Source organism: Malaciobacter mytili LMG 24559, assembly GCF_003346775.1.
GTDB classification, from domain to species: domain Bacteria; phylum Campylobacterota; class Campylobacteria; order Campylobacterales; family Arcobacteraceae; genus Malaciobacter; species Malaciobacter mytili.
The window spans coordinates 2,824,813-2,867,150 of record NZ_CP031219.1; the positions used below are offsets into that span (position 1 = coordinate 2,824,813).

A 42,338-nucleotide genomic window follows, 5' to 3' on the forward strand; every position below is an offset into this window, starting at 1 on the left:
CTCTTATTGCTCCTGCAATTGGTTCATTTATAATACATTTTTATTCATGGAAAGCTGTATTTATTTTTTTAGGACTTTATGCTTTACTAGTTGCATTTTTTATTCAAAAAGATTTAAAAGAGACCTTTACATATACAAAACAAAATATTCTTGAGTCTTATAAAATAGTTTTTAAAAATACTATGGCTTTAAAAGCTATGCTTGTATTAGCTGTATGTTTTTCAGGTTTTTTTATATTAATAGCAAAATCCTCTTATATATATATTGAATATTTTAATATTTCAACAGACTATTTTCCATTTTTCTTTGGGTTAAATTTTCTAATTTTAATTATTATGATAAGAGTAAATGTATATTTACTTAATAGTTTTACACAACTTGAATTAATTAAATACTCTATTTTAATTCAAATTATTGCAGGTGTTTTACTAATGCTTTTATCAAATACGATAAGTCTAATAACTACTATGATATTAATTGCAACATATATGAGTATGATGGCTTTTATTTTTGGAAATTGTGTTGCATTAGCAATGGAGAGTTTTTCAAAAAATGCAGGGGTAGCTTCTTCAGTTATAGGAGTTTTACAGTTTGGATTAGGAGCAATTATTTCTTCAATTGCTCTAGTTTTTCATTCAAATAGTTTTTTACCTATTGGAGCTAGTATCTCGTTTATATCACTAATAGCTTTTTTTATTATTAGAAGTTACAAAATTAAGTAAAGAGTAAAAGAGACTCTTTACTTAATTATTCTACTCCAAACTCAAAAAATAGCTCTTCTATTTTTTCATATTTTGCAATTGAACAACTAATTTTTAAAGCATTTTCATAATCTTTAAACTCTTGAATAAATAGTTCTTGAAGTTTTTTAGCATCAGTTGCTCTAAAAACAAAATATCCTAAAACATTTTTACTTCTTGAACCCGCCTTTTCTATACCAAAACTGTCAAATTTCCAATCAACACCTTTAGCAAAGAAAAAAACTTCTTCAACTCTTTTTAACAATTCTTCTCTTACATTATTGTTATACTCTTTTAAATGTACATAAAAAGCAACATTAGTATTAAATTGTTTTTGAACTAATTTCTTTTCATCTTTTGTTATAGGTTCATTAGTTATTTCAAACTCTTCTTTTTGTATATTCATAACTTTTCCTTTTCTTCCTCATAAATAACATTGTAATTATATACAACTAAAATAAGAGAAAGGATAAATATATAAGAAACTTTTATAAATTTTAAAATATATTAAATATAGCTTACCAATATTTTTACTATTGTGGTAAAATTAATTTAGAATAATAAGATTATTTTTTAAATTATTAATTATAATAATAAAAATGACAAGGAGTTAGCCATGGAAAATGTTAGAAATATCGAACAGATAAAATGGAAAAAAGAATATAATATTGGATTCCTGTCTATTGATAAAGAACATCAATTTTTATTTAATATAGCAAGAAAGGCACTAGGAGTTAGTTTAAAAAAAGAAAATATAAAGCCAGAAGAACTTAAAACAATAATCAAAGAGCTAACTTTATATGTAAAAAGTCATTTTTCAAATGAAGAGTCTTATATGAGAAAAATTGGTTATCCTGAATTAGATAATCATAAAATACTGCATAAAATGCTTATAAATTTACTAAATAATTTAATTAAAAATATTAATAATCTAGAATTTGAAGAGATAAAAGAAGAACTTTTTAAGTTTATTGAGGAGTATTTTGTTAATCATATTATCTTAGAAGATAAAAAAATACAAATTTGGAGTATCTCTTTAGATGAGTTAAGAAAAAACTTTGGATGGAAAGATGTATATAGTGTAAATAATGTTCAAATAGATAAAGAACATCAGGAACTTTTCAATATTGCAAAAGAGGCTTTTTGTATAGTGGATTCTTCAAAAAGAAATGAAAAAATAAAAATTATTTTAAATAGATTAATTACTTATATGAAAACTCATTTTGAATATGAAGAAGAGTTTATGAAAGAAAATGATTATATAAGATATGAAGAACATAAAAAAATTCATAAAAATATAATTGAGAAGCTAAACGATTTTATAAAAAAACTCCCCCATATGAATATTGAACTATTTGAAAAAGAGTTAGCACGAATTATTGATATTACATTAGTACAGCATATAATACAAGAAGATAGAAAAATTGTGGCTTGGTTAAATACCAAACCTTAACTATTTTTTTTATCTATATAATTTCTACAATCTATACAGTATTTAGCGTGAGGCTTAACTCTTAATCTTTTCATAGTAATCTCAGCATCACACATCTCACATAAACCATTATATTCACCTTTTGCCATTTTACTTAAAACATAGTTTATTTGAGTTAATTCCTCTAACTGTTGCTTTTTGATATGAATATCTGTTGAGTAATCTCTACTTGCAGCTGCAAAATCTGCATCATCATTTAAATCCATCTCACTTAATGAAGCATGCTCATTATCAATATTTCTTAAAGTTGCCTCGATTTTAGATTTATTTGTTAATAATAACACCTCAATTTCTTCAATTTGTGCCTGTGTTAAAGCTTTTGCCATTTTTTACCCTAAAAAATTTTTGGCGAATTATACATAATTGCGACTAAGTTGCGGATAAAAGTTTGCTTAATTTTTATACAATTTAATTGTTAAACAATAATTTTATAATAATAGATTATATAATTTAGTTATTTTTTTAAAATTATTTTTACTATTTAAGCCTAGCTATAATCCAATTTTGATAATTATTTTTACTTTTTTTATAAGATAATTTTATTATTTTTATTAATTTGGGTATAAAAGATTTTGTAGTATTTTTTTTAAGGAATTATTTCATTTTTTATTAAGTAGTAAAAGATTTTGTATAAAAAAAACTAAAAATCATAAAAAGAGAAGAGACACAAAAACGAAACAAAAGCTACTTCTCTTTTATAATATTTTATTTACTTAAAGCTTTTCCAGCTAAATATCCACTTGCCCAAGCAAAATGAAGGTTAAAGCCTCCTCTATTTCCAACTATATCTAAAACCTCTCCTGCAAAATATAAATTTTTACATAATTTACTTTCATAAGTTTTATTATCCACTTCAGCTGTTCTAATACCCCCTCCACTAGCTTCTGCATGTTTAAAACCTTGGGTGTCAATTACTTTCATTCTAAGATTTGTTAGGGTATTTACAAGAGTTCTAATATGCTTTGAATTTAACTCTTTTGCTAAAATATCACTTGGTAAATTTGCTATTTCTAGTAATACTTTTGCTAACTTTTTAGAAACTATTCCTGTTAATAAAGTTACAGCAAAAGAGTCTTCTAAAGATTTAAAAAGAGTTTCTAAAATACCTAAAAGTTCATTTTTTGACAGTTGTGGGAAAAAATTTATAGAGATTTCAACATTTTGATACAAATTTAAAGCATAAACAGCATATTGAGAAATATCTAAAATAGCAAACCCTGATACTCCATAACTTGTAAAAAGTAAGTCTGCTGTTATTTCTACTTCTTTTTGTTTATCAATATATAAAGTAATAGTTGCTTCTTTTTTAACCCCTTGAAGTTTCTCTTTATATTTAAATTCAGTATGAAGTCCTACCAAAGAGGGATAAGTAGGATTAAAACTATGGGCAAAACTACTTGCTAATGCTAATCCATCTTCTGTTGCATTTAATTGAGGAGCAGCCATTAAACCACTAGAAATTAACACTTTATCATAAAATTTAAACTTTTTATCTTCAGAATTTAAGATAAATTTTTCTTCTTGTTTTTCTATATTTATTATTTTTGTTTCCAATATAAGATTTATTTTTAAAGTCTCTAGAGAATTTTCAAGTAAGCTTACAACTGATTTTGCTTCATTTGAAAGGGGATATACTTTACAATTTTCTTTTATATCTAAAAGCAATCCTATGCTTTTACAAAAATTTTCAAAGGCTTTAAAATCAAACTCTTTTAAAGCTTGATTAACAAAAGAAGGATTTTCACCTATATAGTTTTTATCACTTATTTGTGTATTTGAGATATTACATCTACCATTTCCTGAAGCAAGTATTTTTTTGCCTATGCTTTTATTTATATCAAAAATATCTATTTGTAAGTTTTTATTTAATCTTTTAGCAGTTATTGCAGCCATTACACCAGCTGCCCCTGCTCCTATTATTGCTATTTTCAAAATCTTTACCTTAATAAAATATTGCTAACCAAAGAGTTGGATTATCTTCACAAGTATATTTTACCCTATGCTTTATATAAGCTGGGATATTCAAATAATCACCTTTTTTTAATATAACTTCTTTATCTTCAAACTCTAAAATTGCAAGGCCTTCCAAAAGAAGAACGAATTCATTTTCTTTTTGTTCATACCAAAAGTTTTCTTTACTCTTTTGTCCATTTGAAACAATTCTTTCTATTTTTATATTTTGATTTTGATTTAAAGTTATAAACTCTTCTACACTCTTATCTATTTTTATATTTTCAAAGATATTTTTTACTTGCATTTTTATCCTTTATTATTATATGATTATACCAAATCAATGCAAAAACTACCATTTATTATTCTTTACTAAATTAATCAACTTTATTTTTAGGTGTTTTTTTCACTATTTTTTATTTTCTTTTAGAGAAAATATTTTTTATTTAAAATTCTTTTTCATATTTAGGAAGATCCCTATTTTTAGGTGGTTTTAAATTTTAAAAACTATATTTTTATATAAAATTAGATTTTTAAAAAGCTAAATTCTTATTTAATTTATAAAGTTTTTTACAAATCCTTACCAAAACACTTGACATTATAAAAAAAATAGTATAGAATTTCACTATATTTAAAATCAAAGGGAAGAAAAATGCAAAAAGAGACTATTGCAATTCATGCTGGATATGATAAAAAAGAGGGATATGGTTCTATGAGTGTACCTATTGCTCAAACAACAGCATATGCTTTTAGAGATTCTGAGCATGCTGCAAATTTATTTGCGTTAAAAGAGCTAGGTCCTATTTATACAAGATTAACAAACCCGACAACTGATGTATTAGAGCAAAGATTTGCTACATTAGAAGGAGGAGCTGCTGCAATTTGTACTTCAAGTGGACAAGCAGCAATTTTTTATGCAATTGCAAATGTGGCTGAAGCTGGCGATAACATTATTATTTCAGATAAATTATATGGTGGGGCGGTAACTTTACTTACACATACAATGAAAAGATTTGGAATTACTGCTAAAGTATTTAAAAGTGAAGATGCAAGTGATTTAGAAGAGCAAATTGATGAAAAAACAAAAGCTATTTTCTTTGAATCACTATCAAACCCTCAAATTGCCATTACAGATGTGGAAAAAGTAGTTGAAATTGCAAAAAGAAATGGAGTTTTAACTATTTGTGATAATACAGTTGCAAGTGCAGCACTTTTCAATCCAATAAAATGGGGAGTTGATGTTGTAGTTCACTCAACATCAAAATATACAAATGGACAAGGAACTGCAATTGGGGGTATTGTTGTAGAAAGAGAAGGTCTTGCAGAGTTTTTTAAAGAAAATAGCAAAAGATACTATCACTTTACTACACCAGATGAGAGTTACCATGGATTAGTTTATACAGAAGTTCCTCTTCCAAATTTTTGTTTAAGAATTAGATTAGCCCTATTAAGAGATATTGGAGCAACACAATCTCCACATAATTCATGGTTACTAATTCAAACATTGGAAACTTTAGGATTAAGAGTAGATAAGCACTCTGATAATGCTTTAGAAATTGCAAAATTTTTACAATCACATCCTAAAGTTAAATCAGTAAATTATCCAGGATTAGAATCTAGTAAATATTATGATAAAGCACAAAAATATTTTAAAGAGGGAAAAGCCTCTGGACTTATCTCTTTTGAAGTAGAATCTTTTGAAGAAGCAAGAAAAGTTATTGATAGTGCAAAACTATTTAGTGTAGTTGTTAATATTGGAGATAGTAAATCACTTATTACTCATCCAGCAAGTACAACACACTCTCAAATGAGTGAGAAAGAGCTAATTGAAGCTGGAATAAATCCTGCAACAGTTAGATTAAGTATTGGTTTAGAAAATACAGCTGATTTAATTGAAGATTTAAATCAGGCGTTAAATAAATAGGAAATTAAATGCCATTAATTTCAACAAAGGGAGTATATGGGCTTACAGCCATGCATGAGTTAAGTAAGCACAATCCAAATACTCCCATGCAAATTAAAGAGATTTCAAAAAATGCCAATATCCCGCAAAACTACTTAGAACAACTACTAAGTAAGTTAAGAAAAGCAGGTTTGGTAAAAAGTATAAGAGGGGCAAAAGGTGGGTATGTTTTAGCCCACGAGCCAGAAAAGATAAATATTGGTGAAATATTAGCTGTTTTAGAAGATGATTTAAAATTAGTAGATCAAAAAACTCAAAACCCAATATTAAATCTTTTCTTTGAGGATGCAAAAGCAAATATGACAAAATACTTTGATATTTCTCTTGCAAAGTTAGATGAATATCAAGAAAAATATAATGAATTTTTACACTATAGTATATAAATTTTAGAAGGAGATAGAAATGAAATATGCAAAAAATGTTACAGAATTAATAGGAAATACGCCACTAGTACAACTTCAAAAAGCAAGTATTGAATCTGGTGCAATAGTTTTAGGAAAATGTGAATTTATGAACCCAACTCATTCTGTAAAAGATAGAATTGGTACAAATATGATTAAAACTGCTTTAGAAAAAGGTTTAATCAATGAAAATACAACAGTAATTGAACCTACAAGTGGAAATACGGGGATAGCATTAGCTTCTGTTTGTGCAGGATTAGGAATAAAACTTGTTCTTACAATGCCTTCATCAATGAGTATTGAAAGAAGAAAATTATTAAAAGCATTAGGAGCAGAGCTTGTATTAACTGAACCTGAAAAAGGAATGAAAGGTGCAGTAGATAAAGCGAATGAATTAAGCCAAGAAATTGAGAACTCATTTGTACCACAACAGTTTGCAAATGAAGCTAATCCAGAGATTCACAGAAAAACAACAGCACAAGAAATCTTAAATGATACAGATGGAAAAGTTGATATTTTAGTTGCTGCAATAGGAACAGGTGGAACGATTACAGGTACAGGTGAAATTTTAAAACAACATAATCCAAATATTCAAATTATTGCAGTTGAACCTGAAGCTTCTCCTGTATTAAGTGGAGGGAAACCAGGTCCTCATAAAATTCAAGGTATTGGTGCAGGATTTGTTCCAGATGTACTAAATACAAAAGTTTATGATGAAATAATTCAAGTATCAAATGATGATGCAATTGCAACATCAAGAGATTTAGCTAAAAATGAAGGTTTATTAGTTGGTATTTCAGCAGGAGCAAATGCTTATGTTGCTCAAAAAATTGCTCAAAGACCAGAAAATAAAGGAAAAACAATTGTTACAATCCTTTGCGATACGGGAGAGAGATACCTAAGCGCAGGATTATATGAATATGATGATGAGTAAGATTACTCATCCTCATATGACATTTTTTTAAACATATGAGGAAATACAATGCACGAAAAACCCTACAGATCAGTTGTAAAAACCATTTCTTGGCGAACACTAGGAACACTTGATACAATGATTATCTCATATTTTATTACTGGTAATTTAGTAATGGCTGCTTCTATTGGTTCAATTGAAGTAATTACAAAAATGATACTTTATTATTTTCATGAAAGAGCATGGAATAAAATACCATTAGGTAGAGTTCAACCAGCTCAAAATGATTATCAAATTTAGGTGAAGAGAAAATATGAGAATTATAGATGAATTAAATGAAAAGTTAAAAAATTCTTCAACACAAGAGATTATAGAATTTTTTATAAAAGAATATAAAGAAAAAATTGCCCTTGCTTCAAGCTTAGGAGCAGAAGATCAAGTTTTAACAGATATGATTTTTAAAACTGATAGAACAGCAAGAGTTTTTACACTTGATACAGGAAGATTAAATCCAGAAACTTATGATGTTATGGATGCAACAAATCTTAAGTATTCAGTTAAACTTGAAGTTTTTTTCCCAAAATTGCAAGAAGTTCAAAACCTTTATGCAACTCAAGGTGTAAATGGACATTATGAAAGTATTGAAAATAGAAAAAGATGCTGTAATATTAGAAAAATAGAACCTTTAAAAAGAGCCTTAGAAGGTTTAGAGGTTTGGATTACAGGTCTTAGAAGTGCTCAAAGTATCACAAGAGAAGAGATGAAACTTGTAGAATGGGATGAAGCTTTTAATTTAATTAAGGTAAATCCTTTAATTAATTGGAGCGAAGAAGAAGTATGGAACTATATAAAAACTAATCATGTTCCATATAATAAATTACATGATCAAGGTTTCCCTAGTATTGGATGTGCACCCTGTACCAGAGCCATCAAAGATGGCGAAGATGTAAGAGCTGGAAGATGGTGGTGGGAAACCCCTGAACATAAAGAGTGTGGTTTACATAAAAAGTAAATGGTGATATATTCAAACTTTCAACTTGAAATATATCTAATAAGTTTTTAAATTGATGGAGAGATTATGTTAGATACAAAAAGATTAACTCACTTAAAACAACTTGAAGCTGAGTCAATTCATATAATTAGAGAGGTAGTTGCTGAATTTGATAACCCTGCAATGCTTTATTCAATTGGTAAAGATTCTGCGGTTATGCTTCATTTAGCAGTAAAAGCTTTTGCACCTGCAAAACTACCTTTCCCTTTACTACATGTTGATACAACATGGAAATTTAAAGAGATGATAGAATTTAGAGACCAAAGAGCTAAAGAGTTAGGAGTTGAATTACTTGTACATGTAAACCAAGAGGGAGTTGATCAAGGAATTGGACCTTTTACTCATGGTAGTGCTGTTCATACTGATGTGATGAAAACACAAGGGTTAAAACAAGCTTTAAACAAATATAAGTTTGATGCTGTATTTGGTGGCGCAAGAAGAGATGAAGAGAAAAGTCGTGCAAAAGAGAGAATCTATTCATTTAGAGATAAAAATCATAGATGGGATCCAAAAAATCAAAGGCCAGAATTATGGAATGTGTACAATGGTAGAGTACATAAAGGTGAATCAATTAGAGTATTCCCTCTTTCAAACTGGACAGAATTAGATATTTGGCAATATATTTACTTAGAGCAAATTCCAATTGTTCCTTTATATTTTTCTGCAAAAAGACCTGTTGTAGAAAGAGATGGGGTAAAAATAATGGTTGATGATGAGAGAATGCCTGTTGAACCAGGAGAGATAAAAGAGGAGATGGTTAGATTTAGAACATTAGGTTGTTATCCTCTTACAGGGGCAGTTGAAAGTAGCGCAACTACACTTCCTGAAATTATTCAAGAAATGCTATTAACAAGAACAAGTGAAAGACAAGGTAGAGTTATAGATAATGACCAAGCTGGGTCAATGGAAAAGAAAAAAATAGAGGGGTATTTCTAAGATGGCACATCAATCAGATTTAATTGCTTCAAATATTGAAGAATATTTAAAAGAGCATGAAAATAAAGAGTTATTAAAATTTATTACTTGTGGAAGTGTTGATGATGGTAAATCAACGTTAATTGGTAGGTTATTACATGATTCAAAGATGATTTTTGAAGACCAATTAGCTGCAATTAAAAATGATTCTAAAAAAAGTGGAACAACAGAAAATGAGTTTGATTTAGCTTTATTAGTTGATGGTTTACAAAGTGAAAGAGAGCAAGGTATTACTATTGATGTTGCTTATAGATATTTTTCAACTGATAAAAGAAAATTTATTATTGCAGATACACCAGGGCATGAGCAATACACAAGAAATATGGCAACAGGTGCTAGTACAGCTGATTTGGCAATTATTTTAATTGATGCTAGATATGGAGTACAAACACAAACTAAAAGACACTCATTTATTACAAAACTACTTGGAATTAAACATATAGTAGTTGCTATTAATAAAATGGATTTAGTTGATTTTAGTGAAGAAAGATATAATGAAATTAAAACTAGTTATATTAAATTTGCTCATGAATTAGGAATTGAAGATGTTATTTTAATCCCTATTTCTGCTTTAAATGGGGATAATGTTGTAAATAAAAGTGAAAAATCACCTTGGTATAAAGGTGAAACTTTAATGCATACATTAGAACATATAGAAATAGCAAAAGATAGAGATTTACAACATTTTAGATTACCTGTTCAATATGTAAATAGACCAAATTTAGATTTTAGAGGATTTTGTGGGACAATAGCTTCTGGAATTATTCAAGTTGGTGATGCAATTACAGTTTTACCTTCAGGTAAAAGTTCACATGTAAAAGAAATAGTTACATATGAAGGTAATTTAAGTTATGCATATGCAGAACAAGCAGTAACTATCACTTTAGAAGATGAGATTGATATTAGTAGAGGTGATATTATTGTAAAAAGTGATGAGCAACCAGACCACGCTACTAGTTTAGATGTAGATATTGTATGGATGAGTGAAGAGCCTTTAATAAAAGGTAAATCATATTATATAAAAAGAGCAACTACTTCTACAACAGGAAGTATTGATAAATTCTATTTTAAAACAGATGTAAATACTCTTGAAAAAGATGATAGTACAAATGTTTTAAATTTAAATGAAATTGCTCACGCAAAACTTGATTTAAGCCAAGAAATTGCATTTGATGAATATGAACACAACAAAACAATGGGAAGTTTTATTATTATAGATAGAATTTCAAATAATACAGTTGGTGCTGGAATGATTAGAGGAAAATCAAAAGAACAAGGAAAGTTAGATTCTAACTACTCTGAGTTTGAAATTGAATTAAATGCTTTAATTAGAAAACATTTTCCACATTGGGATGCAAAAGTAATTAAATAGGTTTAATTATGTCTTATGATATTGAAAGAATAAAAAAAGAAAAAGATGGGTTAGATGTCCTTGCGGACATCTACTTGTATGCAGTATTAGGAGAGAGTGTAGAAGAAGATGATATTAAAAGATTTCAATGGTATGGTTTAACACAAAATAAAAATGCTTCTTCTTTAGAATTTACTCTTAAAATCAAACTTATTAATGCCCTTCTTACAATTGAACAGCTTGAAATGTTATGTAAAATCTCAAAAGAGTTTGCAAAAAACTCTTTAAGATTTGTATCTAGGCAAAATATTGAATTAGATAATATTAAAATCTTTGATGTTCCTGCTATTTTTAATTTACTAGATAGTGTAAAATTAAACTCGATTTTTGCCAATGGTCATGTTCCAACAAATATTATGTCTTGCCCTATAAATGGATATAATCCAAACCAAATAGATGATGTAAGTGAATTAGTTGAAAAGCTAAATGAGATTTTTGAAGGAAATAAAAATTTTTCAAATCTACCAAATGAACTAAAAATTTTAATTGATGGATGTGGGTGTGTTAAGATAAATTGTCAAGATAATGATCTTTTTTTCAAAGCAATTAAGAGTTCAAATGGTAAAATTCAATTTGAAGTTACAGTAGGTGTAAAAGATACAGCCGTAAGAATAGGTTATATTGCACCTTCTCAAGTAGTTCCCTTTGCTAAAGCAATTGCTAAAATTTATAGAGATTTTGGTAATAGAACAGATGAAAATAAATCAAAACTTGCAAATTTAGTGGCTGATGTAGGGTTTAATAAATTTATTTCCCTTTTACAATCAGAACTTACATTTAAAATAAAAGATACAGTAGAGTTTATAGATACAAAAAAAGCTTTTGATAACTATTATGGAGTATTTCAAAGCAACAAAGATAATTATAGTTTTGTTGGTTTTAATTTAAAAAATAAAGATTTAAAAGCTCAAGGTTTAGAAAAATTATATGAATTAATGAAAGAGTATAATGCCTCTAAGATAAAAATTACTCCACTTGAAGATATTATAGTTTTAGATGTACCTACTAAAGTTGCTAAAGATTTTGAAAATATATTAAAAGAGAACTTTTAATTTTAATAAAAGATGGTTGATGAAAAAAGATCTATTTAGAAAAATTCTAAACTCTAACAATTTAAAAAAAGATATTATTGGACATCATAAAGAGTTATATTTTGATTATACTGCATCAGGATTAGCATTTGAACCAATAGAAGCTCGTATTAGAGAAGTGCTGCAAACTTATGCAAATACTCACTCAAAAGAAGCCTCTATGGCCCATACAACAAATAACTATTTTGAAGAAGCAAGAGAAAATCTTAAAAAAATGTTTGAACTTAGTGATGAGTTTACTATTTTACCAAATGGTTGTGGTGCCACAGCAGCAATAAAACATTTTCAAGAACTTTTAGGAATATATATTCCTCCTGCTACAAAAAAAAGATATAACATAAGTGTAGATAAATCTAAACTTCCTTTAGTAATAGTTGGACCTTATGAGCATCACTCAAATGATGTAAGTTTTAGAGAAGCTTTATGTGAAACTATTAGAATTGGCTTAGATAACCATGGATTAGTTGATTTAAAACATTTAAAAGAAGTTTTAGAAGAGAATAAACATAGAGAAATTATTGGAAGTTTTTGTATTGCTTCAAATGTAACAGGAATTATTAGTGATTATAAAAATATTTCTAAATTATTAAGAGAATATAATGCTATTGTATGTTTTGATGCAGCAGCTAGCTCTCCTTATATGAATATTCCATGTGAATATTATGATGCACTTTTTGCATCTCCTCACAAACTACTTGGAGGACCTGGAAGTTGTGGACTATTAATAATAAGAAAAAAGTTAATTGATAGTAGTATTAGCCCTACTTTTGCAGGTGGAGGAACAGTTTTATATGTAAATAAAAATACTCAAGAGTATGATTCTAAAATTGAAAATAGAGAAAATGCAGGAACTCCTGGTATTTTACAATTTATAAGAGCCTCTCTTGCATATCAACTTAGAAATGAAGTTGGTTTTGATTATATAAAAAATAAAAAAGATGAATTAATAAAATATTTAATTAGTGAACTTAAAAAAATAGAAGATATTATAATTTATGGAAATTTAGAAGCAAATAATATAGGGATTGTGTCTTTTAATAAAAAGAATTTAAGTCCTTATGATTTATGTGCAAAATTATCTGATATTTTTGGAGTACAAACAAGAGCTGGATGTTCTTGTGCTGGACCTTATGGTCATGATTTATTAGGAATAGAGAAAATAGATTTAAATAATAAACCAGGATGGGTTAGAGTATCTGTTCACTATACAATGCACAAAGAAGATATAGATAATCTTCTTCAAGCTATAAAAGATAGTATTAAATAATACTATCTTTTCTCACAGTTAATCTCTCTTACTTTATCTAAAAGATCAAATACTTTTGAAACTTCATTTTCTACTTCATATGTCTCTTTTAGAATTTGTTCATTAGAACTACCTTTTGCATATAAATCTATTGTAACTTGAACTTTTTCATGTACATTTTTATGAGCTTTTAATAACTCTTGCCACTGAGTAGTTTGTGCAAATTTTTCATTTGCATTTGCATCTAACCATTTACCTAAATTACATTCATGATGGCTTTTAACTTTAAAGAAATTTCCCTCATGACAATTATTAAAGTTTGTATCTTTAAAAACAATATGATCAGATTTTAATTTATTTACATTAAAAATCATACTTGGGTCACATATTCTTTTTTTAGATTCTTCGTTATATGAAGTATTTCTTACTGCATTATTTAACTGCTTAACTAAATGTTGAGTATTTAAAGCCATTTTGCTAATAGTTGAAGCCAATGATGCATTTTCTTGAGTTGCTTTATCTAAAGAGTTTACCGTATCATTAATTTGTGAAATTGCATTTTGTTGCTCTTTTGAAGCAGTAGCAACTTCATTTATTAACTCAATTGTTGTATGAATACTCTCATCTAATTGATTATATCCTGTTAGCATTTTATCTGTAATACTTTTACTTTCTTGAGCTTTTTGTGTAGCACTTTCTACTAAGTCTTTTATCTCCTTAGCAGCTTGAGCACTTCTATTTGCAAGATTTCTTACCTCTTGTGCAACAACTGCAAAACCTTTCCCTGATTCCCCTGCTGTTGCTGCTTCTACTGCTGCGTTAAGTGATAATATATTTGTTTGAAAGGCTATTTGATCAATTACTGTAATTGCTTCATGAATAGAGATAACTTTTGCACTTAATTCATCCATAGCATTAACTGTTTGGTTTGCTAAAGCTCTTCCTTGTTCATTTGAAGAAGTTACATTTTGTGCATGAATTGTCATTTTATGCGCATTTTCACTACTATGATTTATTGTTGAAGTTATCTCTTCAATTGCAGCTGCTGTTTCTTCTAAGCCTGCAGCTTGGATATTTGAAGATTCACTTAATCTTTTTGAAGCATTTGATAACTCATTTGCACTACTATTTAACTCTTTATTAGATTTATCTATAAGAGCCATAACCTCTGACATTGTTGATTGTGTTACTTTTACTCCATTTAATAAAGAAGCAATAAGTCCTGTTACTCCATTGATTGTAGGGACTGCAACATCATATTTTGCTTGAGATAATAAAACAAGTGTTTCAGATAAAACAAATAGGTTTTTACCTGTTTTTTCTATCATATCATTTATTACATTGATTAATAAGGCTACTTCTTTAGAGTTTGCTTGTTTTTTTATCTTATCATTAAATAATCCAACATTAACCTTTTCCATTACAACTCTTGCTTCATGAATAACTTCTCTATCTTTTTCTATTCCAGCTTCAATAGAGTCTAAATATAAATTAAAACTTTGTACTACTTCGCCTATTTCATCTTGATTTTTAACCTCAATATGAGAAGCATCTAAGCTTTGTACTCTAATACTATCAATAGCTTTTTTTAAGTCTTTAATTGGAGTTATAATATTTGTCTTCATATTTATAAGAGAAATTACAAATGTAACCAAAAGAGCAAGAACTAAAATAACCAAAGCAATAAAAATTAAATTTGTAGATTTATCTATTGCCAAATGTACAATCTCATAAGGTTTACCCACAAGTGCTATTCCAACATTATTACCTTCAAAATCTTTTATATACTCATATGTATAAGTAAACTTAGAACTATTAAAAATTCCTTCTTTTAAAAGAGTTTTAAAATCAAGAGTTTTACTATCTTCTAAAAACTCTTTATTTATAAATTTTTGAGAAATAATATAATCTTTTAGTTTTAAATTTTCATCAACTTTTGCAACAGCTAAAGAAGCATCCATTAAAAGTAAAAAACCATCTTTATTTTTATCAAAAGCTTTTGCAACAGAGTTAATACCTTGCATAAACTCTAAAGAGCCTAAATGTTCACCACTTTGTGAGAAAATAGGTACAACTGATCTAATACTAAGTCCAGCTTTCCCCACTTCAAAAGTATTTACAATAACTTTTTCTTTATTTACTTTTACAACACTTTTTCTAAAAGAACTTAAATCATCTCCAAATTTATTTACTTGCCAATTTCTTAAAAAAGAGTGATTATCTTTTGTATGAATATGTACCTTAATATTTTTAAAAGGAGTATTATCTTTCATATTTTTTGATAAATTAGCTAAGGCTTCAATTGCTAAATCCCTATTATTTTCCGCTAAAGCTCTTTTTATCATTGTATCATTTGCTATTGATATTGCATTTGATATACCAACATCAAATTTTCCTTCAATTCTATCATTTGCAATATTTTTTAAATCAATTTCTATATTTTTATATACATCCTTAATTAAACTATTCTTATAATTGTTTAATATAAAGTATCCAATAACTATTGTTAGTAAAGTCATTATAAATGATACTAATGTAAATTTTTTTGAAATTGATAAATTTCTCATATAAGCTCCTTCTATATCCCTAATATAATAATTTATTATATCTTTAAATTTATATAATAAAACTTTTAGCTTTAACTCAACTATTTTTTATATAATTATCCTATGAGAGTTTTACTATTTGGAACAATTTTTCTAATTATTTTTTCTTTATTATGTTTATATATTTCAAAAAGATTTATAAATAAGCTTGATTTAAAGCCAAAATATAAAAAATATTTAAATTATTTTTTAGTTTTAAATCTTTTGGGGGTATTGGGTTATCTAGTATTTAGAAGATACCCAATTATTCCCAATGAAATATATTTTTTATTAAGTGTTCCTATTGGAATAATTTTTTTACTCTTCTCTACATCAGTTATTTATGATATTTTAAAATATCTTATCAATCACTCTTCAAAAGATATTAAAAGAAGAGAGTTTTTTAAAAAATCTTTAGATATAACTGCTCTTCTTGCAGCTACTTCAATTAATGCAAAAGCTATGTATAATGCAAGACATATACAAATAGAAGAAGTAAAAATTAAAATAAAAAATTTAAAAGAGTCATATAGCTTAGTTCAAATTAGTGATGTACATATTGGTGGTTTGGTTGATAAAGAATTTATTGCTTCTCTTGTAAAAAAAATAAATCTTTTAAAAGCTGATGTAGTAGTAATAACAGGCGATTTAGTTGATACTAATTTAAAGTATGCAAAAGCTGCATTAGAAGAACTAGAAAATCTAAAATCTACTTATGGAACATATTTTATAGTGGGAAATCATGAATATTTTCATGGTATTGAAAATATTATAGAAACAATGAAAAGTTTAAATATAAAAGTATTAGAAAATGAAAATATCTATATTGGAAAAGAAAATAGTGGTTTTTATTTAGCTGGAGTTTATGATAGATTTGGAGAAAGATATGGAGAATATAAACCAGATATAAAAAAGGCTTTAGAAAATACAGAAGATTTTCCTACTATTTTATTGGCTCATCAACCAAAATTTATTGAAGAAATTCCTTCAACATCAAATATTGATTTAATACTTTGTGGGCATACTCATGGAGGACAAATAATGCCTTTTAACCTTTTAGTAAAGCTTCAACAGCCATATATTAGTGGACTTTATCAACATAATGATACTACTCAAGTATATGTAAATAAAGGAACTGGATTTTGGGGTCCTCCTATGAGATTAGGTGCAAGTTCTGAGATAACTTATATAAATTTAATAAGTAATTGATTTCAATCATTGTTTTTTTTAACAGTTATAATAAAATAAAATAAAAAAAGTTTTATTATGACTGTGGAAAAATTTGAAAATGAAATTAATACTTTAAAAAAATTTTATAAAATTTATTGTGAAGATAAACATAAAGAACAAGAAGATATAAAAGAGATAATCTTATATAAAGAAAAATATTTTGAGCTGGATTTACATTTATGTAATGAGTGTTTAAAAGATATTAGGTACTCAATAGAAAAACTTCAAACTTGCGTGCATGAAATTAAACCTAGATGTAGAAACTGTCCAAATCCTTGCTATGAAAAAACTCAATGGAAAAAAACTGCAAAAGTTATGAAATATGGGGGAATAAAACTAGGGCTATCTTCCATAAAAAATAAAGTTTTAAAAATCTTTAAGTAGAGGAATACTCCTCCACTTAAAACTCAAAAAATAGGTGCTAGTTATTTATTTATTTAAAATATATAAGGCACTTATACCAAAAATTTTGCCATAAATGCTTGCTAATATTAAGTAATCTTTTTTATATGAATTAAATTGTTTTTTTATATTTTTTAAAATTTCCATACTCCTCCTTACTTAATTTGAATGATTTTTTTATGTTTTTCCTCTGCTAATTTTGGAATCACAACTTCTAAAACTCCATCTTCATAGTTTGCATCAATATTTTCAATATCGGCATTTTCAGGAAGTGTAAAACTTCTTGTAAATTTACCAAATGAAGTTTCAACTTTATAATAATCTTCTTCTTTTATCTCTTCTTTTATTTTTCTTTCACCTGAAATTGTTAATATATCTTTATGTACATCTACTTTAATATTCTCTTTTTTTACTCCAGGTAAATCCACATCAATATGATAAGCAAATTCTCCTTCTCTAGTATTTACAGAAGGAACAAACCCACTTACACCTTCATTTTGTGAAACTTTGTTATAAAATCTTTTTTCAAATTCTGCTAAATCTTTAAAGGGATCAAATCTTGTAACTAACATCTTTTTCTCCTTAATTTAGAATACTTGATAGTTTTCTTATCAAGTTAATGAAATTATAACAAATATTTTTAGCACTTGTCAAGAGTATTTGCTAATTTTTTATATTTTTTTAGCACTTTTTATTTTAGAGTGCTAAGTAATAACAATAAAACTTGTAATAATAGTTACAATATAAATTGTAAATACTATTAAATAATCTTTTTTATTTATATTATTCATTGTTTCTTCCTTTCATAGGAGAAACAATCAATTTCTCCTATATATTTATATTATTTTTTTTAAAAATAAAAACATTTAGTTCCTTGATTTTTAGGTATAAAAAAAGGGAAGATCAAAAGCCCTTCCCTTTATAAAGTTCTAAAGCCTTTTGTCTTTTAATCAAAAAGGCTTAACTAATATTAATTAATCAGCGAATTTAGCCTTTTTAGCTGTTCTTTTTCTTGCCGTTGGATCAAGTTCTCTTTTCCTAATTCTTACACTTTTTGGAGTAACTTCAACAAGTTCATCCTCTTCAATCCACTCTAACGCATTTTCTAAACTCATAACTCTTGGAGGGATAAGTTTAATAGCATCATCAGAACCTGATGCCCTTACGTTTGTTAATGCTTTTCCTTTAATTGGATTAACATCTAAATCATTTGATTTTGCATGCTCACCAATTACCATTCCTACATAAACTTTATCTTGAGGTTTTATATACATAATCCCTCTTTCTTGTAGGTTGAAAATTGAGTAACCTAAAGCTTCTCCATTTTCCATAGATACAAGTGCCCCATTTTTTCTTGTTTCAACTGTTCCTGAGTATGGTCTAAACTCTAAGAATGAGTGGTTCATAACACCCTCACCTTTTGTATCAGTTAAAAACTCTGTTCTAATTCCAATAAGTCCCCTTGCAGGAATTTCAAACTCTAATCTTGTAAATCCAGATCCCATTGGAACCATATTTGTCATATTTGCTTTTTTTCTTCCAAGTTTTTCAATAATTGTTCCAGAATACTCATCTGGAGTATCAATTACTAAATGTTCAAATGGTTCATAAACTACGCCATTTTCAATTCTTGTAATAACTTCTGGTCTTCCAATAGAAAACTCAAAACCTTCTCTTCTCATATTTTCAGCTAAAATAGTAATTTGAAGTTCACCTCTTCCGTTTACTTTAAATTTACCTTCACCAATTTGCTCATAACTCATAGCAATATTAGTGTTCATCTCAGCTTTTAATCTTTCATCAATTTTATTTGAAGTTACAAATTTACCTTCAGTTCCTGCTAATGGAGAATCATTTACTGCAAATGTAACAGATAAAGTTGGCTCTTCAATATGCATAGGGTCTAATGGCATTGGGTTACTTGGGTCACATAAAGAATCCCCAACATCAATAGTTTCAAATCCTGCAACAGCTACAATATCCCCTGCACCTGCTGATTTAAGTTCAATTCTTTCTAAACCTTTAAATCCAATTAGTTTAGTTACTCTACCTTTAACTTTTTCACCATCTGCTTTACATAATAAAACAGTTTCACCTTGAGAGATAGTACCATTAAAAATTCTTGCAATTCCAATCTTACCAATGAAGTTATCATAATCAAGAGTAAATACTTGAAGCTGTAAACCATTTTCTTCACTTCCATTTGGTTTTGGAACTTCTGTTAAGATAGTTTCAAATAAAGGCTTTAAATCTTTCTTTTCATCATCTAAATTATGAATTGCATAACCATCTCTTGCAGCTGCATAAATTACTGGGAATTCAAGTTGCTCATCTGTTGCATCCATTTGTGCAAAAAGGTCAAATACTTCATCAACAACTCTATCTGGTTCACCAGCAGGTTTATCAATTTTATTTACAACAACAATTGGTCTATGCCCAAGTGATAAAGCTTTTTTTACAACGAATTTAGTTTGAGGCATAACTCCCTCTTGAGCATCTACAAGAAGTAGTACAGAATCAACCATCTTTAAAACCCTCTCAACTTCTCCACCAAAATCGGCGTGTCCCGGAGTGTCAATAATGTTAATTCTTACACCTTCATAATCAATAGCAGTATTTTTAGAAAGAATTGTAATTCCTCTTTCTTTTTCAATGTCATTGCTATCCATTACTCTTTCATCTACTTCTTGGTGTGAAGAAAAAGTTCCAGATTGTTTTAATAATTCATCTACCAGCGTCGTTTTACCATGGTCAACGTGCGCAATTACGGCAATATTTCTAATATCTCTCATTTACTCTCTTTAAGTTAATTTTTCGCGATTATACTAAATATTTGCTTAAATTAAGGCAAGTGTAATTAAATTAATTGAAGATGAATAAAAATTCATATTTCATTCATTCTGTTTTCATTCTTTCTTGATAAATTTTCATTAACAATTTAAAAAGGAGTAGAATGTCAAATGCAATAAAGGCTTTAAAAGCCAATAAACTTAAGACATCTCTTATTGTTTTAAGTCTGATTTTTTCTATAACATCAATATTTTTAATTACTTCTATTTCAAATGGTGTTATTTCTATGTACTCTACAATGCTAAAAAGTGATGGAGATATAATTATCACTCAAAGAAAAATATCAGATACATTTTTTTCAAATATAGATATAAACTTAATTGAAAAATTAAATAACTTTAAAGAAGTTACAAAAGCTTCAGGCTTAATTGTGGGTGCAACTATTGTGGAAGAGTTACCTATAGTTGCTGTTTATGGAGTTACTACAAATAGGTTTGAAAACTATAAATTAATAAAAGGTAAATATCCTTTAAAACAAGAAGTTTTACTTGGAAAATCTATTTTTGATAGTTTAAAAAATAAAAATGAAGTATTAATTGCAAATAAAAAATTTAAAGTGTCAGGGGTTTTTCAAAGTTCTATTGGATTTGAAAATGGAGGAGTTGTATTAAATATTGAAGATGCAAGTTCTATTTTCAATAAAAGTGCTTCTATGATAATGGTAAATTGTAAAATTGACACAAATATATCTAAATTAAGTGATAAAATCAATCAACTAGATAGAAATATTGAAGCAAAATCTACAACAAGTTTTGTGGATAATTATAATCAATTTAAAATAATTAAAACCTCATCAAATGTAATTTCTTTTATCTCTTTTTGTATGGGATTACTAACTATTGCTTCAATTTTAAGTATTACTATAAATCAAAGAAAAAGTGAATTTGGAATTAAAAGAGCTATTGGGGTTCCTATGAAAAAAATTCTAATACAAATTATAAATGAGAGTTTGATTTTAGCAGTTATTAGTTTTTTTATTGCCTTATTTATTTCAAATATTGCCTTATATTTTATAAAAAACAGCTCACTTTTATATGGATATGTAAATGGAGAGATTTCACTAAATATTGCATTTTTTATTTTTATTACTTCTATTTTAATAGCTATATTAGGTTCAATTATTCCAGCACTAAATGCTTCAAAAACTGATCCAATTATTTTAATTCAAGGAAATAAAATATGATAAATTTAAAAAATATCTCTCATAAATATGATAAAGAATTTGCTTTAAAAAATATAAACCTTGAAATTAAAAAAGGTTCATTTGTGGCAATTACAGGGGAGAGTGGAAGTGGTAAAACAACACTTTTATCTATTCTTTCTACTTTATTAAAACCCACAAGTGGGGAAGCTTTTTTTGAAGGAATAAATTATGAAAATATTAAAAATATAGATGAATTTAGACAAAAAAATATTGGTTTTATTTTTCAGTTTCACTATTTGATAAATTATTTAACAGTAAAAGAAAATATCAATCTTGCAAAAGACAGTGCAACTAAAGAAGAAATTAAAAACCTATTGGCAACTTTAAAAATTGAAGATTTAATTAATTCATATCCAAATGAAATTTCAGGAGGACAAAGACAAAGAGTTGCAATTGCAAGAGCTTTAATTAATAATCCAAAAGTAATCTTTGCAGATGAACCCACAGGAAATTTGGATTCAAAAAACTCTTTAAATGTATTTAATATTTTTAAAAAACTATCACAAAAAGGTGTAACTATTGTAGTTGCTACTCATGATAAAGCTTTAGCGGCTTTTGCAGATATTAATATAAAGGTAAAAGATGGACAACTTTAATACATTTATAGAAAAACAGTTTAAAATTTCTATTATATTTTTATTTTTGGGATTATTTTTTGGGATTTTATACTCTATTAATCTATTGGGAGTATTTATTGATTCTACAACTTTAAATCCAGTAAATATAAGAAGTTTACATATCTCTCTTATGCTTTATGGGTTTGTACCTTTAATGCTTTCATATCTTCCTTTTTTACTTATAAATAAAGAAGTAGGAAGTATAAAAGATGGACTTTTTTATCTAAACTTATATACAATTTTTTGGTATATCTTTTTAATTTTTATGATAAGTTGCTTATTATTTGGGAATACAAGAGGCTTAGCTTTTTATGACTTTCCTTATGAACTAAATTTTATTTTAGCTTTTGCAGGTTTATTTTATATTATTGCTTTATATAAATATATTAAACAATATAAAGTAAAACCAACTTGGGTTAAAGTATCACTTTATATAGTTACTCTTGCTCCTTTTACTCTTTTAATCTTAATGAACCCAACTATTGGACAAGTTGAAAGTACAATTAGTGGTCCCCATGGAGATAATACTTTAGGTATGAGTTTTGCTTTAATTCCTATATATTACTTAATTATTAAACTATTAAACAAAGAAGAATTTAAAGCTAGATGGAATATTTTTTGGATGATTCCTTTAGCTTTTTATATCTTATCAGTTTTACATAGAAGCTTTATAGGTTCTTTATCATATAACCAAGAGTGGTTTTTTCAATATCTAACTTTACTTTATATTCCTTTATTATATAGATGGTATAAAGACTCAAACATTGATAAATACCCAAAGTTAGCTCTTTTAATCTCTATTCTTGCTTTTTTATTTGTGGATATTGAGGGAAATATTTTATTTATTCCTGAACTTAGATGGGTATTTCATAGAAATGATTTAGTGGTTGCTCATGCTCATGTGGCTATGGGAATTGGCGTATTTTTTATGGTTATTGCTATGTTTGTTCAATATATAAAACAACTTCAAAAAATCAACTTTTATATATTATATTTATTTGGTCTTCTTGGTATTTTTATAGTTTTAAGTATTAGTGGGTTTATTCAAGCAGGGATGATTAATGGCTCAACACAAAACCTTTGGGTTGCTAGAACTATTTTTGGAATTTTTACTTTTCTTTCACTAATAGCTTTTGTAAATTTTAAATTTAATTTTACAACTATGGAAAAATATAATCTATTTGGAGTGTTAAATGATGGTTTTGGAGGAGTATTTTTAATCTTACTTGCAAGTTTTTTATATCCAATATTAGATTTTAGTTTTGAGGGTAAATACGAATATATAGTTTTTGCTTTTGTAAGTATTACAGGGCTTATTCATTTTTTAGCTTTTAAATACAAAGAGTATGAATTAATACTTACAAAACTTACTGTTTTAATAAGAGTTTTTATAAGTTCAGTTTTTTTTGCTTTGTATATGTCTCATACATTAGGAGTTGTTGCTTTAGTAATATCTCTTTTTGATATTTCAATGGTTATTTTTTATCTACTTACTTTATATAAAAAGGAGCAATTATGCAAAAATTAGCCCTAATATTTTTTATAGCTTTTGAGTTATGTTATTATTTGCTTATAGCACAAACAGGAATTGTTGAACATTTTTCTTCAAATATTTTTATAATTGCTCCTCTTCCTATAGGTGGAGTTATTGGGTCAGTTTTAAGTTATTATATTAAGACTTCAACAAAAAATAAAATATTAGCTTTTTTAACAATTCAGTTAGGTGTTAGTATGTTTTATCCAAATTTAAATACTTTACTTTTATTTATTCTTGGAATTAGTGTTGGAGCACTTGCACCTTTACTTATAAATGAGTTAAAAAAAGCCTCAAATATTCAACTTGGGTTTGCTTTAGCTATCTCATATGCTTTAGGAACATTTATGTTTACATATGAAGCTTCAAAAAGAACAAATATTGCAATTGTTTTTACTCTTATTTCTTTAGTTTGTTCACTATTTTTAAATATAAAAGAACATAAAGATTTAACTAAAAACAGTTCTAATTTTTCCCTTTTTATAATGGTTTTATGGATATTTTTAGATTCTACTTTATTTGAAACACTTTCAAGGGATTTAAATACTTCTATTTGGAGAGATGGCTTTACTTTAGAAATAATTACTTTTCATTTAATTGGTGTTGCTAGTGCTTTTTATTTAAAAATGGAAAAAAATCAAAAAGAGTTATTAATTTTAACTTTATTTGCTCTTTCTTATTTATTTTATTTTTTACAAGAGGGATTGATCTTATCTATTGTTTATCCATTTGTAATCTCTTTTTACAATGTGATAATTCTTCAAACTATTGTAAAAAAAGATTTAAAAACTTTAGCAATTTATATGATTTTTATAGGTTGGGCCGCTTCAGGGGCTGGATTATTTGTAGCTTTAGAAAATCTAATTTTATATGTTCCAATTATTTTTCTAATTTGCTTAATTAAGATTTTAATAACACAACAAAAAAAGGAGATACCATGTATAAATTAATTTTAGTTGCATTACTTGCAGTTTTTGCAAATGCTCAAAGTTTAAATTTTTCTACAGGAAAAATAGAAGCACATACGGAAATTTTTGGGGATAGTAATATTAACCCTTTTTCAGAAAATATACAATCAACTTTATCAATTAAAGAAAAGATTGATTCTTTAAAAGGAGTAATAAAAATAAATACTCTAAGCTTACATAGCAATAATGAAAAAAGAGATGAACATATGTATGAGTTATTAAATACTACATTACATCCTCAAATCTCTTTTGAAATTACTTCTTTAACAAAAATAGAAGAGTTTTATGAAATACAAGGGGTTCTAACTTTAAATGGAGTAAAACAAGTAATTATGTCAAAAGCTAATATTTTAGAAGAGAATAACCATATTATTTTAAATGGAGATTTTTCTATAAATCTTACTTCATTTGAATTAAAACCGCCAAAACTTCTATTTTTAACAGTAAGAGATAGAATTGATATTAAATATAATTTAGATTATATTAAAGGATAAAAGGTGAAAAAGTTTTTATTATTAATAACTCTTTTAGTTTGTACTTATGCTCAAGAGTTTACCTTAAATACTAAGATACAAAACTTCTCTTTAGCTAATCAATTTGATGAAAAAAGAACTATAACAAATAATATTCAAACTATTATTGTCTCATTTGAAAAAGATACAGGAAAAGAAATAAATGAGTTTTTAAATGAAAAACAACCAGATTTCTTACAAAAACATAATGCAGTTTTTATTGCAAATATCTCTGGTATGCCTATGTTTGTTACAAAAATGTTTGCTCTTCCTAAAATGAGAAGTTATAAACATGAGATTTTACTAATTTATGATGAAAATGATAAAAGATTTATTGCCAAAGAGGGTAACTCAACTTTATATAAATTAGAAAATGGTGTAATAAAAAGTATAAAATTTATTACTAAAGATGATTTAGCAAAAGTTTTTTAAATGAAACTTCCAATTGCAACTACAAAAATTTTAGAAGTAAAAAGTGAGGCTTTGCATAATTTGCAAATCCTTCACCTAAGTGATTTACATATAAATAAAAAAACAACTCTTTGTGAAATAAAACAATTAATAAATATATGTAAAAACATAGCCTATGATTTCATTGCTTTAACAGGAGATATTATTGATTGTAAAGTAAAAGAGATAAAACCTCAACTAGAACTTTTAAACTCTTTAGAAAAGGTATATTATATAAGTGGTAACCATGATTTATTTTATGGAATAGAGCCTTTAAAACAAAGTTTAAATAACTTTACTTTTTTGGATAATACTACTACTTTTTTTACTTATAAAAATAGACAAATTGCCATTGCAGGATTAAGTGATAGATTCTCTAAATTTTTTAAAATAAAAAGAGAAGAAAAAAAAATTACTAACTTTTTAAAAGCTAATCCTATTTCTATTTTATTAGCTCATCAACCAAAAGATTATACTTTTGCTATAAATTCAAATACAAAATTATTTTTATGTGGACATACCCATGGAGGACAGATTTTTCCCTTTCATTATTTTGTAAAATTAGTACAACCTTTTTTAGCAGGAACCTTTTATAAACAGCAAACTTGTATTTATGTAAATAGAGGATTAGGTACTTGGGGGATAGATTTTAGATATAAAGCAAATAATGAAATTACTTTACTTAAATTAGTATATAAATAGTATTCATCTAAAATTCATATTTTTGTAATATAATTATTATCTAATTAAAAAATTAGAGGTTTTTATGAAAATACTAATTATAGAAGATGATGAAAAAATTATAAACTTTCTAAAAAAAGGTTTAGAAGAAGAGTCATATGTTATTGATTATTCTTTAAATGGAGATGAAGGTATATATCTTGCAAGTGTAAATGAATATGATTTAATTTTACTTGATATTATGCTTCCAATTAAAAATGGTATAGAAGTGTGTAAAACTTTAAGACAAAATAATATTAATACTCCAATAATTATGCTAACAGCAAAAGATACTATTGAAGATAAAATAAAAGGTTTGGATATAGGTGCAAATGATTATTTAGCAAAACCTTTTTCATTTAGTGAACTTCTAGCTAGAATTAGAGTACAACTAAGAACAAAAAACTCAAACCAAACAACACTTAAAATCTCAGATTTAGAACTTGATTTACTTTCAAAAACTGCAAAAAGAGCAGGAGATATTATCAATCTAACAGCAAAAGAGTTTGCTTTTTTAGAATATCTAATAAAAAATAAAGATAGAGTATTATCAGAAAGTGTAATAAGTAGTGCCTTAAGCAATATGGATGATATGAATATTAGTAATATTGTAAATGTATATATTTATAGACTTAGAAATAAAATAGATAAACCCTATGAAAAAAAACTTATAAAAACTATTAGAGGGTTAGGATTTAAAATAAGTGATGAATAATATATCAATCAAAAAAAAGCTTTTAATATATAATATTTTTATTCAAATAGTAATTTTATTTCTTTTTTCAATCTCTTTATATAAAACTTTAGAAATCTCTTCTAAAGATAAAGTGGAAGCTACTTTAAAAGTAATATTACTTGATGTGGTTGATGATGTAATTGAGCATAAAAATGAACTTACAAATAGAGTATTTGATGAAGAAAAAGAGTATAAGTTTGAACCTTTATATATTAGGCTTTTAGAACTACAAAATGATTTTTTAGTAATTAAAAGTACAACTTTTCCAAATGAGATAAAAAGTAAAATAGCTAAACTTAAATTATTAAAATCTAACAATATAGTTTTTGAATATCAAAAAGATTATATTATTAGTAGAATAAAGTTTGATATAAATAATAAAGACTATGTTATAGAAGTAGCAACTGATTTTACAACTATAAATTCTACTTTAGAAAATCTTATATATATTCTTTTATTTATTGTTCCTATTATTTTGATTTTTTCTATAATTGGAGGATATTTTTTAATTTACAAATCTTTTTCTCCCATAGAAAAACTTTTAGCAAATTTAAAAAGTATAAATGCAAGTGATTTATCTAAAAGACTTCCTTTTAAAAATAAAAATGATGAAATAGACCTTTTAGCAAAAGAGATAAATAATCTTTTATATAGACTTGAAATCTCTTTTAATAAAATCTCTCAATTTAGTAGTGATGCTTCCCATGAACTTAAAACTCCCCTTACAATTATTAGAGGAGAAATAGAGATAGCTTTAAGAAAAGATAGAGAAGTTTGTGAATATAAAAAAAGTTTAGAAAACTGTTTAGATGAAGTTATAGTAATACAACAAACCATAGATGATTTACTTTTTTTAGCAAGAAAAGAGCATGAAGTTATTGAACAAAGAAAAGATGAACTTTATCTTGATGAGGTTAGTTTAGAAGCCTTTAAAGAGATGCAATCTTTTGCAAAATTAAAAAATATAAAACTTTTATGCCAAATAGATGAAGCTATGCAAATAAAAGGTCATCATAAACTACTAAAAATAGCTATTAAAAATATACTTAAAAATGCAATTTCTTTTAGTTACGAAAATAGCGAAGTTATTATAAGAAATTATAGTGATGAATATAATTATATTATTTGTATTGAAGATAAAGGTATTGGCATTTGTAAAGAAGAACAAGAAAAAATTTTTGAAAAATTTTATAGAACAGATAAAAGTAGAAATAAAGAATCAGGTGGAACAGGACTTGGGATGGCTATTGTTGAAAAAATAGTAAAACTTCATCAAGGTAAAATAAAACTTGAAAGCCAAGAAAATATAGGAACAAAAGTATATTTTGTATTTAAAAAGGAAAATAATGAATATTAAAAAAGTTGTAAAACTAAACTTTTTAATTATTATTATTTTAATTTTATCTATTTTTTTAGTAAATAGTATTGTTTTGGAAAAATTAAAAGAGAATCAAATTTCAAAAAAAGAGATTTCAAAACTTGTATTTATGCAAGAAAATATGAATTTTTTAGTAAAAGATATAATTGATACTCAAAATCTTAAAGAGCTACAAGAGATAAAAGATGAATTTTTAACTTATGAAATAAAGTTTGAAAAAATAAAAGAGCTACTTTTAGTAAAAGATAAAGATGATTTTTTAGACTTTCTAATTAAAGATATACATAAACACCCTAAAGTTTTAAAGCACTTACTATTACTTTCAAAATCTGAAAAGAATATTGAAGAAAATTTTGAAAAAATTTTTGAAATACAAAAAAGAAAAATAGAATTAAATAGTCTATTTTTACAAGCTTATCCCAAAGAGAGTATCTTAAGAAAACAAATAGAAAAGCAAATTTTACAAACAAAAGATTTTACTATTTTAAAAGACTTTTCTGATATTAAATATTATAGTAAAGAGGTATTTTTTCAACATAAAGAAAAAGCCCACCTAGAACTTTTACTTAAAAAAATCTATTCTTTAGAAAAAAAATATTCAAATAAAGAAATCAAAGAGTATAGAAATATTGTAAAAATTATCTCAACTTATGTTTTAGAACTAAAAAAACTAGAAAATCAAGAAAAACTTTTACAAGATAATATTACTAAAATTGTAAAAGAAAATAAAAATTTAAACTTTAAAATTGAACATGAAATAGAAAAGTTATCTTCAGATTTTAGTAAAAAAAGCTACTCTTTTATTATTACTTTACTTCTTTTAACTATTGTTTTAATTATCTACTTATCTTTTAAAGTTAATCGAAATGTTTCTTTTACTTTTGATGAAATTGAACAAAAAGTTCAAGAGGGTTTAAAAACCATAAAAAAATTAAATAAAGAGATTGAAGATACACAAAAAGAAGTTGTATTTACTATGGGTGCTATTGGAGAAAGTAGAAGTAAGGAGACAGGAAACCATGTAAAAAGAGTTGCTGAGTATTCTAAACTTCTAGCTTTATATTCTGGACTTTCTTTAAAAGAAGCAGAACTTTTAAAACAAGCAAGCCCTATGCATGATATAGGAAAAGTAGCTATTCCTGACTCCATTTTAAATAAGCCTGGAAGATTTGATGAAGAAGAAAGACAAATTATGAATACCCATGCAAAATTAGGTTACGATATGCTTAAACATTCAAATAGACCTCTTTTAAAAGCAGCAGCCATTGTCTCTTTACAACATCATGAAAAATGGGATGGAACAGGTTATCCAAAAGGTTTAAAAGAAGATCAGATTCATATTTATGGAAGAATAACAGCCCTTGCAGATGTTTTTGATGCACTTGGAAGTAATAGATGCTATAAAAAAGCTTGGGAAGATGAAAAAATATTTAAACTTTTTAAAGAGGAAAAAGGTAAACATTTTGATCCAAAATTAGTAGATATATTTTTTGAACATTTAGAAGAGTTTTTAAAAATAAGAGATAGTTTTCAAGATAATTGAAACTGTTAATTTTATATTAATCCTTTATTAATCAAATATTGACACTTAGAGATTATAATTTCTAAAATCAATAAAGGAAAAATATGAAATCCTCTTCATATAAAATAATCTTATATATCTCCCTACTTTTTACTCTTTTTTATAATTTTTCTTTTTTTAAAAATTTTTTTATAACTTATAATTTCACTGGGATAAATATAGCCTATACTATTAGTATAATTATTACACTTTTTGCATTTATTTCATTTGTTTTAAGTTTATTAAGCTCTAAATATATTTTTAAACCTTTTATTATTTTAGTTTTAGTTGTCTCTTCTTTTACGGCTTACTTTATGGACACTTATAATGTTATAATTGATCATAGTATGATTAGAAACTCTTTGCAAACAAATCTTGAAGAGTCTATGGATTTATTTAGTTTTCAACTTATTTTATATGTTTTATTTTTAGGAATAATTCCAAGTATTTTAATTTATAAAATAAAACTTTCATATGGTACTTTTAAACAAGAAAGTATTAAAAAAATAAAAATTCTTTTTTTACTTTTATTAATTATTTTAATAAACCTATTTAGTTTCAGTAAATTTTATACTTCATTTTTTAGAGAGCATAAAACATTAAGATATTATGCAAATCCTACTTTTTGGATGTTTAGTGTGGTAAATTATGCAAAAAGAACTATTTACAATGGAAAAATTGTTTTAAAAGAAGTGGGCAAAGATGCAAATATAAAAGAACCTATTGAAGAGAAAAAAGAGTTAGTAATTATGGTTGTAGGAGAAGCTACAAGAGCAGATAGATTTTCTTTAAATGGGTATGAAAGAGAAACAAACCCTCTTTTAAAAAAAGAAGAGATTTATAACTTTTCAAAAATGTCTTCTTGTGGAACTTCAACAGCACACTCCGTTCCTTGTATGTTTTCTAAATTTAATAGAGATAATTATAGCTATAAAAAAGGTATTTCAAATGAAAATGTTTTAGATATATTAAAACATACAAAACAAGTAAATATTTTATGGAGAGATAATAATTCTGATTCAAAAGGTGTAGCACTTAGAGTAAAATATGAGGATTTTAGAAGTTCTAAAACAAATACTATTTGTGAAAAAGATGGTGAGTGTAGAGATGAAGGAATGCTTGTGGGACTTGATAATTTTATAAAAGAAAGTGGAAAAAATGATATATTAATTGTTCTTCATCAAATGGGAAATCATGGTCCTGCATATTATAAAAGATACCCTAAAGAGTATGAAAAGTTTACTCCTATTTGTAAAACAAATCAACTAGAAAAATGCACAAAAGAAGAAATTAACAATGCATATGACAATGCTATTTTGCATACAGATGCTTTTTTATCAAAGGTAATTAATTTTCTAAAACCTTATTCAAAAAAGTATGAAACAGCTATGATTTATATGAGTGACCATGGGGAAAGCTTAGGAGAAAATGGGATTTATTTACATGGAATGCCATATTTTATGGCTCCTGATACACAAACGCATGTGGCTTCTTTAATGTGGTTTGGAGAGAGTATGAAAGAAGAATTAGATACTAAAAAACTAAATGAATTAAAAGATAAACCTTTTTCTCAAGATAATTTATTTCATACTTTACTTGGTATGTTTGAAGTAACAACAGATGTTTATAAAAAAGAACAAGATATTTTATTTGAAATTAGGAAGGAAGAATAAATGAGAAACCAACCAAAATATAACTTTTTTAAAAATAGTTCTTATGCAATAGAAGGATTAAAAGATTTAGTAAAAACTGAAACTTCTTTTAAAATAGAACTATTTTGTGCATTTATTCTTATACCTATAATTTTTTATATTGATACTTCTTTTACAAATAAACTTCTAATGTTTATTACTTTTAGTGGTGTACTTTTAGCAGAAATAATAAATAGTGCTATTGAAAGAACTGTTGATTTAGTAACCTTAGAATATCATCAAATGGCAAAAAAAGCAAAAGATGTGGGAAGTGCAATTGTCTTTTTAAGTATAAGTATTTGTTCTATTACTTGGGTTCTAGTTTTATTTAACTAAGACTTTGGTAAATAAAATTTTACCATTTTAATACATTCTAAAGTTATTTTTGATAATATTCCTTCAAGATTTGTGGTACAAATTGACATCTTGATCTACTTTTATTCAAGTTCTGTCCTAAAATATTTTGAAAATACTTTCAAAATTATCTACTTTTTTAACTCTTAGGAGTAACTATTATGAGCTTTTGGCAAAATTTCAAAAGAGATTTTTTAGTTAAATTTTGGGCTCCAATCCCTGCTGTAATTGCACTTGGAGTTTTATCTGCTTACTATTTTGGACTTACTGGTACATATTGGGCTGTTACTGGTGAATTTACAAGATGGGGTGGACATGTATTAGAAGCATTTGGTGTAGACTTATCTACTTGGGGATATTATAAAATTATGAATATGAATGGAAATATCTTTACAAGGGTTGATGGGGTTATGATTATTGGTATGTTTGCAGGATGTATTGCAGCAGCATTTTGGGGAAATAATGTAAAACTTAGAATGCCAGTAAGTAATATTAGAATCTTTCAAGCTTTAATCGGTGGTATTATTGCAGGTTTTGGGGCAAGACTTGGTATGGGTTGTAACTTAGCTAGTTTCTTTACTGGTATTCCACAATTTTCATTTCATGCTTGGATGTTTACTCTTGCAATGATTGTTGGAGTATATTTAGGAGCTAAATTTTCTCTTCTTCCTTTTTTCCAATCAAAAATAAAATTAAAAAAAGTTTCTTGTGCTAAAACTTTAGAAACTGATACAAAAAAAGTTAAAAACTTTTTTACATTGGGAACATTTGCATTTTTAGCAATAATTATATGGGCAATATTTTTAATTTTTATTCAAGGAAGTACAAAACTTGGAATGGCAATGCTTTTTGGAAGTGCCTTTGGTCTTGCAATTGCAAAAGCTCAAATTTGTTTTACTTCTGCATTTAGAGATATTTTTACAACAGGTAGAAGCCAATTAGCAAAAGCTATTGTTATTGGTATGGCTGTGGCAACTCTTGGAGTATTTTCATATATTATGATGGGACAACCTCCTAAAATTATGTGGGCTGGACCTAATACAATTATTGGTGGAATATTATTTGGTTTTGGAATAGTATTAGCTGGTGGTTGTGAATGTGGATGGATGTATAGAGCTGTTGAAGGTCAAGTACATTTTTGGATAGTTGGTATTGGAAATGTAATTGGAGCTACACTATTAGCTTTTGTATGGGATGATTTATCATTAAGTTTAGCTACAAGTTGGCCAAAAATCAACTTACTTGAATCATTTGGAAATTATGGTGGATTATTCTTAAACTATGGATTATTACTAATTTTATTTATATTAGTTCTAGTTTTAGAAAAAAGATATTTAAATAAATCAAAAAATAAATAAGGATTGAAAATGAAAGAGATTATTCCTGATTTTAGACTTGATATGCAAGGGGAACCTTGTCCTTATCCAGCAGTAAATGCTTTAGAGGCTATGAAAGAGTTAAAAAAAGGTGAAATTTTAGAGATTATTAGTGATTGTCCACAAAGTATTAATAATATCCCTGCTGATGCAAAAAACCATGGATATGAAGTTTTAGAAGTGGATAGTAGCGGTCCTACAATTAGATATTTAATCAAAAAATAATCTTAGTTTATTAGAGGTATAATACCTCTAATATAAACAAGGATTAGTATGAATTATCAAAAAATTTTAGAAGAAATACAAATACAAATACAAAGCGAATTACCAAAAGGTGAAGTTGCTAGCTATATTCCTGCACTAAAAAATGTTCAAGCTGATGATTTTGCAATGAGCATAAAACTTCTTGATGGAACAAGTTATAATATAGGTTGTTTTGATAAAAAGTTTTCTATTCAAAGTATCTCTAAAGTTTTTACTTTTGCTATGGCTTTAAAACTTTATGGAAAAGATTTATATAAAAGAGTTTGGTATGAACCTTCTGGAAATCCTTTTAACTCCCTAGTTCAACTTGAATATGAAAAAGGAATTCCTAGAAATCCATTTATAAATGCAGGTGCTATTGTTACAACAGATAGCTTACTATCTTACTATAAAAATAAAAATATTACTTTTAATGAAATTAATCATTTTATAAATAGCTTATGTAAAAAAGAGATTTTTTATAATGAAGAGATTTTTAAATCTGAATTAGAATCTGGATATAGAAACCAAGCCCTTGCTAGTTTAATGAAAAGTTTTAAAAATATAAATAACCCTATAAAAGATACTTTAGAAACTTATTTTAAACACTGCTCACTTATGATGAGTTGCGAAGAGTTAGCCACAGCAATGCTATTTTTAGCAAACCATGGGGTTGACCCTCTTACAAATAAAGAGTTTATTACTGCACCAAAAGCAAAAAGAGTAAATGCTTTAATGCTAACTTGTGGACATTATGATGCTTCAGGAGATTTTGCTTTTCATGTGGGATTACCAGGTAAAAGTGGTGTGGGAGGAGGAATTGTAGCTATTGTTCCAAAAAAAATGGCTATTTGCGTATATTCTCCAAGACTAAATGAAAAAGGAAACTCTCATACAGGAACAAAAGCCTTAGAGCTTTTTACTACTTTAACTGAACTTTCTATTTTTTAAAATGTAAAGAAATTGTCAAGAAACTTTACATAAAAAATTTAAACTATTCCTTTATACTTTCAAAATAACTTGAAATATAAAGGAATAAGATGAAAAGTTTACTTTTAATATTTACTTTAATTACTCTTTCTTGGAGTACGAATTTAGATGAATATTTAAATACTTTAAAACAAGAAGCTACTAAAGAAAATCCAAACTTTAAAGAGTTTAATGTAAAAAGAGGTGAAGAGATATTTACTTCTAAACATATTGGTAAAAAAGGTAAAGAAATAGCTTGTACTTCTTGCCATGGTATAGATTTAACAAAAACTAGTGAGAACTTCTTTACAGCAAAAAAAATAGAACCTTTATCAACTAAAGCAAATCCTTCAAGATTAACAGATGTAAAAAAAGTTCAAAAGTGGTTAAAAAGAAACTTTAATGATGTATATAATAGAGTTGGTACAGCACAAGAAAAAGGTGATGTTCTAGTTTATATTTTAAGTAAATAAGGATAAAAATGAAACCTTTAATTTTATTAATATTTATAAATATAGCTTTATTTAGTAGTGGTTTAAAAAAAGATGTTCCCTTAGTTACAAATGAAATATATACTAATGAGTGTGGCTCTTGTCACTTTGCATATTTTCCTGGACTATTGCCTCAGAACTCTTGGGAAAAACTAATGTCTGGTTTAGATAATCATTTTGGAGATGATGCCTCTGTTGATGAACAAACTTTTCAAACTTTATCAAAATTTCTAAATGATAATAGTGCTGAAAAAAATATGAATTATAAAAGAAGTAGAAAAATAGTAAAAAGTATTGCAAAAGATGAAGTTTATATTGCTATTTCAAAAACACCATATATTCATAAAAAGCATAAAAAAATAAGAAAAGATTTAATTACTCAAAAAGAAGTAAAAGGACTTTTTAACTGTACAGCTTGCCATAAAAGTGCAAAAAAAGCAATTTTCAATGATGATGATGTAAATATTCCAAATTATGGAAAATGGGAGGATTAAAATGAATAAATCTTATATTTGGTCACTTCCAACAAGAGCCTTTCACTGGCTTTTTGTAGTTGGAATTTTAGTAGCTTTTTTAACTGATGATGATCATTTATTAAATTATCACGCAATAGTTGGTTATGCTTTATTAATTTTATTAGCATTTAGAATTTTATGGGGAGTTTTTGGACCTAAATATTCAAAATTTAAAGATTTTCCAACTAGTGAGATTAAACAGTATTCTTCAACTATTTTTAGTAAAGAATCAAAATATATTGGACATAATCCAGCAGCTTCATATATAATGATTATTATGTTAGTTTGTACTTTTCTTATCATTCTTACAGGTGTTTTAACATATGGAATTCAAGAAGGAAAAGGTATATTAGGATTTTTAAATGAAACATATTTTAAAAATATGAAAAGTATGGATAATATCCATGAATTTTTTGCAAACTTCTTTATCTTTTTAATTGTTCTTCACCTAATTGGTATAGTAGTTGATAAATTTTTACATAAAGAAGTTGAGACTTTAAAATCAATTTTTACAGGATATAAAAATAGTAAAGAAGATAAAAGTATAAAACTAAATATTTTTCAAAAACTTTTTGCAGGCCTTATGTTTATACTTTTAATAGCTTTTTTAGTTTTTAATTTATTAAATCCTAAAAATATGTTAGTTGCTTCTATTAATAAACCTATTGATTATAAAGTACAAAATGAATTTTTTGTAGAAGAGTGTGCTTCATGTCATACTCTTTATCCCACCATTTCTTTTGCCTAAAAACTCTTGGAATATTTTAATGAATGATTTAGAAAATCATTTTGGAGATGATGCTTCTATTGATTTAAATACTAATAATATAATTTTAGAGTTTTTGGAAAAAAATAGTGCCGAAACTTCTACAAAAGAAGCAAGTGTTATGATTTTGGATTCTTTAAAAAATAAAGATATAATAGCTATAACTAATACTATTTATTGGAAAGAAAAACATAAAAATATAAAAAAAGAGATATTTTTAAATAGTTTAGTTAAAAGTAAAGCAAACTGCAAAGCTTGCCATAGTGATATAGAAAAAGGTTTAATAGAAGATGAAAATATTAAAGATATTAGTAGTTTTAGCTCTATGTAGTCTTACTTTATTTGCAAAAGAGGCTAATCATATATATAAAAATTTAGATTTTTTAATGCTTGATAAAATTCAACAAGAAAAATTAAAAGAGATTTTAATTTCCCATAAAAAAAGATATGAAAAATTTTATATATATAAGCAAAAAGAAGAAAAAAAACTACAAGAACTAATAAAGCAAGATTATTTTGATGAAGAAAAATATGAAGATATAGCAGAAGATATAGAAGAAGAAGCAATTGAACTTGAAGTTAAAACCCTAAAAAAAATACATAAAATATTAACTAAAGAACAAAGAGAAAAGTTTTCTTTATATTTACAGGAGTGGAAAGTTGAATAAAAAAGTCTTACTAATTGAAGATGATATTCAAATGCAAAAATTAATTGTTGAATATCTAAAAGATTATAATCTTGACTGCACAGCAGTTTCCCACCCCAAAGAGGCCTTAAAAATTTTAAAAGAGAAAAATTTTTCTATAATAATCCTTGATTTAATGCTTCCTGAAATGGATGGTTTTGATTTATTTAAACAAATTAAAAAAATCTGTAATACTCCTATTGTTATCTCTTCAGCAAGGGCAGATATAGGAAATAAAATACATGGATTTGAACTTGGAGCTGATGATTATTTAGCAAAACCTTATGAACCAAGAGAACTTGTATTAAGAATAGAATATATTTTAAAAAAAACCTTTAATAATATTCATAAAATTTCTGATTTTACTATTGATAAAATAAATAAAGAAGTATATTTAGAAGACTACCCTATTGATTTAACAAAAATAGAGTATGAAATATTTTTATTTTTATGTGAAAATTTAAATAAAGTCTCTTCAAGACAGCAAATAATCAATGCAACTTCTTTAAATGAGGATACAAAAAATAGAACTATTGATATGCATATTTCAAATATAAGACAAAAAATTGGTGATGATTCTAAATTTCCTAAATATATAAAATCTATTTGGGGAATTGGATATAAATTAGTAGGTTAAAATGTCAATTCTAAAAAAGATTTCTATTTTATTTTTTATTAGCTTAACATTAATGAGTATTATTGGTATATGGACAGATAATATTAATTCAAAAAGAGTAGATAATCTAATAAAAGAAAAATATGTAAAAGTTGCAAATGAAATTTTAGAAAACTTTGATAATAAAATAAAAATAGATAAAATTTTAGAAAAGCATCACTTAAAAAGCTTAAAAACTAAACCAAAAAATAATGAAATCTTTTTTTATAAAGAGTTTACTTTTGGATATATTTCTATTGAAAAAAAAAGTTTTGAAGATGAGTTTATTTTAGAAATAAATTATTTAGATGAAAAATATATTTTAAAAACACAAGATGAAGAAAATTTAAAAGATAAGATGATTTTAAATGGTTTAGTTTTTTTAGATATATTTGTTTTAATATTGATTTTTTTATATTTAATTAAATTATTAACACCTTTAAAAAATATAAGTTTAGAAATAACAAAATTTGCAAATGGAGATTTATCTAGAAGATTAAATATAAAATCAAAAGATGAAATAGGACAACTAAGTAGTGCTTTTAATAAAATGGCTTCATCTTTAGAAGAGTTAATTAAAACTAGACAAGAACTTTTAAAAGATATAGGACATGAATTAAGAACTCCTATAGCAAAAGGAAAGTTTGCCATTGAAAAAATTGAAAATTTTTCACAAAAAGAACTTTTAAAAAAAATATTTAAAGATTTAGAATCACTTACAAATGAACTAATTGAACTGGAAAAATTAAACTCTAAAGAGTTAGAATTATCCACTTTTGATATGGAAACTTTAATTATTCAAGCATTAAATAAACTCTATATTGAAGATGAAAATCTAATTTATATAAATATAGAAGATAACTTTAAAATAAATGCAGATTTACATTATCTTTCAATGGCACTTAAAAATTTAATAGATAATGCAATAAAATATGCCACTAATTATCCAATAGAAATTAAAGTAAAAGATAAAAAAATATATATAATTAATAGTGCAAAAGAGTTAAGTAAAGATTTAGAATATTATTTAAAACCTTTTACTCAAGAACTTTCTCAAAGGGATGGCTTTGGGCTAGGACTTAGTATTGTTCAAAAAGTTTTAAAAAAACATAATTTTAATCTTTTATATAAATATAAAAACAATAAGATTCACTTTATAATTTGCTTAAATAGTTAAGTGCATTTTTTGTATAATTTTTAAAAATTTAAAGGTGTTAAATGAGTGCATTAGAAATCGCTGATATTATAGGTATTATCTCTTTTGCACTTAGTGGTTTTTTAATTGCTGTTCACTATAAACTAGATATTTTAGGAGTTTTTATCTCTTCATTTTTAACTGCTCTTGGTGGAGGGATGATAAGAGATGTAATTTCAAATAAAATTCCATATGTATTTACTGATACAACTCCTATAATGCTTGTAATTGCTACTGTTTTATTATCTTATATTTTAAAATTACATACTATTAACAATCTTGAAGGGAAAACTACTTTTATTGTTTCTGATGCTATAGGATTAGCTTCTTTTGCTATTACTGGTTCACTAATTGCCATAGAAAATGATTTTAACTTTTTAGGGGTTTTAATCTTAGCTTTTTTAACAGCTGTGGGAGGGGGAACTACAAGAGATATATTAATTAATAAAGTTCCTTTTATACTTGTTTCTGAATTTTATGCAACAGTAGCAATGATAGTAGGACTTATAATATATATTTTGCATTTATTTAATATTATAAATATCTTTACATTAACAATTGTTTTTATTTTTGGTGTAAGTCTAAGGCTTTTAGCTTTTTATAGAAAATGGCATCTTCCAAAACTATAATTTTTTAGTTCTTTCCAACTGATGTTCCCTATGCTCAATTACTTCTTTTAAATTAGAAATTATCTTAGATTGCTCACGAACTTGATCATTTAATTTAACAAATTCATCCCTTCTTAAATTCATCTCTAAACTTAATTTATCATTTTTCTTTTTTAAATCATCATTAATTATTTTAAATTTTTTTAATTTATTTACCAATTCAAAAAGTTTGTCATAACTCTCTTTTCTTGTTTTTTCCATATTATTATTTAAGTTTTTTATCTCTTTTTCATAATATAATAGTTGAGAATATTGTTTTGAACTTTTCTCTTTTTCATTTTCATAAGCTTCATTTCTAAATAAAACAGCTTTTTCTAAAGTTTTTATATTAGATTCAAGTTTTTTTATTTCAGATAGATATAAAGTCTCTTTTTGTTTTGACTCTTTTATACTACTTAAAATATTTTTTTTAAACTTTCTTTTTTCATTTTCATCATCAGTTATTAAAAATCTAATACCTATATATTCAACTATTTCATTTTTGGCATTAAATCTTGGAATTATTGTAGCATTAACATAATATGGTTCCCCATTTTTAGCCCTATTTTTAACCTTTCCTTGCCACATTTTTCCAACTTTAATTTCATCCCATAAGGTTTGAAAAATTTGACTTGGCATCTCTGGATGTCTTACAATATTATGAGCTTCTCCTAAAAGTTCATCTTTTGTATAACCTGAAGTTTCACAAAATCTTTGATTTACAAAAGTAATAACCCCTTTTTTATTAGTTCTTGAAATAATAGCAACTTTATCAATTACACTAATATATTGTTCAAGTTCTACTTGTTGAAGTTTTACAAGTTTTGAGTTTTCAACATCTTTTGTAATTTGTTGAATTTTTAATATCATATCTTCCACATCATAAGGCTTAAGAATATATGCAGCAGTATTAAGTTTAATAGCATCAAGTAAAAATTTTGATTCAGAATAAGCAGTTGCAAATATTACAGGAATATCTTTATTATCTATTCTTATTTGCTTTAACATCTCTATACCAGAAAGATTTGGCATATTTATATCACTAATAATAATATCTATTTCATCTTTTTTATTATTAAAGAGTTGTAATCCTTCTTCTCCATTTGAAGCTATAAATACATTTTTAAAAAATGTTTTAAAAATTCTTCCTAGTTCCTCTTGAGTAGATTGATGATCTTCAACATATAAAATAGATAAGTTTGATAAAAAACTTAAATCTAACATATTCTTCCCTACATGTTTTTATATATTAAAATCTAAAAATAATTTAATTATAAAAATTATATAGTTCTTTAGTTTTAAATTACTTTAAGTTAATTACCAATTATATAGTATTTTGTGTATTTTTGTAATAATTATTTTATAAAATTTTTAAATTTAAATTATAAAAAATAATATTATTTTGTAAGATTAATTAAATAATTTTTTTAAAGCCTCTAAAATTGCTTCTTTTTCTAAGTTTTTAATTTTATTTTCTAAAGATTCAACTGTTTCATCATTAGATAATTCTAAAGATTTTTGTAAAATATACTCACCTTCATCATAATTTTCATCTACAAAATGAATAGTAACACCTGAAAATTTTTCTTTTGCTTTAATTACTGCTTCATGAACATATCTGCCATACATTCCTTGCCCACCAAATTTTGGTAAAAGTGCTGGATGGGTATTTATTATTTTGTTTTTAAATTCAGATATTAAATTTTTTTCTATTTTTTTCATATATCCTGATAAAAAAATATAATCACATTTAAACTCTTTTAATAAGTTTGTAATAACTAAATCTAAATCTTGATTTTCATATGTTTTACTATTTACAATAAAATTTGGAATATTATATAAACTTGCTTTTTGTAAAACTTTTGCACTAGTATTATTTGAAATAACCACAACTACCTGAGCATCTAAAATCTTATCCTCACATGCTTTTTGTATATATTCAAAACCACTTCCATTATGTGATGATAATATTCCTATTCTTTTCATAATATATTCCTAAATCTTATTTAAAGGCGAATTATAATTAAATTTATAAAAAATTTCAAAATCTTTTTAAGTTAATTTATTAATTTAATCTTTGTGCGTGGGTTAATGCAATTGCAATTGCATCTGTAATATCAAGAGGTTTTATCTCTTTTTTTATACCTAAAAGTCTTTTTACCATAAATGCTACTTGTTCTTTTTGTGCTTTTCCATTTCCTGTTACAGCCTGCTTTACTTGCAAAGGTGTATATTCACTAAAATTTCCAAATTCTAAAAGAACTTTTAAAGATATTGCTCCTCTAAATTGAGCAAGTTTTATAACTGTTTTTGGATTATATGCATAAAACATATCTTCAATAGCAACCTCATCAATAGAAAACTTTTTAAATATCATATCAAGACCTTCTGTCATCTCCACAATTTGTTCTTGTAAAATTTTAGTTTTTATTTTTATTAACCCTGCTTCTAAAAGTTTAATATCCCTTGCATTTTTTTCAATTATTGCATATCCACAATTTCTAGTTCCTGGATCTATTCCTAATATTTTCACTACTTATTCACCTTTTATTCATCACATATAATTTTAAGTTTTCAACTTTTCACTTTAGTTTATTTCACTTTATTCACATATATAAACTATGGAATAATCGTTAATCTTTAATAAATGTTCACTTAATCTAAAATTTTTTTCACAGTAAATTTTAAATTTATTCACCTATAGTTTTCTCTTTTTATAAATATTTAGATATAATAATTACCAATTATAAATTTAAAGAGTATATATTAT

At 25.8% G+C, this 42,338-nt stretch carries 46 protein-coding genes (1 of these 46 running past the window's edge); 36 read left to right on the plus strand and 10 right to left on the minus strand.

Annotated features, from left to right (window positions below):
- A protein-coding gene (locus AMYT_RS13650) for a multidrug effflux MFS transporter (RefSeq protein WP_114843069.1) crosses the window boundary here: on the plus strand, nt 1-722 show its 3' portion. Its footprint begins 436 nt before the window's first position; only the last 722 of its 1,158 coding nucleotides appear in the window; its start codon lies beyond the left edge, outside the window; the stop codon is at nt 720-722.
- Between the two features lie 25 nt (nt 723-747).
- Here the strand turns inward: AMYT_RS13650 and AMYT_RS13655 are convergent, their stop codons facing one another.
- Nucleotides 748-1,146 (minus strand): hypothetical protein, encoded by a 399-nt coding sequence (locus AMYT_RS13655; protein ID WP_114843070.1) that lies wholly within the window; start codon nt 1,144-1,146, stop codon nt 748-750.
- A gap of 210 nt (nt 1,147-1,356) precedes the next feature.
- Here AMYT_RS13655 and AMYT_RS13660 point away from each other — a divergent pair, with 210 nt between their 5' ends.
- Entirely contained in the window at nt 1,357-2,193 is an 837-nt protein-coding gene (locus tag AMYT_RS13660; protein WP_114843071.1) for a bacteriohemerythrin, read from the plus strand.
- On the opposite strand, the gene dksA is transcribed toward AMYT_RS13660, so the two are convergent.
- From dksA to AMYT_RS13675, 3 genes are all read right to left on the minus strand, one after another.
- On the minus strand, nt 2,190-2,558 hold the full coding sequence (gene dksA / locus AMYT_RS13665; protein WP_114843072.1) for an RNA polymerase-binding protein DksA: 369 nt from the start codon (nt 2,556-2,558) through the stop codon (nt 2,190-2,192). The genes AMYT_RS13660 and dksA overlap by 4 nt on opposite strands.
- 379 nt (nt 2,559-2,937) lie before the next feature.
- The gene (locus tag AMYT_RS13670) at nt 2,938-4,164 is read right to left on the minus strand and encodes a BaiN/RdsA family NAD(P)/FAD-dependent oxidoreductase (protein WP_114843073.1); all 1,227 of its coding nucleotides are present in this window, start codon (nt 4,162-4,164) and stop codon (nt 2,938-2,940) included.
- 10 nt (nt 4,165-4,174) lie between these two features.
- Nucleotides 4,175-4,489, minus strand: coding sequence for a cupin domain-containing protein (locus AMYT_RS13675; RefSeq protein WP_114843074.1), 315 nt, complete (start codon nt 4,487-4,489; stop codon nt 4,175-4,177).
- Nucleotides 4,490-4,834: 345 nt separating this feature from the next.
- On the opposite strand from AMYT_RS13675, the gene AMYT_RS13680 reads away from it, so the two are divergent.
- From AMYT_RS13680 to AMYT_RS13720, 9 genes are all read left to right on the plus strand, one after another.
- Complete coding sequence (locus tag AMYT_RS13680) at nt 4,835-6,106, plus strand: O-acetylhomoserine aminocarboxypropyltransferase/cysteine synthase family protein (protein ID WP_114843075.1); 1,272 nt, start codon at nt 4,835-4,837, stop codon at nt 6,104-6,106.
- Between the two features lie 8 nt (nt 6,107-6,114).
- Nucleotides 6,115-6,528, plus strand: coding sequence for an RrF2 family transcriptional regulator (locus AMYT_RS13685; protein ID WP_114843076.1), 414 nt, complete (start codon nt 6,115-6,117; stop codon nt 6,526-6,528).
- Nucleotides 6,529-6,547: 19 nt separating this feature from the next.
- Nucleotides 6,548-7,480, plus strand: a complete 933-nt coding sequence (cysK, locus tag AMYT_RS13690) for a cysteine synthase A (RefSeq protein ID WP_114843077.1) — start codon at nt 6,548-6,550, stop codon at nt 7,478-7,480.
- 48 nt (nt 7,481-7,528) lie between these two features.
- Nucleotides 7,529-7,759: a DUF2061 domain-containing protein gene (locus tag AMYT_RS13695; protein ID WP_114843078.1), complete on the plus strand. Its 231-nt coding sequence runs from the start codon at nt 7,529-7,531 to the stop codon at nt 7,757-7,759.
- Between the two features lie 13 nt (nt 7,760-7,772).
- A complete protein-coding gene (locus AMYT_RS13700) occupies nt 7,773-8,471 on the plus strand; it encodes a phosphoadenylyl-sulfate reductase (protein ID WP_114843079.1) in 699 nt (232 codons plus the stop codon).
- 66 nt (nt 8,472-8,537) lie between these two features.
- Nucleotides 8,538-9,446, plus strand: coding sequence for a sulfate adenylyltransferase subunit CysD (gene cysD / locus AMYT_RS13705; RefSeq protein ID WP_114843080.1), 909 nt, complete (start codon nt 8,538-8,540; stop codon nt 9,444-9,446).
- Nucleotide 9,447: 1 nt separating this feature from the next.
- Nucleotides 9,448-10,857 carry a sulfate adenylyltransferase subunit CysN gene (gene cysN, locus AMYT_RS13710; RefSeq protein WP_114843081.1) on the plus strand — a complete coding sequence of 470 codons (1,410 nt, stop codon included), beginning with the start codon at nt 9,448-9,450 and terminating at the stop codon, nt 10,855-10,857.
- A gap of 8 nt (nt 10,858-10,865) precedes the next feature.
- Complete coding sequence (locus tag AMYT_RS13715) at nt 10,866-11,948, plus strand: nitrite/sulfite reductase (protein WP_114843082.1); 1,083 nt, start codon at nt 10,866-10,868, stop codon at nt 11,946-11,948.
- Between the two features lie 19 nt (nt 11,949-11,967).
- The gene (locus tag AMYT_RS13720) at nt 11,968-13,254 is read left to right on the plus strand and encodes an aminotransferase class V-fold PLP-dependent enzyme (protein WP_114843083.1); all 1,287 of its coding nucleotides are present in this window, start codon (nt 11,968-11,970) and stop codon (nt 13,252-13,254) included.
- Between the two features lie 2 nt (nt 13,255-13,256).
- Here the strand turns inward: AMYT_RS13720 and AMYT_RS13725 are convergent, their stop codons facing one another.
- The gene (locus tag AMYT_RS13725; RefSeq protein ID WP_114843084.1) at nt 13,257-15,800 is read right to left on the minus strand and encodes a methyl-accepting chemotaxis protein; all 2,544 of its coding nucleotides are present in this window, start codon (nt 15,798-15,800) and stop codon (nt 13,257-13,259) included.
- Nucleotides 15,801-15,902: 102 nt separating this feature from the next.
- Here AMYT_RS13725 and AMYT_RS13730 point away from each other — a divergent pair, with 102 nt between their 5' ends.
- Nucleotides 15,903-17,027, plus strand: a complete 1,125-nt coding sequence (locus AMYT_RS13730; RefSeq protein ID WP_114843085.1) for a metallophosphoesterase — start codon at nt 15,903-15,905, stop codon at nt 17,025-17,027.
- A gap of 57 nt (nt 17,028-17,084) precedes the next feature.
- A complete protein-coding gene (locus tag AMYT_RS13735) occupies nt 17,085-17,432 on the plus strand; it encodes a nitrous oxide-stimulated promoter family protein (protein WP_114843086.1) in 348 nt (115 codons plus the stop codon).
- A 173-nt stretch (nt 17,433-17,605) separates the two neighbouring features.
- Here the strand turns inward: AMYT_RS13735 and AMYT_RS13740 are convergent, their stop codons facing one another.
- Together AMYT_RS13740 and typA are read right to left on the minus strand one after the other, a co-directional pair.
- Nucleotides 17,606-18,022 (minus strand): Hsp20/alpha crystallin family protein, encoded by a 417-nt coding sequence (locus tag AMYT_RS13740; RefSeq protein ID WP_114843087.1) that lies wholly within the window; start codon nt 18,020-18,022, stop codon nt 17,606-17,608.
- A 402-nt stretch (nt 18,023-18,424) separates the two neighbouring features.
- Entirely contained in the window at nt 18,425-20,242 is a 1,818-nt protein-coding gene (gene typA / locus AMYT_RS13745; RefSeq protein ID WP_114843088.1) for a translational GTPase TypA, read from the minus strand.
- A 161-nt stretch (nt 20,243-20,403) separates the two neighbouring features.
- On the opposite strand from typA, the gene AMYT_RS13750 reads away from it, so the two are divergent.
- From AMYT_RS13750 to AMYT_RS13860, 23 genes are all read left to right on the plus strand, one after another.
- The gene (locus tag AMYT_RS13750; protein ID WP_114843089.1) at nt 20,404-21,483 is read left to right on the plus strand and encodes an ABC transporter permease; all 1,080 of its coding nucleotides are present in this window, start codon (nt 20,404-20,406) and stop codon (nt 21,481-21,483) included.
- Nucleotides 21,480-22,100, plus strand: coding sequence for an ABC transporter ATP-binding protein (locus tag AMYT_RS13755; protein WP_114843090.1), 621 nt, complete (start codon nt 21,480-21,482; stop codon nt 22,098-22,100). The genes AMYT_RS13750 and AMYT_RS13755 overlap by 4 nt, the downstream gene beginning before the upstream one ends.
- On the plus strand, nt 22,087-23,649 hold the full coding sequence (locus AMYT_RS13760) for a cbb3-type cytochrome c oxidase subunit I (RefSeq protein WP_114843091.1): 1,563 nt from the start codon (nt 22,087-22,089) through the stop codon (nt 23,647-23,649). Before AMYT_RS13755 ends, AMYT_RS13760 begins: the two co-directional genes overlap by 14 nt.
- Nucleotides 23,637-24,605, plus strand: a complete 969-nt coding sequence (locus tag AMYT_RS13765; RefSeq protein WP_114843092.1) for a hypothetical protein — start codon at nt 23,637-23,639, stop codon at nt 24,603-24,605. Before AMYT_RS13760 ends, AMYT_RS13765 begins: the two co-directional genes overlap by 13 nt.
- Nucleotides 24,593-25,117 carry a YceI family protein gene (locus AMYT_RS13770; protein WP_114843093.1) on the plus strand — a complete coding sequence of 175 codons (525 nt, stop codon included), beginning with the start codon at nt 24,593-24,595 and terminating at the stop codon, nt 25,115-25,117. Before AMYT_RS13765 ends, AMYT_RS13770 begins: the two co-directional genes overlap by 13 nt.
- 3 nt (nt 25,118-25,120) lie before the next feature.
- Nucleotides 25,121-25,567, plus strand: coding sequence for a hypothetical protein (locus AMYT_RS13775; protein WP_114843094.1), 447 nt, complete (start codon nt 25,121-25,123; stop codon nt 25,565-25,567).
- Nucleotides 25,568-26,287: a metallophosphoesterase gene (locus tag AMYT_RS13780; protein WP_114843095.1), complete on the plus strand. Its 720-nt coding sequence runs from the start codon at nt 25,568-25,570 to the stop codon at nt 26,285-26,287.
- A 64-nt stretch (nt 26,288-26,351) separates the two neighbouring features.
- Nucleotides 26,352-27,020: a response regulator gene (locus AMYT_RS13785; protein ID WP_114843096.1), complete on the plus strand. Its 669-nt coding sequence runs from the start codon at nt 26,352-26,354 to the stop codon at nt 27,018-27,020.
- Complete coding sequence (locus AMYT_RS13790) at nt 27,013-28,398, plus strand: sensor histidine kinase (RefSeq protein ID WP_228197868.1); 1,386 nt, start codon at nt 27,013-27,015, stop codon at nt 28,396-28,398. The genes AMYT_RS13785 and AMYT_RS13790 overlap by 8 nt, the downstream gene beginning before the upstream one ends.
- Nucleotides 28,388-29,962, plus strand: coding sequence for an HD-GYP domain-containing protein (locus tag AMYT_RS15260; protein WP_114843098.1), 1,575 nt, complete (start codon nt 28,388-28,390; stop codon nt 29,960-29,962). The genes AMYT_RS13790 and AMYT_RS15260 overlap by 11 nt, the downstream gene beginning before the upstream one ends.
- 83 nt (nt 29,963-30,045) lie before the next feature.
- Complete coding sequence (locus AMYT_RS13800; protein ID WP_114843099.1) at nt 30,046-31,653, plus strand: phosphoethanolamine transferase; 1,608 nt, start codon at nt 30,046-30,048, stop codon at nt 31,651-31,653.
- Nucleotides 31,654-32,007 (plus strand): diacylglycerol kinase, encoded by a 354-nt coding sequence (locus tag AMYT_RS13805; protein ID WP_114843100.1) that lies wholly within the window; start codon nt 31,654-31,656, stop codon nt 32,005-32,007.
- Nucleotides 32,008-32,186: 179 nt separating this feature from the next.
- Nucleotides 32,187-33,383, plus strand: a complete 1,197-nt coding sequence (yedE, locus tag AMYT_RS13810; protein ID WP_114843101.1) for a selenium metabolism membrane protein YedE/FdhT — start codon at nt 32,187-32,189, stop codon at nt 33,381-33,383.
- 9 nt (nt 33,384-33,392) lie between these two features.
- Nucleotides 33,393-33,626, plus strand: coding sequence for a sulfurtransferase-like selenium metabolism protein YedF (gene yedF / locus AMYT_RS13815; protein ID WP_114843102.1), 234 nt, complete (start codon nt 33,393-33,395; stop codon nt 33,624-33,626).
- Nucleotides 33,627-33,674: 48 nt separating this feature from the next.
- Nucleotides 33,675-34,595, plus strand: coding sequence for a glutaminase (locus AMYT_RS13820; protein WP_114843103.1), 921 nt, complete (start codon nt 33,675-33,677; stop codon nt 34,593-34,595).
- 89 nt (nt 34,596-34,684) lie between these two features.
- Nucleotides 34,685-35,086: a DUF1924 domain-containing protein gene (locus AMYT_RS13825; RefSeq protein ID WP_114843104.1), complete on the plus strand. Its 402-nt coding sequence runs from the start codon at nt 34,685-34,687 to the stop codon at nt 35,084-35,086.
- A gap of 8 nt (nt 35,087-35,094) precedes the next feature.
- Nucleotides 35,095-35,598 (plus strand): diheme cytochrome c, encoded by a 504-nt coding sequence (locus AMYT_RS13830; RefSeq protein WP_114843105.1) that lies wholly within the window; start codon nt 35,095-35,097, stop codon nt 35,596-35,598.
- Between the two features lies 1 nt (nt 35,599).
- Nucleotides 35,600-36,367, plus strand: a complete 768-nt coding sequence (locus AMYT_RS13835; RefSeq protein ID WP_114843106.1) for a cytochrome b/b6 domain-containing protein — start codon at nt 35,600-35,602, stop codon at nt 36,365-36,367.
- 19 nt (nt 36,368-36,386) lie between these two features.
- Nucleotides 36,387-36,716, plus strand: a complete 330-nt coding sequence (locus tag AMYT_RS13840; RefSeq protein ID WP_114843107.1) for a cytochrome C — start codon at nt 36,387-36,389, stop codon at nt 36,714-36,716.
- Complete coding sequence (locus AMYT_RS13845; RefSeq protein ID WP_114843108.1) at nt 36,676-37,053, plus strand: hypothetical protein; 378 nt, start codon at nt 36,676-36,678, stop codon at nt 37,051-37,053. Before AMYT_RS13840 ends, AMYT_RS13845 begins: the two co-directional genes overlap by 41 nt.
- Entirely contained in the window at nt 37,046-37,708 is a 663-nt protein-coding gene (locus AMYT_RS13850; RefSeq protein WP_114843109.1) for a response regulator transcription factor, read from the plus strand. Before AMYT_RS13845 ends, AMYT_RS13850 begins: the two co-directional genes overlap by 8 nt.
- Before the next feature lies 1 nt (nt 37,709).
- Nucleotides 37,710-38,903 carry an ArsS family sensor histidine kinase gene (locus tag AMYT_RS13855; RefSeq protein ID WP_114843110.1) on the plus strand — a complete coding sequence of 398 codons (1,194 nt, stop codon included), beginning with the start codon at nt 37,710-37,712 and terminating at the stop codon, nt 38,901-38,903.
- Between the two features lie 41 nt (nt 38,904-38,944).
- Complete coding sequence (locus AMYT_RS13860) at nt 38,945-39,550, plus strand: trimeric intracellular cation channel family protein (protein WP_114843111.1); 606 nt, start codon at nt 38,945-38,947, stop codon at nt 39,548-39,550.
- Here AMYT_RS13860 and AMYT_RS13865 read toward each other — a convergent pair.
- From AMYT_RS13865 to ruvC, 3 genes are all read right to left on the minus strand, one after another.
- Nucleotides 39,545-40,792, minus strand: coding sequence for a response regulator (locus AMYT_RS13865; RefSeq protein ID WP_114843112.1), 1,248 nt, complete (start codon nt 40,790-40,792; stop codon nt 39,545-39,547). The genes AMYT_RS13860 and AMYT_RS13865 overlap by 6 nt on opposite strands.
- 186 nt (nt 40,793-40,978) lie before the next feature.
- A complete protein-coding gene (gene purN / locus AMYT_RS13870; protein WP_114843113.1) occupies nt 40,979-41,554 on the minus strand; it encodes a phosphoribosylglycinamide formyltransferase in 576 nt (191 codons plus the stop codon).
- A gap of 79 nt (nt 41,555-41,633) precedes the next feature.
- Nucleotides 41,634-42,101 carry a crossover junction endodeoxyribonuclease RuvC gene (gene ruvC / locus AMYT_RS13875; RefSeq protein WP_114843114.1) on the minus strand — a complete coding sequence of 156 codons (468 nt, stop codon included), beginning with the start codon at nt 42,099-42,101 and terminating at the stop codon, nt 41,634-41,636.
- Nucleotides 42,102-42,338: the final 237 nt, after the last annotated feature.

Excerpts from the sequence above, each read along its gene's own strand:
- AMYT_RS13655 (WP_114843070.1), bottom strand. The coding sequence starts at position 1,146 with ATGAATATACAAAAAGAAGAGTTTGAAATAACTAATGAACCTATAACA.
- AMYT_RS13660 (WP_114843071.1), top strand. The coding sequence starts at position 1,357 with ATGGAAAATGTTAGAAATATCGAACAGATAAAATGGAAAAAAGAATAT.
- dksA (WP_114843072.1), bottom strand. The coding sequence starts at position 2,558 with ATGGCAAAAGCTTTAACACAGGCACAAATTGAAGAAATTGAGGTGTTA.
- AMYT_RS13675 (WP_114843074.1), bottom strand. The coding sequence starts at position 4,489 with ATGCAAGTAAAAAATATCTTTGAAAATATAAAAATAGATAAGAGTGTA.
- AMYT_RS13680 (WP_114843075.1), top strand. The coding sequence starts at position 4,835 with ATGCAAAAAGAGACTATTGCAATTCATGCTGGATATGATAAAAAAGAG.
- AMYT_RS13685 (WP_114843076.1), top strand. The coding sequence starts at position 6,115 with ATGCCATTAATTTCAACAAAGGGAGTATATGGGCTTACAGCCATGCAT.
- cysK (WP_114843077.1), top strand. The coding sequence starts at position 6,548 with ATGAAATATGCAAAAAATGTTACAGAATTAATAGGAAATACGCCACTA.
- AMYT_RS13695 (WP_114843078.1), top strand. The coding sequence starts at position 7,529 with ATGCACGAAAAACCCTACAGATCAGTTGTAAAAACCATTTCTTGGCGA.
- AMYT_RS13700 (WP_114843079.1), top strand. The coding sequence starts at position 7,773 with ATGAGAATTATAGATGAATTAAATGAAAAGTTAAAAAATTCTTCAACA.
- cysD (WP_114843080.1), top strand. The coding sequence starts at position 8,538 with ATGTTAGATACAAAAAGATTAACTCACTTAAAACAACTTGAAGCTGAG.
- cysN (WP_114843081.1), top strand. The coding sequence starts at position 9,448 with ATGGCACATCAATCAGATTTAATTGCTTCAAATATTGAAGAATATTTA.
- AMYT_RS13715 (WP_114843082.1), top strand. The coding sequence starts at position 10,866 with ATGTCTTATGATATTGAAAGAATAAAAAAAGAAAAAGATGGGTTAGAT.
- AMYT_RS13720 (WP_114843083.1), top strand. The coding sequence starts at position 11,968 with ATGAAAAAAGATCTATTTAGAAAAATTCTAAACTCTAACAATTTAAAA.
- AMYT_RS13725 (WP_114843084.1), bottom strand. The coding sequence starts at position 15,800 with ATGAGAAATTTATCAATTTCAAAAAAATTTACATTAGTATCATTTATA.
- AMYT_RS13730 (WP_114843085.1), top strand. The coding sequence starts at position 15,903 with ATGAGAGTTTTACTATTTGGAACAATTTTTCTAATTATTTTTTCTTTA.
- AMYT_RS13735 (WP_114843086.1), top strand. The coding sequence starts at position 17,085 with ATGACTGTGGAAAAATTTGAAAATGAAATTAATACTTTAAAAAAATTT.
- AMYT_RS13740 (WP_114843087.1), bottom strand. The coding sequence starts at position 18,022 with ATGTTAGTTACAAGATTTGATCCCTTTAAAGATTTAGCAGAATTTGAA.
- typA (WP_114843088.1), bottom strand. The coding sequence starts at position 20,242 with ATGAGAGATATTAGAAATATTGCCGTAATTGCGCACGTTGACCATGGT.
- AMYT_RS13750 (WP_114843089.1), top strand. The coding sequence starts at position 20,404 with ATGTCAAATGCAATAAAGGCTTTAAAAGCCAATAAACTTAAGACATCT.
- AMYT_RS13755 (WP_114843090.1), top strand. The coding sequence starts at position 21,480 with ATGATAAATTTAAAAAATATCTCTCATAAATATGATAAAGAATTTGCT.
- AMYT_RS13760 (WP_114843091.1), top strand. The coding sequence starts at position 22,087 with ATGGACAACTTTAATACATTTATAGAAAAACAGTTTAAAATTTCTATT.
- AMYT_RS13765 (WP_114843092.1), top strand. The coding sequence starts at position 23,637 with ATGCAAAAATTAGCCCTAATATTTTTTATAGCTTTTGAGTTATGTTAT.
- AMYT_RS13770 (WP_114843093.1), top strand. The coding sequence starts at position 24,593 with ATGTATAAATTAATTTTAGTTGCATTACTTGCAGTTTTTGCAAATGCT.
- AMYT_RS13780 (WP_114843095.1), top strand. The coding sequence starts at position 25,568 with ATGAAACTTCCAATTGCAACTACAAAAATTTTAGAAGTAAAAAGTGAG.
- AMYT_RS13785 (WP_114843096.1), top strand. The coding sequence starts at position 26,352 with ATGAAAATACTAATTATAGAAGATGATGAAAAAATTATAAACTTTCTA.
- AMYT_RS13790 (WP_228197868.1), top strand. The coding sequence starts at position 27,013 with ATGAATAATATATCAATCAAAAAAAAGCTTTTAATATATAATATTTTT.
- AMYT_RS15260 (WP_114843098.1), top strand. The coding sequence starts at position 28,388 with ATGAATATTAAAAAAGTTGTAAAACTAAACTTTTTAATTATTATTATT.
- AMYT_RS13800 (WP_114843099.1), top strand. The coding sequence starts at position 30,046 with ATGAAATCCTCTTCATATAAAATAATCTTATATATCTCCCTACTTTTT.
- AMYT_RS13805 (WP_114843100.1), top strand. The coding sequence starts at position 31,654 with ATGAGAAACCAACCAAAATATAACTTTTTTAAAAATAGTTCTTATGCA.
- yedE (WP_114843101.1), top strand. The coding sequence starts at position 32,187 with ATGAGCTTTTGGCAAAATTTCAAAAGAGATTTTTTAGTTAAATTTTGG.
- yedF (WP_114843102.1), top strand. The coding sequence starts at position 33,393 with ATGAAAGAGATTATTCCTGATTTTAGACTTGATATGCAAGGGGAACCT.
- AMYT_RS13820 (WP_114843103.1), top strand. The coding sequence starts at position 33,675 with ATGAATTATCAAAAAATTTTAGAAGAAATACAAATACAAATACAAAGC.
- AMYT_RS13825 (WP_114843104.1), top strand. The coding sequence starts at position 34,685 with ATGAAAAGTTTACTTTTAATATTTACTTTAATTACTCTTTCTTGGAGT.
- AMYT_RS13830 (WP_114843105.1), top strand. The coding sequence starts at position 35,095 with ATGAAACCTTTAATTTTATTAATATTTATAAATATAGCTTTATTTAGT.
- AMYT_RS13835 (WP_114843106.1), top strand. The coding sequence starts at position 35,600 with ATGAATAAATCTTATATTTGGTCACTTCCAACAAGAGCCTTTCACTGG.
- AMYT_RS13840 (WP_114843107.1), top strand. The coding sequence starts at position 36,387 with ATGAATGATTTAGAAAATCATTTTGGAGATGATGCTTCTATTGATTTA.
- AMYT_RS13845 (WP_114843108.1), top strand. The coding sequence starts at position 36,676 with ATGAAAATATTAAAGATATTAGTAGTTTTAGCTCTATGTAGTCTTACT.
- AMYT_RS13855 (WP_114843110.1), top strand. The coding sequence starts at position 37,710 with ATGTCAATTCTAAAAAAGATTTCTATTTTATTTTTTATTAGCTTAACA.
- AMYT_RS13860 (WP_114843111.1), top strand. The coding sequence starts at position 38,945 with ATGAGTGCATTAGAAATCGCTGATATTATAGGTATTATCTCTTTTGCA.
- AMYT_RS13865 (WP_114843112.1), bottom strand. The coding sequence starts at position 40,792 with ATGTTAGATTTAAGTTTTTTATCAAACTTATCTATTTTATATGTTGAA.
- purN (WP_114843113.1), bottom strand. The coding sequence starts at position 41,554 with ATGAAAAGAATAGGAATATTATCATCACATAATGGAAGTGGTTTTGAA.